The following is a 55417-nucleotide window of genomic DNA, read 5'->3' as shown; positions in this document are numbered from 1 at the left end:
AGTGAAGGTGCCGATGTGGCCGGTACATACCTGGTTGCCGGATGCCCACGTGGAAGCGCCGACAGGCGGTTCCATGGTGCTGGCAGCCATCACCCTGAAGATTGGTGCTTACGGTTTCCTGCGGTTTGCCCTGCCCATCCTGCCGGATGCTGCACGTGAACTGTCGTGGATCATGGTGGCCCTGTCGCTGGTGGCCGTGGTGTACATCGGCCTGGTAGCGCTGGTGCAAACCGACATGAAGAAACTGGTGGCTTATTCCTCCATTTCCCACATGGGTTTTGTCACCTTGGGCATGTTCATGTTCACCGGTTCGCACCTGAACCAGTGGGCGGTTGAAGGTGCGTTGGTACAGATGGTGTCGCACGGCTTCGTTTCCGCCGCTATGTTCTTCTGTATCGGTGTGATGTACGACCGCGTGCACAGCCGCAACATCGCCGACTACGGTGGTGTGGCCAACAAGATGCCGATCTTTGCTGCCTTTATGATGCTGTTTGCCATGGCCAACTCCGGTTTGCCGGCAACTTCCGGTTTTGCCGGTGAGTTCATGGTGATCATGGGTGCGGTACAGGTGAACTTCTGGTACGCCGCGCTGGCCGCAACCACCCTGATCTTCGGTGCTGCTTACACACTGTGGATGTACAAGCGGGTGATCTTTGGCGAGGTGAGCAATCACCACGTTGAAGAAATGGCTGACGTGAACAAACGCGAGTTCCTGGTGCTGGTCGTTCTGGCCATTGCGGTGCTGGGCATGGGTCTGTATCCGCAAGGCTTCGTCGAGAAGATGCACCTGTCGGTAAATGACCTGATTGCGCATGTTGCGCAGACCAAGCTCTAAGCTAAGGCCATAAGGAAAACATAATGAATTGGGCTGATCTGAACCTGATGCCTGCATTGCCCGAACTGTTCATGTCCGGGGCAATTCTGGTCATCCTCATGCTCGATGCCTTTATCTCGGACGCAAAGCGTGGGGTGCACTATGGCCTCGCTTTGCTGACGTTGGCAGGCTGTGCCGTCCTGCAGGTGCAAACCTACTCGGCGGTGCCGGTACATACCTTCTCTGGCATGTTTGTCAGCGATGCCTTGTCCAGTCTGGTAAAGCTGGCCATGTATGGCAGTACCTCCATCGTGCTGGTATACAGCCGTCAGTACATTGCTGACCGTGGTCTGCTGCGCGGCGAGTTCTTCACCCTAGCGCTGTTTGCGCTCTTGGGCATGAACTTTATGGTATCTGCTTCCAGTTTCGTGTCGCTGTACATGGGTCTGGAACTGCTGTCGCTGTCGCTGTATTCGCTGATTGCGCTGCAGCGCGACTCGGTGAAGGCAACCGAGTCGGCCATGAAGTACTTCGTTCTTGGCGCACTGGCTTCCGGTTTGCTGTTGTACGGCATTTCCATGATTTACGGTGCCACGGGCTCGCTGGATCTGGCGCTGGTTGCCAAGGCAGTCAAGTCGCACTCCGCCAATGACATGCTGTTGGTGTTTGGCCTGGTGTTCATCGTGGCTGGCCTTTGCTTCAAGCTGGGTGCCGTACCGTTCCACATGTGGGTGCCGGACGTTTACCAAGGCTCGGCCACTGCCGTTACCCTGATGGTGGGTGCAGCACCGAAGCTGGCTGCGTTTGTCTTCGTACTGCGCATCCTGGTGCAAGGCCTGGAAGCCATGGTGGCCGACTGGCAGGCAATGCTCGCCTTGGTGGCCGTGCTGTCGATGGCTATTGGTAACATCACTGCCATTGCACAAACCAACATCAAGCGCATGCTGGCTTACTCCACCATCTCCCATATGGGCTTCCTGCTGTTGGGCCTGTTGGCTGGTACCCCGGATGGCTACGCCGCTGCCTTGTTCTACGCCCTGATCTACGTGCTGATGTCCATGGTCAGCTTCGGTATCCTGCTGGGTCTGTCCCGTGCCGGTTTCGAATGCGAAACCCTGGATGATCTGAAGGGCCTGAACAACCGCAACAGCTGGTATGCGCTGCTGATGCTGCTGACCATGTTCTCCATGGCTGGTGTACCGCCGCTGGCGGGCTTCTACGCCAAGTTTGCCGTGATCAAGGCCATTGTGGACATCCACCTGTACTGGCTGGCGATCGTTGCTGTGATGATGTCGCTGATTGGTGCCTTCTACTACCTGCGTGTCGTGAAGACCATCTACTTTGATGAAGCTCAGGATAGCTCCGCCATCGTGATGCGTGCAGACATGAAGCTGGTGTTGTCGGTGAATGCCATTGCCCTGCTGGTGTTGGGCGTGGTTCCGGAACGTGTGATCGTGCTGTGCATGCAAGCGATGAAACAGTCGCTGGCTGCCATCTAAACGAAAGTTCTGTACATGCAAGCCAGTGTTGCTACCTTGCTGATCGTCGCCTTCCTGGCGGCAAACCTGCCGTTCCTGACCTCGCGTCTGGCAGGCGTGCTGCCGATTGCCAACAAGCACTTTGGATGGCGTTTGCTGGAAATGGTGGTGCTGTTTCTGCTGGTTGGCCTGTTTGCCCGCTTTCTTGAGGCCAAGCAGATGCCGGTCCAGCAGCAGCACTGGCAGTTTTATGTCACGACAATTGCCTTGTTCTTGGTGTTTGCTTTTCCCGGTTTTGTCTACCAGATGTTCTGGAAGAAGCGTAGTAGTTAAGCTGCATGGCTAAAGAAAAACCCGGCTCAGGCCGGGTTTTTTTATATCTAGTGCAGCAACGGTCGTAGAGGAAAAAGGATAGGGGTATCGCGGTATGACTGATGGTTGCCTGGGGGAGTCGATCACGGCTGGTGTTGTGTAAGAGCATCGGGATGGGATGACCAAACCCAGCTGCATAACTGATTAGGCCCGCGATGATCGACACACCGCTTGATGGCCAGCGGAAAAACAAAACCCGGCGTGCGCCGGGCGATGCCGATAGATTTACACACCCGCTATCAGTAAATGCGTGCTTCACCTTCTGGGCGGTTTTTGAAGCGCTTGTGCAACCAGAAGTATTGCGCAGGGATCTCGCGAATGCGCTCTTCCAGAAAGGCATTCATGCGTCGGGTATCGGCCACGACATCATCTGTCGGGTAGTTTTCCCACGCAGGATAAAATTCCAGCTCGAAGCGGTGACCAACGCGACGGGCAATGAGTGGCACAACACGTGCACGCGCCAGCTTGCTGATGCGAGATAGGCCGGTAATGGTGGCGGCATCTTTTTCGAAGAATTTCACGAACACCGAGTCGCGTACGCCAAAGTCCTGATCGGGCAGGTAAAGGAAAGGAGTATGTTCCTTGCGCATGGCCTTGATGATGGAGCGCAGGCCTTCATTGCGCGGCACGATATAGCAGTTGTTGTAGCGCTGGCGACCGGCATAGATCTGTGCGTCGAGCGCATCATTCTTTTGTTGTGAGTACACGCTGACCAGCGGCAGTACTTGGTTCAGCGCAAATACACACATCTCGAAGCCAACAAAGTGCGGATAGAACAGGATAATGTCCTCGCCCTTGGCACGCAGCTCCTCCACAATGTGCAAGTTTTTGATGGTAACCAGCTTGCGGATGCGTTCAGCCGAACTCCACCAGGCCACGCCATATTCCAGTGCCAGACGGATCATGTAGGCAAAATTCTGCTTGATCAGCCGTGTGCGTTCATCTTCGCTCATGTCGGGAAAGCAAAGGCGCAGATTGGTGAGGCCCACTTTGCGGCGGTCGGCGGCCAGGTGATAGGCAACAAAACCGATAACATCAGCCAGCAAGCCGATGGCCCACATGGGCAGCAGGCGAATCAACCATAACAGGACAAAAGCAATCTTCATGGGTTTCCTTGCAGCTGTTCCGGCGGAGTGACGCCAGCCGGACATTTGTAACGGTTGTAGCTCCACAGATATTGGCTGGGGAAGCGACGAATCAGGTTTTCCACGGTGTGGTTGAGCAGGGCACAATCGGCATCCTTGTCACCGCTGAAGGGGTGAGGCATGGATTCAATGTGTACAACAAAACCCTCTCCACGCGGCAGGCGCTCGCCAACAAAAAACAACACCTCTACGCCGGCGACTTGAGCCAGACGCGGTACCAGACTCATGGTATAGGCAGGCTTACCAAAAAATGGTGCCCACACGCCCTCGCCATTACCTGGTACCTGGTCGGGAAGAATGATGGTGGCCTCGCCCGATTTGAGCGCCTTCATCAGGACCCTGACGCCAGCGCCGGTAGCTGGCGCTGTTTTGCCCTTGCCCCTGGCGCGGCCTGCCTGCATCACCGGTTCCAGCCAGCTAAGCTTGGGCGGACGATACATCGCAGTCAGCGGAAAGGGCAGGCGCGAGCTGATGTAACGACCGGCAATGTCATAGCTGCCAAGGTGTGGCGTGACAAAAACAATGCCGTGCCCCGCCTGCAAGGCACGTTCTACATGCTCCCAGCCGTGGCAGGCCTTCACCAGCGCGGCGATGTCCTCGGGCTTCCGGCACCAGGCTATTGACAATTCCAGCGCACCTTTACCAGTTTCCAGCGCGGATTGTTTGACTAGTCCTTGTAAAACCTGATAATTTTCACAGATTTTACTCGACGCCAGATTGCCTCTCATCCGCTCTGCATAGCGGGGCGATGAAAGGTAAGTAAGCCGCCCCAGAATGGCGCCGAGACATTGCAGCCACGACAGCGGCAAACGCGCCAGCAAGGACAACACGAGTTGGACCAGCTTGGACATGGTTTAGTCAGTGGTGATCGTAAAGCGGCCTATTTTATCATCACACTGTTTTGCTTTATTCGGGAATCAACAAACAAATGAGCGAATATCTGTTTACGTCGGAATCGGTATCGGAAGGCCATCCGGACAAAGTAGCCGACCAAATCTCCGATGCCATCCTCGATGCCATCCTGCGCGAAGACAAATACGCTCGCGTAGCAGCCGAAACCCTGGTCAACACCGGCCTGGTGGTGCTGGCTGGTGAAATCACCACCTCGGCCAATATCGACTACATCAAAGTTGCACGCGAAACCATCAAGCGTATCGGCTACGACAGCTCCGAGCTGGGTTTCGACTACCACGGCTGCGCCGTGATGGCCTGCTACGACAAGCAATCGCAAGACATCGCCCAGGGCGTGAACGAAGGTGAAGGCCTGGATCTGAACCAGGGCGCTGGCGACCAGGGCCTGATGTTTGGCTATGCCTGCGACGAAACCCCGACGCTGATGCCTTTCCCCATCTATTACGCACACCGTCTGGTACAACGCCAGGCCGAACTGCGCAAGGATGGCCGTCTGCCGTGGCTGCGTCCGGATGCCAAAAGCCAGATCACCTGCGTCTACGATGGTGAAACCGGCCTGCCCAAGCGCATCGACACCGTGGTGCTGTCCACCCAGCACAGCCCGGAAATCGACCACAAGACCCTGACCGAAGCCGTCATCGAAGACATCATCAAACCGGTGCTGCCGCCGGAAATGCTGACTGCCGAAACCAAGTATCTGGTCAACCCGACCGGCCGTTTCGTCATTGGCGGCCCGATGGGTGACTGCGGCCTGACCGGTCGCAAGATCATTGTCGACACCTACGGTGGTGCTGCCCCGCACGGTGGCGGTGCATTCTCCGGCAAGGACCCGTCCAAGGTAGACCGCTCGGCCGCCTATGCCGGTCGTTACGTGGCCAAGAACATTGTGGCTGCGGGCCTGGCGCGTCAGTGTCAAATCCAGGTTTCCTACGCCATCGGTGTGGCCGAGCCGACTTCGATCGCTGTGGATACCTTCGGCACCAACAAGATTCCGAACGAAAAGATCGTGGAACTGGTGAAGAAACACTTCGACCTGCGTCCGAAAGGCATCATCCAGATGCTGGACTTGCTGCGTCCGATCTACGGTAAGACTGCCGCTTACGGCCACTTTGGCCGTGAAGAGCCGGAATTCACCTGGGAACGCACAGACAAGGTTGAAGCGCTGCGTGCAGATGCAGGCTTGTAAGTCAGCGCCGCATCGCATCACGTTGCGGTAAACAAGAAAGCACCGGTCACCCGGTGCTTTTTTATATCCACAGCTTTTGCTTGCTAGGCAAAAAAAGAGGGCGCCGAAGCGCCCCTAAGTCCCTTACCACAAAATCTGTCTGTGCTGACGGCTTATTCCACACGCTCGCCGTGCAGTACTACGTCCAGCCCTTCACGTTCTTCGTCTTCGGCCACACGCAGACCAACAACTACATCAATAATCTTCAGCAGGATGAAGGTGATGATGGCGCAGTACACCACGGTCACACCCACACCGATGGCTTGGGTAGCCAGGCTGCCTTCGGCGCCACCAATGCTCTTCACCGCGAGGACACCAGTCAGCAGGGCACCCACAATACCGCCCACGCCATGTACACCGAATGCATCCAGAGAATCATCATAGCCCAGCATGTGCTTCAGGCCAGTTGCACCCCAGAAGCAAACCACACCGGCAACGGCACCAATAATCAGTGCACCCTTTACATCCACAAAACCAGCAGCCGGCGTGATGGCAACCAGACCAGCAACAGCGCCGGAGGCAATGCCCAGTACCGACGGCTTTTTCTTGTGAATCCACTCGGCAAAGGTCCAAGCCAGGGCTGCCAGGCCAGTTGCAACCTGTGTGGTCACCATCGCCATACCAGCACGGCCATCGGCAGCGGCGGCGGAGCCGGCGTTAAAGCCGAACCAGCCAATCCACAGCATGGATGCACCGATCAGGGTCAGAATCAGGTTATGCGGCGGCATGGCTTCCTTGCCAAAACCAATACGCTTGCCCATTACCAGTGCGCAAACCAAACCAGCAACACCCGCATTGATGTGCACCACGGTACCGCCAGCAAAGTCCAGCACGCCCTGACCACTCATCCAGCCACCCGGACCCCATACCCAGTGAGCAACCGGTACATAAACCAGCAAAGACCACAGGGCGGTAAAGATCAGCAGGGCAGAGAACTTCATCCGTTCAGCAAATGCGCCGGTGATCAGTGCCGGGGTGATGATGGCAAAGGTCATCTGGAACATCATGAACACCGATTCCGGAATGGTGCCAGCCGACGGATGTACGGCAACCTTCTTGGTATCGGCGATGTAATCCATGCCATCCAGGAACACACGGCTCAAATCACCCAGATAAGGATTGCCGACGGTGAACGCCAGGCTGTAGCCAACAATGGCCCACAGGACAGTCACCAGCGCCGTGATGGCAAAACTTTGCATCAGGGTAGCCAGCACGTTCTTCTTGCGAACCATGCCACCGTAGAACAGTGCCAGGCCCGGAATGGTCATGAATAGTACCAATGCGGTGGAGGTCAGCATCCAGGCGGTATCACCGGAGTTGATCACCTTGAAATCGGCCATGGCCGGGCCTGCGGGTGCATCCGCCAATACCGGCAGCGCCAGTGCAAGCAGGCTGCCACCCAATGCAGCAAGTTTCTTCTTCATTTGATTTCCCCTGTATGGCAATGGCGCCGCTTAAACCGCGTCGATACCGGTTTCACCGGTCCGAATCCGCACGATTTGTTCCAGTTCAAAGACAAAAATCTTGCCGTCGCCAATCTTGCCGGTACGAGCCGATTTTTCGATGGCCTCAACAACCTGGTCTAGCAGGCTGTCGTCAATGGCAATCTCCAGTTTTACCTTGGGCAGAAAGTCCACCACGTACTCAGCACCACGATACAGCTCGGTATGGCCCTTCTGACGGCCGAACCCTTTGACTTCCGTGACGGTAATACCTTGTACGCCGATGGCGGATAGTGCTTCACGTACTTCATCAAGCTTGAATGGCTTGATCACGGCGGTGACCAGTTTCATGTTCACTCCTTTGCAATGGATCCAGATGTATGTTTGCGTTGCTGAAGTCACTAGTGCACGAACTGTGCCAGCTTGCTATCTGCTTGTTACATAAGAATTTTCCATACAAAAAACCGTATTTCCATGATGAAACTACGTATCGGCACCATGACAGAGCATTTATGATGTGTGCTTTGCACTGCATTGGTGCGGCGGGTGAAACTGCAGCTGCAAGGGGATTTTGCTAAACTCAATAGCGCATAGTGTCCCCAATCCAAGGAGCATCGAAATGTTGAGCCAGAAAATTTTTGAAGAAATCAGCAGCAAGATCAGCGATACCATCGCCGCCAGCCCGGCGAAAGATATCGAGAAGAATATCAAGGCCATGATGGCTTCCACCTTTTCCCGCATGGATCTGGTCACCCGTGAAGAATTCGACGTGCAGCAGGAAGTTTTGGTGCGTACCCGCGAAAAGCTGACTGCGTTGGAAGCGCGCCTCGCCAAGCTTGAAGCCCAGGTTTTCCCTGAGGAAGCCCAGGCCAAGACCGAAGCCCAGGCCGAGCTTGGCCATTCCTGATCACGCATGTCATTGGCCCTTGTTGCAAGTCGTGCCCTGGCCGGCTTGCACGCTCCTGAAGTAGCGGTGGAAGTCCATCTGGCCAATGGACTGCCGCAGTTCACCATCGTTGGCTTACCCGATACCGAGGTCAAGGAGAGTCGCGACAGGGTACGTGCCGCCATCATCAATTCCGGTTTTGAATTTCCAGCGCGCCGTATCACCGTCAATCTCGCCCCCGCTGATCTCCCCAAAGACTCTGGCCGTTTTGACCTTCCCATCGCCATTGGAATACTGGCTGCCGCCGGTCAGATCCAATGTCCCCGTCTGGCGGATTACGAGTTCGCCGGCGAATTGGCATTAAGCGGGCAGCTGCGTCCCATCCGTGGTGCACTGGCGATGTCCTGCCAAGCCAGTCGTGCCGGGAAGTTCTTCATTCTTCCTCGCGCAAGTGCCGCAGAGGCGGCCTTGGTCAGGTCTGGCCAGGTTTATGCTGCCGATAGCCTGCTGCAGGTATGCGCTCACCTGAATGGTGTACAGCCTTGCGATACGGCCTTGGTCAACCTTACCGATAACTCAGCCGTTTATCCGGATCTGGCCGATGTCAAAGGGCAGATGGCAGCACGCCATGCGCTAGAAGTTGCAGCTGCCGGTGGGCACAGTCTGCTTTTTATTGGGCCTCCCGGTACCGGTAAATCCATGCTTGCGTCCCGTTTGCCCGGAATACTCCCTGAAATGAGTGAGGACGAGGCGCTTGCTGCCGCAACGATACAGTCGCTGGGAACGCAGGGTTTCAGGCTGGAACAGTGGCGGCAGCGTCCATTCAGGTCACCGCACCATACGGCCTCTGCCGTTGCCTTGGTTGGTGGCGGCTCTGACCCGCGTCCCGGCGAAGTCAGCCTTGCGCATCATGGCGTATTGTTTCTGGACGAATTACCGGAATTCGAACGCAAGGTGCTGGAGGTGTTACGTGAACCTTTGGAGTCGCGGGTGATCAATATTTCCCGAGCTAGCAGGCAAGCCTGCTTTCCGGCAGATTTTCAGCTGGTTGCCGCCATGAACCCATGCCCTTGTGGTTATCTGGGGCATGCTTCCGGCCGCTGCCAATGTACGCCGGAGCAAATAGCCCGCTATGCGGGGAAATTATCAGGCCCGCTGCTGGACCGGATTGATATGCATGTACAGGTTCCAGCCTTGGCGGCAGCAGAGTTGGCCACGGTGTCGCCAGGGGAGGGTAGTCAGCAGATTCGGCTGCGTGTCCAGCAGGCAAGAGATAGGCAGTTGCAGCGGCAGGGGTGTTGTAATGCCAGGTTGTCCGGGGCAGAGCTAGAGCAGCATGCCGCAGCTGATCAGACTTCGCTGGTGTTATTGGGAGATGCGCTAGACCGGCTTGGATTATCAGCAAGGAGTTATCATCGTATATTGCGCATTGCCCGTACTATTGCAGATATGGATGGTGAGCACCGTTTAAGCCGGCAGCACATACTGCAAGCTATTCAGTTAAGACGTAGCGGTTTGGCGTTGTGATTTTGTGAAATATATTTTCGTCTGAATTTAATAGATAATGATCGGATTGATTGAATGGAAATGGTAGTGGTACATGGCTAATCGTGATGTTAAAAATTCGTCTCGCTCGTCCTCGTCCGGGCGTACGCGCGCAGCCGGCAAGAGCGGTGGTGGCGGCATGGTAGCGGGCATTGTCATTGGCCTGATTGTAGGCGTGGCAGTTGCGGTTGGTCTTGCGATGTATCTCAATCGTTCGGCAACTCCGTTTTCCAATCTTGAAAAGCTGGATCGCAAAACGGCACAGGCTTCTTCTCCATCTACCGAACTGCTGGAACCCGGCACCAAGATTGCGGATGTTCAGGCACCGGCGCCAGTGGCATCTGCACCCGCAAAAGTGGAGGCCGCTACTGCACCGGCCATGCCGCCAGAACCCTCGGTCGTTCCAGTGCCCACTGCCAAGCCCAAGCCAACAGCGGCGCCTGCTGGTAATGGCAGCAAGGATGAGCAGCGCTTTGATTTCTACAAGATTTTGCCAGGCCAAGTGGATGCCGTGCCTGCCGATGGCAAGACCGTAGCTAAAGATCGGGAACCTTCTGCCACCGCACCAGCCAAAAAGGTCTTTCTGCAACTGGGCTCATTCCAGAATGAAAATGAGGCAGATAACCTTAAGGCCAAGCTAGCCTTGCTGGGAGTGGAAGCCAAGATCCAGTCTGTCACGATTCCCGACAAGGGGATGGTGCACCGCGTTCGTGTGGGGCCATTGAGCAGGCAGGAGGATGTTGACCGGGTTCGTGCCCAGTTAAAGCAGGATGGAATCAATGCTGCTGTAGTCAAGGCAGAGTGAACAAAACACATCGAGAGAGCAAGAAATGAAAAAATGGCTGTTGATGGCATTGCTGATGGTGAGTGGTCTGGCAAATGCAGCATCCGAACTGGGCAAGGATTATATGCTGATGGGAAAACCCCAGCCAGTTGGCAATCCGAAAAAAGTTGAAGTGATCGAATTCTTCTCTTACACCTGCATTCACTGCTTTCACCTTGATCCGCTGATCAAGGCGTGGGAGAAGAAAAAGCCCGCCTATGTTGATTTCCATCGCGAGCAGATTGTCTGGCAGAAGCCGATGGAGGGCTTTGCCCGGTTGTTTGCTACGCTGAACGTGACTGGGTACATGGAGAAGCTGAATACACCCGTATTTGATGCGGTGATGCAGCAAAAGATCAATCTGGGTGATCCGGCAGTATTGAACGACTGGTTGAAGAAGCAGCCAGGTGTGAATCTGGCCAAGTTCATGCAGACCTACAACTCCTTTGGTATCAACAGCCAGGTTGCGCGTGCCAGCCAAATTACCCGTGCCTACAATATTGAAGGCACACCGACTATCGTGGTGAATGGCAAGTATGCACTGGCACCGGCAACGCCAGAGCGGCTGATCGAGGTCCTCAATGATGTTGTTGCCAAAGCAAAGGCTGAAAGCAATATCAAGTAATTGTGTTACGGAGATGCCAGCAGCTGGAGTGGGTATCGCCTAATTTTCACTGTAGTGCTTGACGGCTTGGTTGCTATCAGATAATATACGTTTCTCTGACGCGGGGTGGAGCAGTCTGGTAGCTCGTCGGGCTCATAACCCGAAGGTCGTAGGTTCGAATCCTGCCCCCGCAACCAAGTTTTCAAGAAAAGACCACTCGAATGAGTGGTCTTTTCTTGTGTGCGTCAGCACAGCTGTTATACGTTCAGTTTGCTGTTCGGGAACGTATTCCCTCGAGTCATATTTTCGGGCCACCTTCTTCGGAAGCTGGCCCATTTCTTTTTCCAGAGCCATGCTTTTGATGCGATAAAAAAACCGCCCTTATCGAGGGCGGTTTCGTTTTGCTGAGCTATCTAGCTCAGATGCGTTTTGCCAGCTCGGCAGCCTTGCCTACGTAAGCAATCGGGGTCAGCTCCAGCAGGCGGGTCTTTTCAGCGTCCGGGATTTCCAGGCCCTTGATGAAGGCGGAAAGCGTTTCGCGGGTAATGCCATCCTTGCCACGAGTCAGCTCTTTCAGCTGCTCGTAGGGGTTGGGTACGCCGTAGCGGCGCATTACGGTCTGGATCGGCTCGGCCAGCAACTCCCAGCTACGGCCCAATTCTTCGGTAATGGCTGCCGGATTGATTTCCAGCTTGTTCAGGCCTTTCAGGCAGGCTTTGAAGCCTAGCATGGTGTAACCGAAGCCGACGCCCATATTGCGCAGTACCGTGGAGTCAGTCAGGTCACGCTGCCAGCGGGATAGCGGCAGCTTTTCTGCCAGATGCTGCAGAATGGCATTAGCCATGCCCAGATTACCTTCGGAGTTTTCGAAGTCGATCGGGTTGACCTTGTGCGGCATGGTAGAACTGCCTACTTCATCCTTCTTCACTTTTTGCTTGAAGTAGCCCAGCGAGATGTAGCCCCAGATGTCGCGGTTGAGGTCGATCAGGATGGTGTTAATGCGACCAACAACCTGATATAGCTCCGCCATGTAATCATGCGGCTCAATCTGGATGGTGTAGGGGTTAAAGGTGAGGCCCAGTCCGGAGACAAAGCGACCGCACAGGCTTTCCCAGTCAATTTGCGGGTAGGCAACCAAGTGTGCATTGTAGTTGCCGACAGCCCCGTTGATTTTGCCCAGAATTTCCTGGGAAACCAGTTGCTCGCGCTGGCGCTTCAGACGGTAAACGGTGTTGGCCAGCTCCTTGCCCATGGTGGAGGGGGTCGCCGGTTGGCCGTGAGTACGGCACATCATCGGCAGGTCGGCCAATTCATGTGCCAGCTGCTGCAGCTTGTGGATGACCTCGTCCAGCGCCGGCAATACCACGGTATTGCGGGCTGTTTTCAGCATCAGGGCATGAGACAGGTTGTTGATGTCTTCAGATGTGCAGGCAAAGTGAATGAATTCACTGGCGGCCATCACTTCAGCATTGCCGGACAAACGCTCTTTCAGCCAGTATTCGATGGCTTTGACATCGTGGTTGGTACGGGCCTCGATTGCCTTGACTTCTTCGCCATGCTGTACGGTGAAGTTAGCGATGACATCATCGATTTCGCGGATGGTCGCTTCGGAAAATGGCTTCACTTCCTCGATGCCCGGCTCGGCGGCCAGCATCTTCAGCCATTCCAGTTCAACCTTGATACGGAACTTCATCAGGCCATATTCGGAGAACAGGTTGCGCAAGCCTTCAACCTGGGCAGCATAGCGGCCATCCAGAGGACTCAGAGCGATCAGCGGGTTCAGATTCATGACGAGGTATTTCCAAACGTGGTTTGCCAGCCTGGCTGGCAGGTTTCAGTACATAACAAATCGTTGTTTACAGCTGGGCAAGTCGGCGTATCAGCCCGCTGGCCAGCTTGTCGGCAGCTTCGGGCTTGTAGCGGAAAAACAGTTCTGGCTCAATCATTTCCAGCTCCATGATGGCCAGCTTGCCGGTATTGTCGCGAATGATGTCGACACGCGCATACAGCACATCAAACGGAACCGCAGCCACAGCTTGTTCGGCAAATTGCTGTTCTACGATGGTGGCGGCGTGAGGGTGCACACTACCACCATGATCATCTTGCACCCGGAAGTCACCTGCTTGTGGTGTCTTGCGAATGGCATGGCTGAACTGGCCGTCAATCACCATCAGCGATATTTCACCCTCGGACAGAATGGTATGCTGGAATGGCTGTAACAGCATTGCTTCTTGTTGAATCAGTTCAGCAAAAATACATTCCAGTTCTGGCGTATTCTCTGGCTGTATTCGATAAGTATGTCGTGCAGAGCCGGAAATGACCGGTTTGAGAATGGCATCATTCCAGCCGCTCTCTGCCAGGCATTGTGCCAATGAGCGGGCGTCATCCTTTTCAATGTAGTGGGTGTTCACCACATTGATGCCTTTTTCTGCAATCCACTGCAGGTAATGCTTGTCGATATTCCAGTCGATGAGTGCGGCGCTGTTGAACAATACAGTCTGACTGGCAACTTTTCTCAGCCAGGGGCTGAATTCTGCATAGCGATCAAAATAATCCCACGTTGTGCGAAACAACAGGCTGCGGGTATGTTGCCAGTCAAAATCCGGGTCATCCCAGGCTTTGCGCGTTACATGCAAGCCCTGTTTTTGCAGGGCAGCCACGGCCAATCCGTCTTCCAGATGAACCTGTTTGCTATACCAGTCGGCAGTATCCAGATCCAGGAGTGCTTGCTTGGTTAAAACGACTACATCAAAGTGCATGCATTTCCTTCATATCAAGAAAAACGGGTGACTCGCACCCGTTTTGCTTACATTCCCGGCATCATGCCTTTCATGCCACGCATCATCTTCATCAACCCACCCTTGGCGGAAAACTGCTTCATCATTTTCTGGGTTTGTTCAAACTGATTCAGCAGGCGGTTGACCTCCTGTACCGTGACGCCGGAGCCGGCAGCAATGCGGCGCTTGCGGCTGGCCTTGAGCAGTTCCGGCTTGCGGCGTTCCTCCATGGTCATCGAGTTGATAATGCCTTCGATGCGACGCATAGATTTTTCAGCTTCTGCACCCTGAATCCCCTTGGCCATCTGGCCAAGCTGGCCCGGCATTTTTTCCAGCAGGTTGGACATGCCGCCCATTTTCTTCATCTGCTGCATTTGCGCCTTGAAGTCTTCCAGATCAAAGCCTTTGCCGGATTTCAGCTTCTTGGCCATGGCGGCCGCTTCATCCTGGTCAATGCCTTTCTGGACTTCTTCGATCAGAGACAGCACATCGCCCATGCCCAGAATACGGCTGGCAATACGATCCGGATGGAAGGGCTCCAGGCCACTAACTTTTTCACCTACACCGATGAACTTGATCGGCTTGCCGGTGATGTGGCGCACTGACAGCGCTGCACCGCCACGGGAGTCGCCATCCATCTTGGTCAGAATCACGCCGGTCAGCGGCAGGGCCTCATTAAAGGCCTGGGCTGTGTTGACGGCATCCTGACCTTGCATGGCATCAACGACAAACAGGGTTTCTACCGGGTTGATTGCGGCGTGAACGGCCTTGATTTCAGCCATCATGGCTTCGTCAATGGCCAGACGGCCAGCAGTATCCACCATCAATACATCAAAGAAGTGGCGCTTTGCGTGATCAACTGCTGCACGGGCAATGTCCACTGGCTTTTGATGGCCTTCCGAGGGAAACCATTCAACACCAACCTGTTCGGCCAGTAGTTTCAACTGTTCAATGGCTGCCGGGCGGTAAACGTCTGCAGAAACTACCAGGACCTTCTTTTTCTGGGTTTCTTTTAGTAATTTGGCAAGCTTGCCAACGGTTGTGGTCTTACCCGCACCTTGCAGGCCAGCCATCAGGACAATGGCCGGTGGGACAGCTGCCAGATTGAGACCGTCGTTTTTCTCGCCCATCAATTTGACAAGTTCTTCATTGACCACGCCGACCAGCGCCTGACCCGGTGTCAGGCTACCCATGACCTCCTGGCCAAGAGCACGCTCTTTGATTTGGGCAATGAATGATTTCACGACGGGCAGTGCCACATCGGCTTCCAGCAATGCCATCCGCACTTCGCGTAGGGCATCCTGGATATTGGTTTCTGTCAGGCGGGCATTGCCGCGCAGGTTCTTGATGACGCCGGACAGGCGGTTGGTCAGGTTGTCTAGCATGCTGAGTCCTTCTGTCTGCCAACAAGGGACAGGTTGGTGTAGACTTTCAAACTACCTATTTTACCACGAGCTGCCGGGTTGACGCCCGCAAATGATGGCGCTAACACCATGACTGCCTTTCTCTTTGTTCTGACAATCCTGCTGATCCTTGCCTATGGCGGCCTTTCATGGCATTTCATCGGCAACTGGAAAGGTGTTGCCAGTTTGCCGCGCAATCCGCGTTTCGAGCACACCATGCTGGGAGTGCTGCTTCTGCTACATGCCTATGCAGTCATGTCGCCGCTAAGCGAAGGGACGATGATCTCCCTGGGCGTCGGACGCGCCTTGTCTGTCGTGGTCTGGATGATGCTGGTGATTTACTGGACATGCAGCTTCTTCTATCGCGTGGAAGGGCTGCAGCTGTTCATGATGCCGTTGGCCATGCTGACATTGGCCTTTGCCCTGGCTTTTCCGGGTGAGCACATCATGCATGATCTGGGCAACCCTGCTTTTGCCCTGCATGTTTTAGTCTCGATTGTGGCTTACAGTCTGTTTGCCATTGCTGCATTGCTTGCCGTCCTCATGTTATTTCTGGAGAAGGCCTTGCATAGCAAGCGCTGGCTAGCGCTGGTGCGTCAACTACCGCCCTTGCTGTCACTGGAAAAGATGATGTTCCAAGTGATTGGTTTTGGCTTCATGCTGCTGACGATATCGTTGTTTACTGGTGTCGTATTTTCTGAGGAGGTATTTGGCAAGGCTGTAGCCATCAGTCACAAGACTGTTTTTTCGGTGATTTCATGGCTGCTGTTTGCATCCTTGCTGTTGGGGCGCCATTTCAAGGGCTGGCGCGGCAAGGTGGCAATACGCTGGACCCTGGCGGGTTTTGGTGCCTTGCTGCTTGCCTATATCGGTAGCAAGGTTGTTCTGGAGTTGTTGTTGCATCGTACTTGACGTACTAGTCTTGTTTTCTTCACGCCTGGACATTAAGGAGCTGCTACATGAAAAAACTGTTTGCCTTGCTTGTTGGTATGTTTTTTGTCTGCGCCTCGGCACTGGCTGCCATCAATATCAATACTGCAACCCAGCAGCAACTGGAGACGCTGAATGGCATCGGTCCGGTCAAGGCCAAGGCCATTATTGACTACCGCAGCAAGAATGGCGCATTCAAGTCGGTTGATGATTTGAAGAAGGTTTCAGGTATCGGTGACAAAACGCTGGAGAAACTGAAGAAAGACATCAGTATCAGTGGTGCCAGTTCAGCTACTCCCGCTGCCACTGCTCCGGCAGCCAAGCCTGCGGTTCCTGCCGCTAAGCCGATGGCTACCAAGAAGGAGGCTTCCAAGCCGGTTGCCAAGAAGTAGAGTCTGCATCAACGATGTGAAAAAAGCGCCTGTGGGCGCTTTTTTTATTGATACCAGCATCAGTTTTTGCCAAACAGTGCCAGTGCCTTTTGTCGCTGCGCGGCGTGATCAACCAATGGTTGTGGGTAGTCGCGTCCGAGCTGAAAGCCCATGGGCAGATTCTTTGCCAGCCACGGTGCATGGATATCCTTATTGTTGAGTAGTGACAGCTCCGGTATGTAGCGACGGATAAACTTGCCTTCTGGATCAAATTTTTCTGATTGCGTTACCGGGTTGAAAATGCGGAAGTAGGGTTGGGCATCGCAGCCGGTTGAGGCTGCCCATTGCCAGCCGCCGTTATTGGCCGCGAGATCGAAATCGAGCAGCTTTTCAGCAAAGAAAGCCTCACCCTTGCGCCAATCGATCAGCAAGTCTTTCACCAAAAAGCTGGCAGTAATCATGCGTAGCCGGTTGTGCATATAGCCGCTGTGGTTCAGTTGACGCATGGCCGCATCGACAATAGGAAACCCAGTTCGCCCCTCTTGCCAGGCTTGCAGCCAATCCTCACGGTTTTCAAATGCCAGTTGCCGATATTCCTCCTTGAAGCTGACATGGGCGGCTGCAGGAAAATGCCATAGCAGCTGCTGGTAAAAATCGCGCCAGATCAGCTCGCCTAGCCAGCACTCGGCGCCTTCACCTCCTTGTTGCCAGGCAAACTGTGCCAGCTTTCGGACCGAAATGGTGCCAAACCGTAGGTGAGTGGAAAGATAGGACACGCCCTTGCTTGCCGGGAAATCGCGCCATTGCTTGTAGTAAGCAATGCGGGACATGAAATCGGCAAACAGCTGCTCGGCGGCCTGGCTGCCGCCCTTCAGGCTACTGATGCCCTCTGAGAAGCCCAGCTCCTCAAGTGAATGGCTTGCCGGTGTTTGCCAGCGTTCAAGCCGATGCAGGTAGCGCTGAGTGGGGTAGCTTTGCAGAAAGAAACTGTCCAGTTTTTTCAGCCAAGCATTCTTGTAAGGCGTAAACACCGTGTACGGGCGGCATGTGCCAGTCAGCACTTCGTTGCTTTCAAAGATGACCTGGTCTTTGAATAGCTGCAATGTGCATGAATCTTGTTCCAGTGCGCGTGAGATCTCGGCATCCCGTTGGATGGCTTGTGGCTCGTAATCCCGATTGGCAAAAACGGCGGCAGTTTGCCATTGACGTGCCAAGGTAGGGAGCACTTCCCGAGCCGGTCCATGGGCCACATACAGATCACTGCCTTCCGCTTGCAGTGCTTGTCGCAGTGTGTTTACCGACTGCCAGATGAAGTCAATACGCCTGTCCGTGCTAGGAAGGCTCGCGAGAATGTCAGTATCAAATACAAATAGACAGCGGACTGGATGGCCAGATTTCAATGCATGATACAGACCTGCATTGTCTTCAATGCGCAGGTCGCGACGGAACCAGAAGATGATGGGTGTGGGCATGGTGGTAAGTGTGGACTTGGTGGTTTTGCTGGGCGTGTTCAGGTGATTATTAGCATTTTTGCAACACTTTGCAGTGCTTGTTGTATTTTTGGTTTGGTGATTTTTGCTGCTATTTTTTTTATATATATCAATAAAATCAATTGCTTGAGTGTTTTTTTTGCTGTTTGTGTCGCATTGTCTGGCGGCAGGTGCGTTGCGATGTTTTGTATTTTTGCAACGAGCGCTTTATATTTCAGCCAGCAACCAGCCGATCATTCGGCGGTGAAAAAATGTCCGGGAGCCTCAGTTTTAGCGAGGCAATCTAACAGGACTACATTAACTGACTTCGAAAGGAATTAGCGATGAACAAGAAGCTGATCGCCCTGGCTCTGGCCGCTCTGCCGGTAGCCCACGCAATGGCTGATGTAACCATTTACGGCACCATCGAAGCCGATATGGAAAGCAACAAGAGCTACGCCAACGGTGTTAAGGATGCTGCTGGTAAGCCGAAAGCTGTTACCCGCATCGACGACACTGGTTCCCTGATCGGTTTCAAGGGTAACGAAGATCTGGGCAATGGCCTGAAAGCCATCTGGCAAGTTGAGCAAGGCCTGAACATTGACGGTACCACTGGCTCTACTTCTGGTAACGGCTACGGCAACACCTTCGCTACTCGTGACTCCTTCGTTGGTCTGCAAGGCGCTTTCGGTAAGGTTCGTATCGGTAAGCTGAGCACCTTCCTGAACTCCGACGCTGGCGCTCCGGATGCTTGGATCTATGGCAAGGGTGTTAACGGTCAATCCTACAGCTCCATCAATGTTCTGGACGGTCGTGTTAACAACGCCATCCGTTACGACATTCCGGAATTCGTTGCCGGCCTGAGCGGTGCTGTGGTTTACGGTGTTGACGAAACCAGCAATACCAACAAGCAAAACACCTTCAGCATTGGTTCCACTTACACCAACTCCGGTTACTTTGGTACCTTCGGCTATCAGCGCTTCAACAACAACTACCAAACTGCTGGTGGTGAGTTCAAGGCTGGTAACTACTGGCGCCTGGAAGGTGGCTACAATGCCAACAACATCCTGGTTGCTGCTTACTTCGGTAAGAGCAAGCTGAGCTCTGACACCGACAGCACTTTCAACCCGATCGGTATCACTGCAGTAACTAGCACTACTGCTGGTACTACAGCAAGCCTGGTTGAGAAGAAAGAAGCTGGCCTGACTCTGGGTTACACCATCGGCGCGTTCACTCCGAAGTTCTCCTACGGTCGTGTATGGGGCGTTTCGCTGGATAACGTGAAGAAGTCCGGTCATCTGAACCAGTACGTTCTGGGTACTGACTATGCTCTGAGCAAGCGTACCACTGCTTACGCTTCCTATGGCTACGTTCAAGACAGCTTCCGCAATGATGCTGGTGAAAAGTATGGCAACGAGCGCACCATTGCTGTTGGCGTTCAGCACAAGTTCTAATTCTCGCTTAGAGAGTTAAACTTAGGAAAAAGGACTGCTTCGGCAGTCCTTTTTTTATGTGCCAACATTATGCTGACTGAGTTGGCGCGCTGCCGGTGGTGCTGCCACTTTGCCTATGCAACGCATATAATGGCGATCATGCCGCAGCTTAGGGAGATGGCGGCAATTTGCAAAGGGATCGTATGGAAGCTTCTGCGGGGATATCCGGCCTTGGGCGTGCACTGGTACAAAACAATGCACTGTTGCTGCAGGATGCCGAGGCTATTCAGCGTCAGTCTCAGGCATCCAGCATTAGTTTTGTCGAGCAACTGATTGCCAGCAAGAAAATGTCCGCAGGAGATGTGGCGGCGTTTGCTTCGCGTGTGTTTGGCTATCCCTTGCTGGACATGGGGTCGATTGATCCTTCCCTGCTACCCAAGGGCCTGGTGGATGATGAACTGATCGGTAGCCGTCGCCTGGTTCCCTTGTTCAAGCGTGGCAACAAGCTGTTTATCGGTACTTCTGATCCGACGCAGACCTCGGCCTTCCATGCAATTACCTTCAAGACCGGGCTGACTGTTGAGGTGGTGGTTGTTGAAGATGACAAGCTGTCTAAAGTCATCGGCAAATATACGGAAGATGCTACTGCAGCCATCAAGGCGCTCGAAAATGAAGATTTTGGTGATCTGGAGTTTGTCGATCCAGATGCGCAGATACCGCATAGTGAAACCAACCAGCCGGATGTGGATGACGCCCCTGTCGTCAAGTTTATCCACAAGGTGTTGTTAGATGCCATCAACGGTGGAGCCTCTGATGTCCACTTCGAACCTTATGAGAAGTTTTACCGCATCCGTTACCGGGTGGATGGTCAGCTCAAGGAAATTGCCCAGCCCCCGTTGCTGTTGAAGGAAAAGATTGCCTCCCGGATCAAGGTTATTTCCCGGTTGGATATTTCTGAAAAGCGAGTGCCACAAGATGGTCGCCTAAAACTAGTGTTGTCCAAGTCGCATTCCATCGATTTCCGTGTCAGTACCTTGCCGACCTTGTATGGTGAGAAGATTGTGATGCGTATTCTGGATTCCTCAGCCGCATCGCTGGATATCGAACAGCTTGGTTTCGAGCCTGAGCAGAAGCAGATGTTGCTGGATGCCATCGGTCGACCATACGGCATGGTGCTGGTGACTGGGCCGACCGGTAGCGGTAAAACGGTCTCTTTGTATACCTGTCTGAATATTCTGAATAAGCCGGATATCAACATCTCTACGGCAGAAGATCCAGTCGAAATCAATTTGCCCGGTATTAATCAGGTTAACGTCAATGAGAAGGCGGGTCTCACCTTCTCGTCTGCCTTGAAAGCCTTCTTGCGTCAGGATCCTGATGTCATCATGGTGGGTGAAATTCGCGACTTCGAAACGGCTGATATTTCCATCAAAGCGGCACAGACAGGGCATATGGTTTTTTCCACCCTCCACACCAATAATGCACCTGCAACGCTTACGCGTTTGCTGAATATGGGAGTGGCCCCCTTTAATGTCGCCAGCTCGGTACTGTTGATCATGGCCCAGCGTCTGGCGCGCCGCTTGTGCAGTCACTGCAAGGCACCGGTCGATATCCCCACGCCAGCCTTGCTTAGGGCTGGCTTCCGGGCTGAAGAGCTGGATGGCAGCTGGAAGCCATACGGCCCGGTTGGCTGTGATGAGTGCCGTGGTTCAGGCTATAAAGGACGTACCGGTATTTATGAAGTCATGCCGATCAGTGATGCCATGACGCGTCTGATCATGCAAAATGGCACCGCGATCGATATCAATGATCTTGCCCTGAAAGAAGGGATGATCGATCTGCGACATGCCGGTTTGCTGAAGGTCAAGAAAGGACTGACGTCCTTGGCTGAAATCGAGGCAGTGACCAACGATTAGGTATAAGAAAGATAGGCACCATGGCAACCGTGGCGAAAAAGGCAAACCCGGGGTTTATCTGGGAATGGGAAGGTAAGGACCGGTCCGGCAAGATCATCCGTGGGGAATTACGCGCGGAAACTGAGGCCGTGGCAAAAACGCAGCTGCGCCGGCAGGGTATCAATGTGGTCAAGGTGAAGCGGCGGCGGAGTGGATTTGGTCGCAAGATTACGGAAAAAGATATCACTCTGTTCACGCGCCAGCTGTCTACCATGATGCGTGCCGGTGTTCCCCTGTTGCAGGCATTTGATATCGCGGCGAAAGGCCATAGCAATCCTGCGGTCACCAAGATGCTGCTGGAGGTGCGTGCCGATGTGGAAACCGGTCTGTCTTTGGCGGAGGCTTTTCGCAAGCGTCCGCTGTACTTCGACAAGCTGTTCTGCAACCTGATTGCTGCTGGCGAAACCGGTGGTGTGCTCGACTCCCTGCTTGATAAGCTGGCCACCTACAAAGAAAAGGTCATGGCCATCAAGGGCAAGATCAAATCGGCCATGATCTACCCGACTGCGATTGTTGCAACCGCATTCATTATTACCGCAGTGATCATGATTTACGTGATTCCGGCATTCAAGGACCTTTTCTCCAGCTTTGGTGCGGATTTGCCCGCGCCGACACTGGTCGTCATCTGGTTGTCTGACTTCTTTGTACACTGGTGGTGGTTGATATTCGGCAGCATATTCGGTGCACTATTTGCGTTTTTCTATGCATTCAAGCGCACACCCAAGTTGCAGGAGCAGTTTGATCGCATCCTGCTCAAGCTGCCGGTGATCGGCGATATTATCCGCAAGGCAACCATTGCGCGTTGGTCGCGTACCTTGTCTACCCTGTTTGCTGCGGGTGTACCGCTGGTGGAGGCGCTGGATTCGGTGGGAGGTGCTTCCGGTAATCAGGTATACAGCGAAGCAACCAAGCTGATCCAGAACGATGTCAGCGCGGGTTCCAGTTTGAGTTACTCCATGCAGCGTACCGGTCTGTTCCCCAATATGGTGCTGCAGATGACCTCGATTGGCGAAGAGTCTGGCTCGCTTGATCAGATGCTGGACAAGATTGCCGACTTCTACGAAGAGGAAGTCGACAATGCCGTCGCATCGCTGTCCAGCCTGCTGGAGCCGGCTATCATGGTTATTCTCGGCGTGCTCATTGGTGGTTTGGTTATTGCCATGTACATGCCCATCTTTAAGATGGGTCAGGTGGTAGGGTAAGCATGACAGACATGGCAAGTGTGCTGGCGAACAATGCCGGCTGGTTGATGGTGGTGGTGCTGTTGTTTGGTCTGCTGGTCGGCAGCTTTCTGAATGTGGTGATTCATCGTTTGCCCATCATGATGGAGCGTGGCTGGCAGCGGGAGTGCGATGCGTATCTTGGCCGGGAGCTTACCGCTCAGGGACGATACAATCTGGTGGTGCCCGCATCGCATTGCCCAGCGTGCAAAACAGAAGTGAAGCCCTGGCAGAATATTCCCCTACTGAGCTATGCCCTGTTGCGTGGTCGCTGTCAGCATTGTCACGTGCCAATCAGTATGCGCTACCCCTTGGTGGAACTGCTTACGGGTCTGCTGTTTGCCCTGCTGGCCTGGCATTTTGGCTGGAGTGTACAATTGGCAGGTTATCTGGCCATGACGGCGGCCCTGATTGCGCTGGCTTTCATTGATGCAGATACCCAGCTGCTGCCGGATGACCTGACACTGCCTTTGCTATGGGGCGGCCTGCTGTTCAACTTATGGACTGGAACGGTTGCGCTGGATGATGCCGTGCTAGGGGCGGTGGCCGGTTATCTCAGTCTGTGGCTGGTGTACTGGCTGTTTAAACTGCTCACTGGAAAAGAAGGCATGGGCTATGGTGACTTCAAGCTTCTTGCCGCATTTGGTGCTTGGCTTGGCTGGAGCATGCTGCCGTTGATCATTCTGCTGTCCTCCCTGGTTGGTGCCATTGTCGGCGTGGTGATGATTTTGCTGGCACGGCTTGGCCGTGGTCAGCCCCTGCCTTTCGGCCCCTACCTTGCTGCGGCCGGCTGGATCGCCCTGTTGTGGGGCAAGGATATTGTCGGTTGGTATCTGGGTAGTTATGTCCATTGACATCATTGGCCTGACCGGCGGCATAGGCTCTGGAAAAAGTGCGGCAGCCAGCCATTTTGCTGCATTGGGCGTGCCGGTGATTGATACCGACCTGATCGCGCATCAAATGACGGCACCTGGTGGTGCTGCCATGCCAGCCATTGCGGCAACTTTTGGTCGGGATGTGGTGGCAGCGAGCGGTGCATTGGACCGAGCGCGTATGCGCGCGCTGGTGTTTGCTGATGCATCCTGCCGCCGCAAGCTTGAGGCGGTACTGCATCCGCTGATTCGTGCCGAAAGCGTGAAACAGCTTGAACTGGCGACGGGACCGTATGCCGTGCTGGTGGTGCCCTTGCTGTTTGAGAGCCCGGATTATCTGGCGCTTGTACGGCGTAGTCTGCTGGTCGACTGCCCGGAGGATTTGCAGCTAGAACGTGTGCAGGCGCGTAGTGGTTTGACCGCAGATGGCGTACGCGCCATCATGGCGGCGCAGATGACGCGCGCACAAAGGTTGGCGCTGGCCGATGATGTCATTGATAATGGCGGATCGCTTGCTGCATTGCAGCTTCAAGTTGAGGCCAAACACCAGTATTATCTTGCAAACCTTGCCCACGGCCAGTGACAAGGCATTTTCCAAGCCACCAAGAAGGGCAGACGTCTTGTGATCAGTTTCGAGTTTCCTGTCACCGAACGAACCCGTACGTTGCTGCGTCTGGAGCAGCTGTATGATCGGCTGGCCTATTTTCTGGGCAAAGACCATGCAATGGACCACCATGCGGCGTTGCTGGTGTTGTTCGAATTGCTGGAGACTGCATCCCGTGCTGACCTGAAAGCCGACTTGCTGCAGGAGCTTGAACGTCAGAAACAGGTGCTCGAAGCGTTACGCGAAAATCCGAATGTGGCGGAAGACAGCCTGGACAAGGTGCTGGATGAGATTGAGCTGGCAGCCGGAAAGCTGCATGGCATCACCGGAAAATTTGGCCAGCATCTGCGAGAAAATGAATGGCTGATGGCGATCAAACAGCGAGCAGGGATTCCCGGTGGGACTTGCCAGTTCGATCTGCCTTCCTACTACCTGTGGCAACAAAAACCGGCTGAAGAACGTCGGCGCGATATACGGCGCTGGTCTGCTCCGCTGATGCCGACTGCAGAAGCGGCCCGTATCTTGTTGCACCTGCTGCGCGATAGTGGCAAGACACATCATTATGTCGCCCGCAATGGCGCATTCCAGCAAATGTCCGGTGGTAAGGTGGTACAGATGATCCGCATTGCCTATGACCCGGCATTGAATGTGCTGCCAGAGCTTTCTGCCAACAAATACGCCATCAATGTCCGCTTTGTCAGTGCCGTTACCGGTGAGAGCCGACCGCGCCAGACTGAGTCGGATGTTGAGTTTACCCTGACTAACTGCAAATTCTAGCCTTATGTCTCAAGCTGTCCGTACTGTTTCCTGTCCCACCTGCGGCACCGCCGTGCGCTGGGAGCCCGCCAGCCTGTATCGTCCATTTTGTAGTGAACGCTGCAAGATGATTGATCTGGGCGAGTGGGCCAACGAGACCTATCGTGTACCTGCTGTTGAAGACAGCCCGGATAGTGAGGTCGATCCGGCACGTTATCGTTGAGCCAGACAGAAAAAAGCCCGCGCATGCGGGCTTTTTTCATGTCGATCGCGGTCAGGCACGGGCAGCCAGGGCTGCGCCCTGAGTGAAATAGGACTTTACGCCACTGAGAATGGAGCCGGCCATCTGCTGTTGGAAATCGCTGTCCAGCAGGCGTTGCTCCTCTTCCGGGTTACTGATGAAGGCAGTTTCCACCAGGATGGACGGAATATCCGGTGCCTTGAGTACGGCAAAACCAGCCTGCTCAACTTGGGCGCTGTGCAGCTTGTTCAGCCCGCCCACCTTACCCAGCATGATCTTGCCCAGCTTCAGGCTATCGTTAATGGTGGCGGTCTGAGTCAGGTCCAGCAGGGTGTGCGCCAGAAACTTGTCTTTGCTGGCAATCTTGACACCACCGATCAGGTCCGAGCTGTTTTCCGATTGCGCCATTGTCTTGGCAAAAACGCTGGAAGCGCCTTTTTCGGACAGCGCGAATACCGATGAGCCACGTGCGCTGCGGTTTGGTGCCGCATCAGCATGAATGGAAATGAACAGATCGGCATTCAGTTTGCGGGCCTTGGCCACGCGTACCCCCAGTGGGATGAAGATATCCTCATCCCGGGTCATGAAGGCCTTCATATTGCGCTCGGCATCAATCATGCGCTTTAGCTGTTTGCCGATGCGCAGCACGATATCTTTCTCGCGGGTACCATTCATGCCGATGGCCCCCGGGTCTTCGCCGCCGTGTCCTGGGTCCAGCATCACCACAATGGGGCGATTGCTGTCGTTTTTCTTCGGTTTCACCTGCGGAGGCGGTTCGGTGAGCCGGCCTTTGTTGTAGTCATCCAACAAGGCCATTAGCGGGTCGTCCTGCGCACCGCTGGAGGGGTAGAGGTCGATGACCAGGCGGTGTTTGTACTCGGCCACGGGGTTGAGCGTAAAAGCCTGTGGTTTGACATCGGTTTTGAGTTCCAACACCAAGCGGACGGTGTCCGGACTGAACTGGCCGGCGCGGGCGGTCTTGATGTAGGGGTCGGCGTCGGCAATCTGGCTACTGATGTCCTTGAGTACGCTATTGAGCTGCACGCCCTCCAGATCAATCACCAGCCGGTCCGGATTGCTGATGGTGAACTGTTTGAACTTGATGGCATCGCTGGCCTCCAGCGTGATGCGGGTATAGCTGGACGCGGGCCAGATACGAATGGCAACCACCTGGCTATTGCCGGCAAAGCCAAGCTTGCTGACGCTGAGCAGGAAGGTGGCGGCTGCCGCACCAATCAGGCGGCGGCGGATGGGGTCGAAAGTCGAGTCAGGCATGACTGTCCGGTTTCTGTTCTTGCAATTAAACGATACGTGCGACCAGTACCGCTGACGTCAAGTTCCAGTGTCAGATCGGCTTGCGGAAGCAATGCGCCAGCCTTGTCCGGCCATTCCACCAGGCAAACGGTATCTGCCCCGAAATAGTCACGGAAACCGGCATCATCCCACTCTTCCGGGTCGGCAAAACGATACAGGTCAAAATGGTGCACAGTGAAGGCTTCAAGCGGATAGCTTTCTACCAAGGTATAGGTTGGGCTTTTTACCTTGCCATGATAGGACAGACCAGCCAGCAAGCCACGGGTAAATGTGGTTTTCCCTGCTCCCAGGTCGCCAAGCAGAAAAATTACCACGCCAGCTTGCAGTGCTGCTGCCATGCAGGCACCAAGAGCAAGGGTTGCCGATTCATCCGGCAGGTTGCCGCTGCGAACGCTGGTATTATCCATGACCATATGACTGAAAAATCCTATCCAAAACTGGATTATCCCGAATTGGCCGGGCAAATCAAAGCCTGGGCGCAAGATTTGGGTTTTGCCGACGCGCGTATCAGCCAGGCAGCGCTGCCGCCAGAGGCCGAGGCCCACTTGCAGGCCTGGCTGGAAGAGGGCTGTCATGGCGAGATGGACTACATGCAAAGGCATGGCAGTTTGCGGGTAAAACCAGGCGAACTGGTTCCCGGAACGCTCTCCATCATCAGTGTGCGCCTGCCTTACTGGCCGGCTGAAGCCCTGGCCAGTGAAGACGTGCTGGCCAACGGCAACCTGGCATACCTGTCGCGCTATGCCCTGGGGCGGGATTATCACAAGGTAATACGCGCCCGGCTGCAGAAGCTGGCGGATCAAATCAGCCGGACTGTGGGTAATTTCGGATATCGGGTGTTTACCGATAGTGCCCCAGTGGCCGAAGTGGCGCTTGCAGCACAAGCCGGGCAGGGCTGGCGTGGCAAGCATACGCTGCTGCTGAACCGGCAACAGGGGTCGCTGTATTTTCTGGGTGAACTGTTTACCGATTTACCGTTGCCGCCAGATGTGGCCGAAGCAGGGCATTGCGGTCGCTGTACCCGCTGTATCGATATCTGCCCGACGCAGGCTATTACGGCACCGTATAAGGTGGATGCCCGGCGTTGTATTTCTTATCTCACCATCGAGTTGAAAACGGCCATACCAGTGGAATTTCGATCCATGATTGGCAACCGTGTTTATGGCTGTGACGACTGTCAGCTGACCTGTCCGTGGAATCGTTTTGCCGTACATACACGGGAGCCGGACTTCGCTGTCCGGCATGGTTTGGATCAGGTCAGCCTGCTGGAACTGTTTGGCTGGAGCGAGGCCATGTTCAAGGAAAAGCTGGCGGGTAGCCCTATCTACCGCATTGGCTACGCCAAGTGGTTATCCAATCTGGCGGTCGGGCTGGGTAATGCGCCTTATGACCCGGCTATTGTGGCGGCCTTGACCTTGCGTGCAGATGATGAGAATGAGCTGGTGGCTGAACCTGTGCGCTGGGCTTTGCAGCAGCAGCGCCAGCGTCAGGTGTCTGGCTAGAAAAAAGGAGCCGTTGGCTCCCTTTCATGTTTACTGCAGCGGCAAAACGCAGCTTAGCGCCATGCGCCTTCAGTTCAGTGGCTTGGTGAAATGAAAGGACGTGATGCTAAAGCCCTTGCGGAAGTACAGGCGGTGGGCTTCGGTACGCCAAGTGCCGGAATCCAGTACCTGAAAGCCGCAGCCCAGCCTGCGGGCTTCGTTGGCGGACCAGTCCAGCAACTGGCTGCCTATGCCTTGCGAGCGGTGTGCTTCATCGCTGACCAGATCGTCGATGTACAGACGCAGGTCTTCATAGGTGTTTTCGTATACCCGGTACAGCGCCAGTCCCAGTGGTGTGCCATCTGCATCCAGTGCGGCCACCATGCGGGCACCAAAAGAGCAGACACGTTGCATTTTTGCTGCATAGCTGTGGCCGTGTTCCGGCAACATGGGGCGTAGCTGGCGATGCAGGCTGCTGCAGCGAGCCAGCAGCTCGGGCTCGGTAACCTTGCCGGCCTCATCGGTCAGCGGCAGGATGTGTAGCGTAACAGCCATGCTTATTCGCCGCGCGACGGTGCGATCACCAGAGATTCACCATCCAGAATCACCTTGCCTTGCACCAGGCACTGGGTGGCAAGCTTGACGCGTTTTTTCTCCGGGAAGACTTCCACCACGGTGGCGCGGGCGGTGACGGTCTGGCCGATGCGTACCGGTGCCTTGAAGCGGGTGGATTGCGACAGGTAGATGGTGCCGTTGCCGGGCAGCTTGGTGCCAACCACGGTGGAGATCAGGCTGGCGGTCAGCATGCCGTGGGCAATGCGGGTTTGAAACGGCGTGGTTTCGGCGTATTCCTGGTTGATATGTACCGGATTGTCATCGCCAGAGACGGCTGCAAACATCAGGATATCGGCTTCGGTAATGGTTTTGGCGTATTCGGCGGAATCGCCGACCTTGATATCTTCAAAGTAGACTGTCATGCATGTTTCTCCGGCTATGACGTTGAAATTGCTGCACTGCATTGTGCCATGCAGCAGACGAAATGCAAATTAAGCGGAAATGACGTAGTATCTGCAATCAGTTGTTTTTTTGCTACGTGCCACACATAAAAATTCAACCAAACGCTCGTTTGAAATGGCGTTGGGGCATAATCGGGAAACACCACGGTAGCAAGTCCCTTTCCGAGTTCGATTAACCCAGAGAGCTATTCGCTGGAGGAATATGAAAGTTCTAGTCGCTGTTAAACGCGTTGTCGATTACAACGTGAAGGTCCGCGTGAAGGCTGACGGGTCCGATGTCGATGTTGCCAACGTCAAGATGTCGATGAACCCCTTTGACGAAATCGCGGTAGAAGAAGCCGTGCGTTTGAAGGAAGCCGGCAAGGCCAGCGAAATCGTGGTCGTGTCCATGGGCGTGAAGCAGTGCGAGGAAACCCTGCGCACCGCCCTGGCCATGGGTGCCGATCGCGCCATTCTGGTGGAAACCGAAACCGAACTGCAGCCCTTGGCCGTGGCCAAGCTGCTCAAGGCCGTTGCCGACAAGGAACAGCCGCAGCTGCTGATCGTCGGCAAGCAAGCCATTGATGACGATGCCAACCAGACCGGCCAGATGGCTGCTGCCCTGCTGGGCTGGGCGCAAGGTACTTTTGCCTCCAAGGTGGATGTCGCTGCCGAAACCGTGGACGTGATCCGCGAAATCGACGGTGGCCTGGAAACCGTCAAGCTGCGTCTGCCGGCCGTTGTCACCGCCGACCTGCGCCTGAACGAACCGCGCTTCATCAAGCTGCCCAACATCATGGCCGCCAAGAAGAAGCCGCTGGACAAGACCAGCCCGGCCGACCTGGGTGTGGACGTCACGCCGCGCCTGAAAACGCTGAAAGTGGCCGAACCGGCCAAGCGCTCTGCCGGCATCAAGGTAGCCAACGCTGCCGAGCTGGTAGCCAAACTGAAAACCGACGCAAAGGTGCTGTAAGCCATGGCCATTCTCGTTATCGCTGAACACGACAACCAGAGCCTGAAAGCAGGCACCCTGAATACCGTAACCGCCGCTGCCAAACTGGGCGAAGTGCACGTGCTGGTAGCCGGTCATAACGCTGCTGCCGCTGCGGATGCCGCCAAGAACGTGGCTGGTGTAGCCAAGGTACTGCTGGCTGATGCCGCCCAGTACGCACATGGCCTGGCCGAATCTCTGTCCGCGCTGGTGGTGGAAGTAGCCAAGGGCTACAGCCATGTACTGGCTCCGGCCAGCTCCTTCGGCAAGAACCTGCTGCCGCGCGTGGCTGCCTTGCTGGATGTGGCGCAGATTTCTGAAATCACCGCCATCGAGTCGGCTGACACTTTTGTGCGCCCGGTTTACGCCGGTAACGTACTGGCCACCGTGCAATCGGCCGATGCCATCAAGGTGATCACCGTGCGTACCACCGCGTTTGACGCGGCAGGTCAGGGTGGCAGCGCGGCTGTTGAAGCCGTGGCTGCTGTGGCTGATGCACAGCTGTCCAGCTTTGTTGGTCAGGAGCTGACCAAGTCGGATCGTCCGGAACTGGGTGCTGCCAAGATCATCGTCTCCGGTGGTCGTGCGCTGGGTTCGGAAGAGCAGTTCAAGTCCGTCATCGAACCGCTGGCTGACAAGCTGGGTGCTGCCGTTGGTGCTTCCCGCGCCGCAGTGGATGCTGGCTACGCCCCGAATGACTACCAGGTTGGCCAAACTGGCAAGGTAGTGGCACCGCAACTGTACTTCGCGGTGGGTATTTCCGGTGCCATCCAGCATCTGGCCGGCATGAAGGACTCCAAGGTGATTGTGGCCATCAACAAGGACGAAGAAGCGCCGATCTTCCAGGTAGCCGATTACGGCATCGTGGGTGATTTGTTCACCGTGGTGCCGGAACTGCTGGCCGAGCTGTCCAAGTAATGCAGTGCGAGGAGGGGAGGCCCTCCTCATCCGAGCAGGCAAGATAGCCGCCGGATCAAAACAAAAAAACAACCGGCAACGACCGGTCTGCTTCGTGGAGGAGCCAGCTTTCCCGTCACCCAGTGGCGGGAAGGTGCGCTCATGCATCAGGTAGACGGCGTGCCGGTTTTTTCATATCTACGACGATTGTTGTGCAGCAAGAATGAGGAGAGATTCATGATCTATAACGCGCCAGTCAAAGAAATCCGTTTTGTATTGAATGAATTGGCCGAGCTGACCTCGGTATGCAGCCTGCCGGGTTATGAAGACTGTTCGGTCGAACTGGTGGATGCCATTCTGGAAGAGGCCGCCAAGTTTGCCGAAGGCGTGCTGGCCCCAATCAACAAGCAGGGTGACAAGGGTGCCACGCTGAAAGATGGCGAAGTGACTGCCGCCCCTGGTTTCAAGGATGCCTGGCAGCAATATGTCGAATCTGGCTGGGTAGGCCTGCGTGCCCCGGCTGATTTCGGCGGGCAGGGCATGCCGGCCCTGGTGGCCATTGCTGCAGAAGAAATGTGGTGCTCCTCCAATCTGGCCTTTTCCTTGGCACCGCTGCTGACGCTGGGTGCGGTGGAAGCCATTCATCACCATGCCTCAGAAGAACTCAAGGCGATTTATCTGCCGCGCATGTCCAGCGGTGAATGGACCGGCACCATGAACCTGACCGAGCCGCAGGCCGGTTCCGACCTGGCCCAGGTGCGCTCGCGCGCCGTGCCGCAAGCGGATGGCAGCTATCTGGTGACCGGGCAGAAGATTTTCATCACCTGGGGTGAGCACGATATGGCCGACAACATCGTCCATCTGGTGCTGGCCCGACTGCCGGACGCACCGGCCGGGGTGAAGGGCATTTCCCTGTTTATTGTGCCCAAATTCCTGGTGAATGCCGATGGCAGTCTGGGGGCGCGCAACGATGTGCGTTGCGTCTCGCTGGAACACAAGCTGGGTATTCACGGCAGCCCGACCGCAGTGATGAGCTTTGGCGATAACGGTGGTGCAGTCGGCTATCTGGTGGGCGAGGCCAACAAGGGTCTGGGCTATATGTTCACCATGATGAATCACGCCCGTCTGGGGGTGGGCGTGGAAGGCATGTCCGTATCCGAGCGCGCCTACCAGAAAGCAGTAGAGTATGCCCGCGACCGTGTGCAAAGCCGTGCCGTCGGCTCGCCCGACCCGGCTGGTGTCGCCATTATCAAGCACCCCGACATCCGCCGCATGCTAATGACCATGCGCAGCCAGATCGAAGCGCAACGTGCCTTGGCCTTCTACACCGCCGCTGCGCTGGATCGTGCCTCGCGCCATCCGGTGGCCAGCGAAGCCGCGCGCAATCAGGCGCTGGTGAATTTCCTCATTCCCATCGTCAAGGGCTGGAATACCGAGCAGGCTAATGAGCTGACCAGCCTGGCCGTGCAAGTGCATGGCGGCATGGGCTTTATCGAAGAAACCGGCGTTGCGCAGTACTACCGGGATGCCCGCATTACCGCCATTTACGAAGGCACCACCGGCATCCAGGCGCTGGACCTGATTGGCCGCAAGACTTTCAGCGAAGGCGGTGCCACCGCCCGTGCGCTGCTGGAAGAGGCACGCGCCACCGCCAGCAAACTGGAAGCTGCCGGTTACGCCAGCATGGCGCGCAATCTGCTGCAGGCCGCTGCCGAGGCGGAGCGCTGCGTTGCCTTCATTCTGGAGAGCTTTGGTACGCAGCCGCAGCTGGCTGCCGCCGGTTCGGTGCCTTTCCTCAAGTTGATGGGCATTGTGCTGGGTGGCTGGCAACTGGGCCGCGCCGCGCTGATCGCGCGTGAAAAGCTGGGTGAAGATGGTGTGGACGAGGACTTCCTCAAGGCCAAAATCATCACCGCGCGCTTCTTTGCCGAGCACCTGTTGCCGCAGGTTTCCGGCTTGGCTGCTGCCATTGTGGCTGGCGCTGATAGCGTGCTGGAGCTGGACGAAAACCTGTTCTAAGCGCACGTTTTTCTGCTGCCAACAGCCACCTGCGGGTGGCTGTTTCTTTATGTGAAACGATGGGGAAACCGGCAGGCGAATTCAGGAAGTGATGCAAAAACAGGTGCTTGTGACTTGTTTCAACTGGCCGAAAGCGGTATGATGGTAAGGTTTAACCAAACGGGACAGGCGCAAAACGTCGTGTCCCGTTATTCACATAAAAATCCGCAAAAACATACAAGCGAAACGCAACAGGAGCTAGTCAGTGTCAACCGTACCAGCGATCCTCGTCTTGGCTGACGGTACCCTCTTCAAGGGCAGTGCCATCGGAGCCACCGGCCATACGGTCGGCGAAGTGGTATTCAATACCGCCATGACCGGGTATCAGGAAATCCTCACCGATCCCTCCTACACCAAACAAATCGTCACCCTGACTTATCCCCATATCGGTAATGTCGGCGCGAATTCGGAAGATACCGAATCACGCGCCGTTTTTGCATCCGGTCTGATCATCCGTGATCTGCCGCTGCTGCACAGCAACTTCCGCGCGGAAGATTCGCTGTCCGACTACCTGGCCAAAAATAATGTCGTGGCCATCGCCGATATCGACACCCGTCGCCTGACGCGCATTCTGCGCGAAAAAGGCGCTCAAGCCGGTTGCATCATGGCTGGTGCCGATCTGGACGAAGCCCGTGCGCTGGAACTGGCACGCGGTTTTGGTTCCATGGCCGGTCAGGATCTGGCCAAGGTGGTGAGCTGCACCGAATCCTACCAGTGGAAACTGGGCGAATGGAAACTGGGCAGCGGCTGCAGCGAACAGGCCGACACCCCGTTCCACGTGGTGGCTTACGATTTCGGCGTGAAGCACAACATCCTGCGCATGCTGGCCGAACGCGGCTGCAAGCTGACCGTGGTTCCGGCCCAGACTCCGGCCAAGGACGTGCTGGCGCTGAATCCGGATGGTGTGTTCCTGTCCAATGGCCCTGGCGATCCGGAGCCGTGTGACTACGCCATTACTGCCATCCGCGAAATCCTGGAAACCCGCCTGCCGGTATTCGGTATTTGCCTGGGTCACCAGTTGCTGGGCCTGGCCACCGGTGCCAAAACCAGCAAGATGAAGTTCGGCCACCACGGTGCCAACCACCCGGTGCAGGATCTGGACAGTGGCCGCGTGATGATCACCAGCCAGAACCACGGCTTCCAGGTGGATGAATCCACGCTGCCGGCCAATGTGCGTGTGACGCATCGCAGCCTGTTCGACCAGACCGTACAAGGCATTGCGCTGACCGACCGTCCGGCCTTCTCCTTCCAGGGTCACCCGGAAGCGAGCCCCGGCCCGGAAGACGTGGCTTATCTGTTTGACCGCTTCATCACGGCGATGAGCCAGGCGAAGTAAACGGACCAGAACGGAGAACAAGCATGCTGGGCATTACCGATATCACCACCTACCTGATCGGCACCATCATCATCGTGCTGCTGCCAGGCCCCAACTCCATGTATGTGCTGTCGGTGGCGGCACAGCGCGGCATTCGACGCGGCTTTGTGGGTGCCTGCGGGGTATTTACCGGTGATGCCATCCTGATGACGCTGGCCGCCACGGGGGCGGCAGGGGTGCTCAAGGCCAATCCGGCCCTGTTTGCCATGGTCAAGTACGCCGGTGGTGCTTACCTGACCTGGCTGGGCCTGCAGATGCTGCGTGGTGCCTGGCGTGCTTGGCGCAGTACTTCCAGCAAGGAAGCTGCGCCGGATGCACGGCGCGAAGTGGACGCCAGCCGTCCCTTCGTCAAGGCACTGGTCATCAGCCTGATGAACCCCAAGGCCATCTTGTTCTTCGTGTCCTTCTTCGTGCAATTCGTCGACCCGGCCTATCCGCACCCGGTGCTGACCTTTCTTGTATTGGGCGGCCTGCTGCAGTGCTGCAGCGCCCTGTATCTGGCCACCATCATCGTGTCCGGAGCAAGACTGGCCGAAGCCTTCCGTCGCCGCCGCAAACTGTCCTCTGCCATGTCCGGCGGAGTGGGCGCGCTGTTTCTGGGCTTCGGGGCCAAACTGGCGGCAGCCAGCCTGAACTGAACAATTGAAATTGACTGAGCGATAACATGCCGAAACGTACCGACCTCAAGAGTATTCTCATCATCGGCGCCGGCCCCATTGTGATTGGCCAGGCCTGCGAGTTTGACTACTCCGGCGCCCAGGCCTGCAAGGCCCTGCGTGAAGAAGGTTACAAAGTCATCCTGGTGAACTCCAATCCGGCCACCATCATGACTGACCCGAACATGGCCGATGTCACCTACATCGAACCCATTACCTGGCCTGTTCTGGAAAAAATCATTGCCAAGGAACGCCCGGACGCCATCCTGCCGACCATGGGCGGCCAGACCGCGCTGAACTGCGCACTGGACCTGGGCCGCAACGGCGTGCTGGAAAAGTATAATGTCGAGCTGATCGGTGCTACCGAAGACGCCATCGACAAGGCTGAAGATCGTGGCCGCTTCAAGGAAGCCATGGCCAAGATCGGCCTGTCCTGCCCGCTGTCCTTTGTTTGCCACACCATGGAAGAGTCGCTGGAGGCGCAATCCAAGGTGGGCTTCCCCACGCTGATCCGTCCGTCCTTCACCATGGGCGGCTCCGGTGGCGGCATCGCCTACAACAAGGAAGAATTCCTGGCGATCTGCGAGCGCGGCTTTGAAGCGTCCCCCACCCATGAACTGCTGATTGAGCAGTCCGTACTCGGCTGGAAAGAGTACGAAATGGAAGTGGTACGCGACAAAAAAGACAACTGCATCATCATCTGCTCCATCGAGAACTTCGACCCGATGGGCGTGCACACTGGTGACTCCATCACCGTGGCTCCGGCACAAACCCTCACCGACAAGGAATACCAGATCATGCGTAATGCATCGATCGCGGTACTCCGTGAAATCGGTGTGGACACCGGTGGTTCCAACGTGCAGTTCGCCACCAATCCGGTGAACGGCGAAATGATCGTGATCGAGATGAACCCGCGTGTATCGCGTTCCTCGGCACTGGCCTCCAAGGCTACCGGTTTCCCGATTGCCAAGGTTGCCGCCAAGCTGGCCGTGGGTTACACCCTGGACGAACTGAAGAACGACATCACCGGCGGTGCTACCCCGGCTTCGTTCGAACCGTCCATCGACTACGTGGTTACCAAGATTCCGCGTTTTGCCTTCGAAAAATTCCCGCAGGCTGACAACCGCCTGACCACCCAGATGAAGTCGGTGGGCGAAGTGATGGCCATGGGCCGCACCCTGCAGGAATCCATGCACAAGGCGCTGCGTGGCCTGGAAACCGGCCTGTCCGGCTTCAACCCGGTGACCACCAACGAAGAAACCATCCGTCACGAAGTCAGCACTCCGGGGCCGGAACGTATCCTGTACGTGGCCGATGCCTTCCGTGTGGGCATGAGCCGTGACGACGTGTTTGCCCTGAGCAAGATCGACCCGTGGTTCCTGGCGCAGATCGAAGACATCGTGGGCGAAGAAAAAGCCTTGGCCGGCCGCAAGGTGGAAGAACTGGGCTTTGACGAACTGCGTCGCCTGAAGCGCAAGGGCTTCTCCGACCGTCGTCTGGGTGAGCTGTTGAATACCGACCAGGCTGCCGTGCGCGCCAAGCGCTGGGCACTGGGTCTGCACCCGGTGTACAAGCGTGTGGATACCTGCGCGGCCGAGTTCGCCACCTCCACCGCCTACATGTACTCCAGCTACGAAGAAGAGTGCGAAGCTCAGCCGACCGACCGCAAGAAGGTGATGGTGTTGGGTGGCGGCCCCAACCGTATCGGTCAGGGTATCGAATTCGACTACTGCTGCGTGCATGCCGCGCTGGCGCTGCGTGAATCCGGTTTCGAGACCATCATGGTCAACTGCAACCCGGAAACCGTATCGACCGACTACGACACCTCCGACCGTCTGTACTTCGAGCCGCTGACGCTGGAAGACGTGCTGGAAATCTGCCGCATCGAAAAACCGTTCGGCGTAATCGTGCAGTACGGCGGCCAAACCCCGCTGAAGCTGGCACGTGCGCTGGAAGCCAATGGCGTGTCCATCATCGGCACTTCGCCGGACATGATCGATGCTGCCGAAGACCGCGAACGTTTCCAGAAGCTGCTGAACGAGCTGGGCCTGAAACAGCCACCGAACCGCACCGCCCGCACGCCGGCCGACGCGATGAAGCTGGCCGAAGAAATCGGCTATCCGCTGGTGGTGCGTCCGTCCTACGTACTGGGCGGCCGTGCGATGGAAATCGTGCACGAACCGGCTGATCTGGAACGCTATATGCGTGAAGCCGTGAAGGTGTCCAACGATAGCCCGGTGCTGCTGGATCACTTCCTCAACGACGCCATCGAAGTGGACGTGGATTGCATCTCCGACGGCAAGGACGTGGTCATCGGCGGCATCATGCAGCATATCGAACAAGCTGGTGTGCACTCCGGTGACTCCGCCTGCTCGCTGCCGCCGTACAGCCTGTTCCCGGCAGTACAGGACGAAATCCGTCGCCAGACCGAAGCCATGGCGCGTGCGCTGAATGTGGTTGGCCTGATGAATGTACAGTTTGCCATCCAGGGTGACACCATCTACGTGCTGGAAGTGAACCCGCGTGCCTCGCGTACCGTACCGTTTGTTTCCAAGGTAACCAGCGCACCGCTGGCCAAGATCGCCGCTCGCGCCATGGCTGGTATCAGCCTGGCTGAGCAAGGCTTCACCAAGGAAGTCATTCCGCCGTACTTTGCGGTGAAGGAAGCGGTATTCCCCTTCATCAAGTTCCCTGGCGTGGATACCATCCTGGGACCGGAAATGAAGTCCACCGGCGAAGTGATGGGCGTGGGCAAGAGCTTTGCCGAAGCCTTCGTCAAGAGCCAGCTGGCAGCCGGCGACAAGCTGCCGCGCACCGGCAAGGTGTTCCTGTCGGTTCGTCAGTCCGACAAGAACGGCGCGGTTGATGTGGCACGTGAGCTGCAACGCCTGGGCTTTGGCGTCTGCGCAACGCGCGGTACCGCCAAGACCTTGGCCGAAGCCGGCATCGTGGTGCAGGTGGTCAACAAGGTGAACGAAGGCCGTCCGCACATCGTCGACATGATCAAGAACGGCGAAATCGACGTACTGGTCAACACCGTGGACGAAAAGCGCCAGGCCATCCAGGACAGCCATTCTATCCGCCGCAGTGCGCTGCAGGCGCGCATTCCGCAATACACCACCCTGGCAGGTGCCAAGGCAGTGTGTGTGGGTATGGCGCATGTGGAAGAATTTGATGTCTACAGCGTTCAGGAACTGCACGCTTCCATCAAGCCCTGAGTCACTGTCTGGCTGCGTGTGACGGCAAGATATGCGTTGAAGCTTTGAATCGCAGACGATTTGCCGTTACAATCCAGACATTGAACTGCAACAGCCAAGCCGCCGTCTCGTACGGCGGCTTGTGTTTTTGATGACGGCGGGGGTACCGCCTCAGGAGAGCACCCGAATGAACAAAGTCCCGTTGACGCTGCGTGGCGCCGAACTTCTCAAAGAAGAACTGCAACGCCTGAAGAGTGTGGAGCGCCCGGCGGTGATCGAAGCGATTGCCGAAGCGCGTTCGCATGGCGACCTGTCGGAAAACGCTGAGTATGATGCCGCCAAAGAGCGCCAGGGTTTCGTGGAAGGTCGTATTGCCGATCTCGAAGGTAAGATTTCCAATGCAATCATCATCAATCCGGCCGAGCTGGATGCTGATGGCCGCGTGGTATTTGGTGCCACCGTTGAACTGATGGATCTGGAAACCGAAGATAAGGTGACCTACCAGATCGTCGGTGACGACGAAGCGGACATCAAGCTGTGCAAGGTATCGGTCAATTCGCCGATCGCCCGTGCGCTGATCGGCAAGGAAAGCGGCGACGTGGCCGAGGTTGTCGCCCCGGGCGGCATTCGCGAATACGAAGTGCTGGACGTCAAATACATCTAAGCAGACAGATCAAACGCGCGCTTTCGCGCGTTTTTGCTGTGGAGTCAGAGGAGCACGCATGGACGGATTGCGAGCGATAGCCAGAACCTTCTGGATTGGCGGTCTGTGGGTGATCGGCATCATCGTCGCCCCGGTATTGTTCCGCTCACTGGATACGGTAACCGCCGGCATGGTAGCAGGCAAACTGTTTGCCGCCATTGCCTGGGTAGGCCTGGTATGTGGTGTATTCCTGCTGGTGGATGCGGTATGGCGCAATGGCGTGCGCGGCATGAAGGAAGCCAGCTTCTGGTTGATTGTCGGCATGCTGCTGTGTACCGTCATCAATCATTTTGCGGTCACCCCCATCATCGCGGCACTCAAGCTGCAAATGAATCATGCGGCCGAAGGCCTGTTTGGCGGCGGCTTTGCCACCTGGCATGCCATTTCCAGCCTGATTTACCTGGTACAGAGCCTGATGGGCCTGGCTTATATACTGCGGCGCGACTAAGTGGCCGACATGGCGAGATCAATGGCCACAAGTATGGCCAAGACAAAATAAAAGCGGTGGCAAGCCACCGCTTTTGCTATACCGCCCAAGGGCAGTATCAGGATTGGGATGCAATCTTCAGCGCCTTTTTGTTCTTGGGCAGAACAATGCGCTGCTTGTCGCTGGGGCGCCACAGCACCAGCAGCTTGCCGATGTGCTGTACCGGCGCAGCACCCAGTTCATCGCAAATCTGCTCGTAGAGCGCGATGCGGGCGGCACGGTCATCACCCTGAACACGAATCTTGATCAGCTCGTGTGCGTCCAGGCTGATGGCGATTTCGCGCAGTACGGAGTCGCTCAGGCCGTTATTGCCGATCATTACGACCGGGCTGAGAGTCTGAGCCAGACCCTTAAGGTGTTGGCGCTGGAATGGTTGCAGTTCGATTTTCATTGGACAGGCTTGGTTTCAAAGCAAAACGGGATTCTACTAGAGTTTGGCGCTTAGCCCAAACTCTGGTCACAAACAGACTGAAAAACAACAGGATAGCCACCAAGGCTATGCTGTGTGGAATGGGCAGGAAGCGACTCATGGCAAGAAGCACCAGCAGCAATACTTGGCTGCGCGAACATGTTAACGACCAGTATGTGCAAATGGCCAAGAAAGATGGCTATCGGGCGCGTGCAGCGTACAAGCTGTTGGAAATCAACGAAAAAGACAAGCTGATCCGTCCGGGAACGGTGCTGGCCGACCTTGGCAGTGCCCCTGGCAGCTGGTCGCAGGTTGCCGCCCGTATCGTCGGCCCCCAGGGCAAGGTGTTTGCGCTGGATATTCTGCCAATGAACCCGATCGCCGACGTCGATTTCATTCAGGGCGATTTTCGCGAAGATGAAGTCCTGGCCGAGTTCGTCGATCTGCTGGATGGCCGCGCACTGGACCTTGTAATTTCCGATATGGCACCCAATATCTCCGGAATGAGTGCCATGGATCAGGCCAGAAGTTTTCTGCTGTGTGAACTGGCGCTGGAATTTGCACGCGATCATCTGAAACCCGGCGGCAGTTTTCTCGTCAAAGTGTTCCAGGGCAGCGATTTCCAGCCCTACCTGCAGTCAATGCGTGATCTGTTTGACGAGGTGCTTACCCGCAAACCCAAGGCCTCGCGTGACCGTTCCAGCGAAATTTACTTGCTGGGCAAGGGCCGACGCTGACATACGCCCCCCCGGGGTTTACAATTCATACCAATGAAATACGCAACCGCAAAGTCAGGGCACAGAGGAGTCCGCTACTCGTGAACAATATCGGCAAAAACATCGCCATCTGGGTGATCATCGGTCTGGTACTGATGACTGTATTCAATCAGTTCAACAAACGCCAGGATGCTCAGAACCAGATCGAGTACTCGCAATTCATCAGCGATGTCGAATCCGGCAAGGTGCAGTCCCTGAGCATTGAGGGCCATCCGCTACGTGGCCAGTGGCTGAAGGGCAAGCGCACTGATGGTTCGGCTTTTGCCACCTATGCGCCCTATGACCCGCAACTGGTCGAAGACCTGATCAAGAACAACGTCCGCTTCTCGGCCAAGCCGGAAGAAGAACCGTCCATGCTGATGAGCATCTTCATCAGCTGGTTCCCGATGCTGCTGCTCATCGGCGTGTGGGTATTCTTCATGCGCCAGATGCAGGGTGGTGGCAAGGGTGGTGCCTTCTCCTTCGGTAAGAGCAAGGCGCGCATGCTGGATCAGGACACCAACACCGTTACCTTTGCCGATGTGGCTGGCTGCGATGAGGCCAAGGAAGAGGTGAAGGAAATTGTTGATTACCTGCGCGACCCTTCCCGCTATCAAAGCCTGGGTGGCCGCATTCCGCGCGGCATCTTGCTTTGCGGCTCGCCGGGTACCGGTAAAACCTTGCTGGCCAAGGCCATTGCTGGTGAAGCCAAGGTTCCGTTCTTCAGCATTTCCGGTTCTGACTTTGTCGAAATGTTTGTTGGCGTGGGTGCTGCCCGTGTACGCGACATGTTCGAGCAGGCGAAAAAGAACTCGCCCTGCATCATCTTCATCGACGAAATCGATGCGGTTGGCCGTCAGCGTGGTGCCGGCTTGGGTGGCGGTAACGACGAGCGCGAACAGACGCTGAACCAGTTGCTGGTGGAGATGGATGGTTTCGAAACCAATACCACCGTCATCGTGATTGCAGCCACCAACCGTCCTGATGTGCTGGACCCTGCCTTGCAGCGTCCGGGCCGTTTCGACCGTCAGGTTGTTGTGCCGCTGCCGGATATTCGCGGTCGTGAACAGATTCTATCCGTGCACATGCGTAAGGTGCCGATTGCCGCTGATGTGGAAGCTTCCATCATCGCCCGTGGCACACCGGGCTTCTCCGGTGCCGATCTGGCCAACCTGGTGAACGAAGCCGCACTGTTTGCTGCCCGTCGCAGCAAGCGTCTGGTGGATATGCTGGATTTCGAATCGGCCAAGGACAAGATCATGATGGGTGCCGAACGCCGCAGCATGGTGATGACCGAGGAGGAGAAGCGCAACACCGCTTATCACGAATCGGGTCACGCCGTGGTGGCCAAGCTGCTACCCAAGTCTGATCCGGTGCACAAAGTCACCATCATTCCGCGCGGTCGTGCGCTGGGTGTGACCATGCAATTGCCGGAGCAGGACCGCTTCTCCTATGATCGCGGTTACCTGATGGACCGTCTGGCCATCCTGTTCGGCGGCCGTATCGCCGAAGAGCTGTTCATGAACCAGATGACCACCGGGGCCTCCAACGACTTTGAACGTGCTACCCAGATGGCGCGCGACATGGTGACCCGCTACGGCATGTCCGACAAGCTGGGTCCGATGGTGTATGGCGACAACGAGGGCGAAGTTTTCCTGGGTCGCTCTGTCACCACTCACAAGAACATGTCGGAAGCCACCATGCAGCAGGTGGATATGGAAATTCGCCGCATCATCGACGAGCAGTACACCCTGGCCCGTCGTCTGCTGGATGAAAATCGCGACAAGGTAGAAGCCATGACGGCTGCCCTGCTGGAATGGGAAACCATCGACGCCGAGCAGATCAACGACATCATGGATGGCAAGCCGCCTCGTCCGCCCAAACCGGGCAGTGGCTTCCCGGCCAAACCGGAGGAAAAGGCTGCAGAAGCCACGCCGGCAGAACCAACATCCACGCCGGCTCAGGAACTTTAACCGCCGGTTTTCACAGGGTGGCAGCGCAGGCTGCCACCCTGTTTTGCATTTATCTGGCAGAACTCTTCATGCAATTGCTTCAATGCGGGCGCTTCAGGCTCGATCTCTCTCGCCCCATGATCATGGGCATTCTCAATGTAACCCCGGACTCCTTCTCCGATGGAGGCCGCTTCAATACGCTGGACAGCGCATTGCGGCGAGCTGAGAACATGCTGGCTGATGGTGCCACCATCCTGGATATCGGCGGCGAATCCACCCGTCCTGGCGCACCGGAAGTGAGCGTACAGGAGGAGCTGGACCGGGTGCTGCCGGTACTGGAAAAGTTGAAGGACCTTGGTGTTCCACTATCGCTGGACACCCGGCGTACCGTGGTCATGCAGGCTGCCTTGCAGCTGGGTGCCGTTGATCTGATCAATGATGTCTCCGCGCTGGAAGACGATGGCGCGGTTGATGCCGTTGCTGCGTCGCAAGTGGCGCTGTGCCTGATGCATAAGCAAGGCAATCCGGACACCATGCAGCAGGCCCCGGCGTATCAGGATGTGGTGGAAGAAGTAGGACATTACCTGCTGCGTCGGGTACAGCTATGCCGCGCAGCAGGCATCGCCGACGAGCGCTTGCTGATCGACCCCGGTTTTGGTTTTGGCAAGACGCTGAAACATAATCTGCAGCTACTTGCTGGGCTGCGGCGTATCGAAGCCATCAGCGGCCTGCCCCTGCTGGTGGGTCTGTCGCGCAAATCCATGCTTGGTGCGATTACCGGCGAGACGATTCCGGCAGAGCGGCTGGGCGCGAGTGTGGCCGTGGCACTGGTTTCCCTGCAGCAAGGTGCCAGGATTGTCCGGGTGCACGACGTCAAAGCCAGTCGGCAGGCACTGGAAGTGTGGGCTGCCTTGCAGCCGTATTCCGCCTGAACTTGATTTCGCAGTCTGACGTTGTATTTGATTTGCATGGCGCAGGCTTGCCCAACTGATCGGACAGACGGGTACAATACACAGGTTCCGCAGGGGTTATTGTTGCAGCTACCCGTTGCTGGCCAGGCGCTACAGCAACGTGACTAGGATGATGAAATGAGTCGCAAATATTTTGGTACTGATGGTGTACGCGGTGAGGTCGGGCAGTTTCCCATCACCCCGGATTTTGTTCTCAAGCTGGGCTATGCCGCCGGGCGGGTACTGGTTGATCACGACAAGGATCACCGCCCGACGGTGCTGGTTGGCAAGGACACCCGCATTTCCGGCTATATGCTGGAAGCCGCCCTGCAGGCAGGCTTTACCGCTGCTGGTGTCAATGTGTTATTGACCGGTCCGCTGCCGACGCCAGGCATTGCCTACCTTACCCGTGCACTGCGGCTGGAAGCCGGGGTGGTGATTTCGGCATCGCATAATCCGTATCAGGATAATGGCATCAAGTTTTTTGCCGAAGGCGGCAAAAAGCTGGATGACGCGCTGGAGCTGGAAATCGAGGCCATGCTGGAACAGCCGATGAGCACCAACAGTTCGGCAGAGCTGGGGCGTGCGCGTCGAATCTCCGGTGCCGCTGAGCGCTACATCGAGTTCTGCAAGAGTACCTTCCCGGGGGAGCGTGATCTCAAGCAGCTGAAACTGGTGGTGGACTGTGCCAACGGGGCAACCTATCACATCGCCCCCAAGGTATTCCATGAGCTGGGTGCCGAGCTGGTGGTTATCGGTGGCGAACCCAATGGCTACAACATCAATGACAAGGTAGGGGCGACTTACCCTAAGACCTTGCAGGTAGCGGTGCTGGAACACCATGCCGACTACGGCATTTCGCTGGATGGCGACGGTGACCGCCTGATCATGGTGGACAAACATGGCAAGGTATACGACGGGGATCAGCTGATCTACGTGATTGCCAAGGCACGTGCCGCGCGCGGGGAGTTGAAGGGTGGCGTGGTGGGAACCGTGATGACCAATATGGCCATGGAGCTGGCGCTCAACAAGCTGGGCGTGGACTTTGGCCGTGCCAAGGTGGGCGACCGCTACGTGCTGGAAATGCTGCACGCCAATGGCTGGCAGGTGGGTGGTGAGGCGTCGGGCCACATCCTGTGTCTGGATAAGCACACCACGGGCGATGGCATCATCTCCAGCCTGCAAGTGCTGGCCAGCCTGGCCGAACTGGGCATCAGCCTGGAAGAAGCCTGCAGCGACTGGACGCCGTTCCCGCAAACCATGATCAATGTCCGTCACAACGGCTGCGACTGGAAAGCCGCATCGGCAGAGGCGCTGGCTGCTGCACAAACCGCGCTGGCTGGCGTAGGACGCGTGGTATTGCGTCCTTCCGGTACCGAGCCGGTGGTGCGGGTGATGGTGGAAGCCAGCGACCGTGCGCTGTCGGAACGGTGGGCCAGAGAGATCGCTGCCACTATCGAGCGCGTGGCCTGAGTCGGCAGGCGTCCTTGAGAAAAGCCGCTGTGTGATGCAGCGGCTTTTTCATGCCTGCCGGTTTTAGATCAGCTGACGTGGTACGCGTGGGGCGATGGCACACATCAGCTCATAGCCAATGGTACCGGCAGCAGCAGCCACTGCTTCGATGGCCACGTTAGGCCCCCACAGCTGCACCCGGCTACCGATATCAGCGGCAGGGACGTGGCTGAGGTCGATGGCCAGCATGTCCATGGAAACCCGCCCTACGGTGCCACTGCGCTGGCCTTCCACCATCACCGGGGTGCCATTGGCGGCAATGCGCGGGTAGCCATCGGCATAACCACAGGCGACGATGCCGATGCGCATCGGCTTGTCGGCCTGGAAGTTCAATCCATAACCCACGGTGTCACCCGCTTGTAGCTGCTGGATGGCAATAATGTCCGCACTCAGCGTCATGGTGGTGTGTAGTCCCAGCGTACTGCCATGACATTCGGCAAAGGGCGAGCAGCCGTACAGGGTAATGCCAGGGCGGACTACATCGCCGTGGGTTTGCGGGTGGCGGAATACGGCAGCGGAGTTGGCCGCACTGATGGCAAGGCCGCTGGCTTGGGCTACCGGTGCAAAGCGCTGCCACTGCTCGGTCACGCCCCGCGCATCGTCGGCGGTGGCGAAATGGGTCATGATGGTGCTCAGGCGTACCTGCGGCAGCGCTTGTAGCTGGCTGATTACCATTGGGGCCTGTTCGGGGCAAAAGCCCAGCCGGTTCATGCCGCTATTGATCTTGAGCCACACTTCGATGGCATGCGGCAGGGAACCTTCCTGCAGCCAGGCAATCTGGTGAGGGGAGTGAATGGCACCGGCAATGCGATATTCGGCCATGGCTTGTACTTCGGCACGGTCGAACGGACCTTCCAGCAGCGTGATGGCTTGCTGGATACCGGCCTGGCGCAGGGCGATGGCATCTTCGATATTGAGTAAGGCAAAACCGTCGGCAATGTCAGCCAGGGCAAGGGCGCAGCCAAGTGCACCGTGGCCGTAGGCATCAGCCTTGATGACGGCCAGGGCCTGACGACCGGTGGCATGTTGACGGGATTGAAGGTAGTTATGGCGCAGGGCGGAATGATTGATTTCCACCCGTATAGGGCGTGTCATGTCAAGAAAGGATAAGGTCGAGGTGTGCTATTATAAGCGCCCGATCATGCACTCGGACAATCAGCCCGTGGCCAAATCTTGTGACAGGACAAGACTGTGCCGGTCGGCGGAGCACTATGGACATACTGCAGATACTTCTCGATTTCTTTACCGGTTACGGTTATGTAGCAGTCTTTACCGTATTGCTGGTATGTGGTTTTGGTGTGCCGATTCCAGAGGACATTACCCTGGTGGCTGGCGGCATCATTTCCGGCCTTGGCTATGCTGATGTGGACATCATGTTCCTGGTGGGCATGGCTGGCGTGCTGGCCGGAGATGGCATCATGTTTGCCGCCGGACGGTTTTATGGCCACAAGGTACAGCGTTTCCGTCCTATCGCCCGTATCCTCACGCCCGAGCGCTTTGAGGCCGTACAGGAAAAGTTCGAGAAATACGGCACCTGGGTGTTGTTTGTCGCCCGTTTTCTGCCAGGTTTGCGCTCGCCCATTTTCATTACCGCAGGCATGACCCGCCGTGTTCCTTACTGGCGCTTCTTGCTGATGGATGGCTTTGCTGCCTTTATTTCCGTACCGGTCTGGGTTTATCTTGGGCATTACGGTGCCACGCAGCGCGAATGGCTGATGCATATGGTGCATCGTGGTCAGATGGGCATTCTTTCCGTTGTTGGCGTGTTGCTGACGGTGCTGGTCATTCTTTACCTGTTCAAGCGCAAAAAATGCTGTGCGGATTCTGGCCTGAAGAAATAAGCCGGAGATCCAAAAGAAAAAGCCACTCAGATGAGTGGCTTTTTTTATGGTGTAGCTGCTTAACCTACTTGCAGCAGTTCCACTTCGAATACCAGGGTGGCATTGGGCGGAATCACGCCACCTGCGCCACGCGCGCCATAGCCGAGTTCTGCCGGAATGGTCAGCTTGCGCTTGCCGCCCACCTTCATGCCTACCACGCCCTGATCCCAACCCTTGATCACATGACCGGCACCCAGCGGAAAACTGAAGGGCTGAAAGCGATCCTTGCTGGAGTCGAACTTGCTGCCGTTGGTCAGCCAGCCGGTGTAGTGCACGGTTACTTCCTGGCCGCTGACGGCCTCGGCACCTTCGCCCACGGTCAGGTCTTCAATGATCAATTCGCTCATCTTGTGTTCCTTGTATCTGGTTCAAGCAAGGCGTCATTGTACCAGCAGCTGCTGCAATGCGGCTTGGTGGCTAAATTCTGTCATTTGTATTTGACAATCAGTGGCTTATAAATAATTAACTGTCTGGTTTACCCACCCACCACCAGAAGGGGATTCGTCATGGATATCACCCACGGCACATCCCGGGAGCACCCGGTTGTTCATCATGTCGCAGTTTCCCAAACCTTGGTCTGGCTGCAGCAGGGCATGAAAGACCTGCGCCGCGCACCAGCCGATGCCATGTTTTATGGCGCCGTTTTTGTCCTGATGGGATATCTGTTGATTACTTACTTCGACAGCGCTCCACAATTTGTGCTGACCCTGTCCACGCTGTTCCTGCTGGCTGGGCCGTTTCTAGCCATTGGTCTGTATGATCTGGCGCGCCAGCATGAAAACGTGTTTGCCCATCAGCGTGTCAATCTGTGGCACAGCATGACTGCATGGCGGATCAATCTGCCTGGCTTTACCCTGTATGCAGCGCTGCTGGCACTGATGGTGTTTGGCTGGTTTCGTGTATCACTACTGATGTTTGCGCTGTTTTTCGATACCGCTGCGCTGCCATCGCTGGATAGCTTGATGGTGAATGCCCTGTTGCCGGAAAACATGACCTTCCTGCTGGCTTATTTTGGTGTCGGCTTCTTGTTTGCCGTGGCGGTATTTTCGCTCAGCGTGGTCGCCATTCCGATGATGCTGGACAAGGATGTGGACACCGTGACGGCCATGATCAACAGCGTGCAGGCGGTGTACAAGAATCTGCTGACGATGGCGGTATGGGCCGTTATGATTGTGGCTCTTACTGCGGTGGGTTTTGCTACCTATTTCATTGGCCTGATCGTCATCATGCCTGTACTCGGGCTGGCCAGCTGGCATGCTTACCGCGACATGATTTCCTACGAAAGCTGACGCCAGACCGATGAGCCAACCTTCCATCGTATTTCTCGACCGGGACAGCCTGCCTGTCCCGGTTCCTGTTTTTCCGTTTGCACATCAATATTGCGAAATTGCCGCCACCACGCCGGAGCAGATTGTCCAGCACGTGGGTGATGCCGATATCGTCATCACCAATAAAGTGCCGTTCAGCCGTGAAACCCTGTTGCAGTTGCCGGGTGTGAAAATGCTGGCGGTGGCTGCCACCGGCTATAACCATATCGACCTTGCCACCTGCCGCGAGCAGGGTATCGCAGTGGCGAACATTCGCCATTATGGGGATGAAACCGTAGCTGAGCATGCGTTTACCCTGATGCTGGCTTTGGTCAAGAATCTGCCGGCTTACCAGCGTGATGTCACGGCTGGTGTGTGGGAGCAGGCCAAGCAGTTCTGCCATTTTGGCGCGCCCATTCGCGATCTCAAGGGCGCAACTCTCGGTATTCTTGGTGCCGGTGGTATCGGTCAGGCGCTGGCCGAGCGCGCCCGTGCATTTGGCATGCTGGTGCAGTTTGGTGAGCGTAAAGGTGTCACCACTGTGCGCGACGGCTATGTCAGCTTTGATCAGCTACTGGCCAGTTCCGACGTACTTTCCCTGCACTGCCCCTTGAACGATGAAACCCGCAACATGATTGCCCAGCCAGAACTGATGGCCATGAAACCGGGTGCCATTCTGATCAATACCGCGCGTGGCGGCCTGGTGGATGAAGACGCGCTGGTAGCGGCGCTCAAATTCGGCCAACTGGGCGGTGCCGGTTTTGATGTGCTGAGTACGGAGCCGCCGTCGGCAGGCAACCCGCTGCTCAAGGCGCGGTTGCCGCACTTGATTGTCACGCCGCATATCGGTTGGGCTAGTCAGCAGGCAATGCAGCGTCTGGCACAGCAACTGGTGGACAATATCGCCGCCTTTGTTAGTGGCAAAGAAGCAAACCGGCTGGTGTGAGTTGTTTGCAAGTGTGCATGAAAAAAGCAGGCCGCTTGGGCCTGCTTTTTTTATGTGAGATGAGATGCGCTCAATCCGGAATATCGTTGGGATTGATACGCGGGCTGTCTTCCTCCCCCATGCCCAGCTTGCCGCGTACGCAGGAAATATAGCGGTTTACATCCGGGCCGCCGCCATAGCGTTGCGCATGCCAGATCATTTCCCCCAGGCATTCCATCATCTCGTGCTGTGCGCGATGCTCATTGCCATGGCGCAAGGCCAGTTGGGCGTACAGCGAGCGAATACCAAATGGCTGGTCGATCGAGCGCTGTTCCTCAATGGCCACATGCAAGCCCATATGCAGGAAGGGGTTGGTTTCGCCCATTTCCGGTGTCCATTCCTGTTCCAGGTACTTTTCCGGATGATTCAGGATGGAGTGGTACTCAGGGTGGTCTATAAGAATGGAAAGCACGATCTTTTCCAGATCAGTCAGCACACTGCCGGTCTGGTGCTTTTTCCAGGTGTCGAAAAAGAAGCCGCGCGCATCCTGGCGGCTGGGTGAAAACAACATGCGCAATACCTGAGTAGATTTCTCGGACAAGTCCCGATTATACGGAAGGGAGCCCACCATGACCACGCTTTACGATTTTTCCATGCCTTTGCCTGATGGCAGTTCCATGGCGCTCAGCACCCTGCAAGGCCAGGTGGTACTACTGGTGAATACGGCAAGTGAGTGTGGCTATACCCGGCAATATGCCGGTCTGCAGGAATTGCATGACAGCCTGTCCAATCAGGGGCTGGTTATCCTGGCTTTTCCCTGCAACCAGTTTGGCGGGCAAGAACCCGGTTCCGATGAGCAGATTGCCAGTTTTTGCACCAGTCGCTTTCAACTGACGCTGCCGCTGTCTGCCAAGATCGAGGTTAACGGCCCGCAGGCACACCCGTTATGGCGCTGGCTGACCCAGGCGGATAGCGCACATCCGCATCCGGTGAAATGGAATTTCACCAAGTTTTTGCTGGATGGCAAGGGCAGGGTGGTGAAGCGCTTCGAACCGGCAGTGGCTCCACATGAACTGCTGCCGGACATCGAAGTCTTGCTGAGCCGGCGTGTCACTGCCGACTAGAACGGGTCTGGCTTAGAACCGCTAACAAAACCTCGTAGAGAAGCCGGGCCAAGGCGCGCCGCCGCAGACAGTACATGGCGTACGGCAAGGCGGCGCAACGCTGGAGCGGGGGTTTTGTTCGCGGGGCTTACTTGCGGCGGAAGATGATGTCCCATACGCCGTGACCCAGCTTGATGCCACGGGCTTCAAACTTGGTCAGCGGGCGATAGTCCGGGCGCGGGGCATAGCCATCGGCGCTATTGGCCAGATCGCCATTGGCGCTGAACACTTCCATGATCTGGATGGCGTAGTCTTCCCAGTCGGTGGCAGCGTGCAGATAGCCGCCCGGCTTCAGTTTCCTGACCAGTTTTTCCACCAGCGGGGCCTGAATCAGGCGGCGCTTGTTGTGACGCTTCTTGTGCCAGGGGTCGGGGAAGAAAATATGCACCCCGTCCAGGCTGCCATCGGCCAGCATGTTATCCAGCACTTCCACCGCATCGTGACGGATGATGCGCAGATTGCTCAATTCTTTCTCGGCAATCAGCTTGCACAGATTGCCCACGCCGGGAGAGTGCACCTCGACGCCCAGATAGTCGATGTCCGGATTGGCCGCAGCAATTTCAGCGGTGGCACCGCCCATGCCAAAGCCGATTTCCAGAATCTTGGGGGCCTGGCGGCCAAAAGCCTGCTCCAGATTGATGGGTGCAGCCTGATATTCGATGCCCCATTTGGGCATGCCTTCGTCCATGGCGCGTTGCTGGCCTGCCGAGAGATGTCCCTGGCGCAGCACAAAGCTTCTGATGGCGCGCCCGAATGCCGGATTTTCCATGTGATTCAAACAGATAATTGCAAGAAGACGCGCATGTTACCGAATCTTGCCTGCCTTAGCGAGTGCCACGCTCTGCCAGGCCGGGTTGGCTGCCAGTTGTGCGACAAATTCCCGCGCCGTGGGGTGCTGCAGCGCTACGCCCAGTTCATGAAGGCGCAGGCAGCGAAAGCGGCGCGACTCGGCCATATAAGACCATAGCGCCGGACTGACTGCGGCCTGCACCTCGGCACGCGGCAATTGGGGCGGGAGTGGCAAGGACAGCGCGTCAGCCAGCATGCGGTACCAGTCGGTAATGGTCAGTGGTTCCTGATCGCAGGCGTTGTACACCCGGATGCCGCCACGGTTCTGCTGCAGGCTGGCAATACACAGGCTGGCCAGATCGTCAGCATGGATATGGTTGCTGTAGCTGTCTTCCTCGGGCCGGATCAACGGCGTGTTTTGCATAAGACGCGTCAGCGGCAGGCGCTCCAGTGCGTAAATGCCTGGCGCGCGCAGAATGGTCAGCTGGCTGCCATGGTGGCGGGCAAAGGCACGCAGGGTGTTTTCTGCATCCAGTCGGCGCCAGGCGCGCTCGGTTTGCGGCAGGGGGGGCGAACATTCATCCAGCCAGTTGCCATGGCTATTTCCATACACGCCAGTAGTGCTGATATAGCTAATACGCTGTGGTATCCTGTCGGCTTTTGCCAGTGCGTACAACAACTTGCGCGTGCGGCTGTCGCGCATTCCGTGGCTTGGTGGCGGTGCGGTTATCCACAGGTCATCGGCCAGACCGGCCAGCCGCTTCAGGCTGGTGGCATTGTCCAGATTGGCCTGGATTGGAATGGCACCACCGGCGCGCGCGGTTTCTGCGGCTTGCGCGTGATGTGCCAGAACCAGCACTCTCCAGTGCTGCACGAGTCGGGGCAGGGCCCGCTGGGCGACATCACCCATGCCTGCAATCAATAATGTACGCATAGGCTGCATCTTACCGAGATTTGGAATAATAAAGGTACCCAATGACTTCCCAGGTCAAAGTGCTCCCGAGCGGGCATACGTTCAGTGTTGAAGCGCATGAAACCATTCTGGAAGCGGCTTTGCGCCAGAATGTCGGCCTGCCTTATGGCTGCCGCGATGGTGCCTGTGGTGCCTGCAAGGGCAAGGTGGTGGAGGGCGAGGTTTGCCAGGATGGCTATCAGGAAAAAGCCCTGCCGGAAAGCGAACGTATCCAGGGGATGACCCTGTTCTGCTGTGCCCGCCCGCAAGGCGATATCACCATCGAAGCCCGTGAAGTGGTTGGCGCTGGTGACTTCCAGATCAAGACCCTGCCGTGCCGTGTGGAAAGCATGGTCAAGATGCACGATGTTGCCGTGCTCAAACTCAAGCTGCCGGTCTCCGAGCGCCTGCAATTCCGCGCCGGTCAGTACATCGACATCCTGATGAAGGATGGCAAGAAACGCAGTTTCTCCATTGCCAATGCGCCGCATGATGATGCCTTCCTGGAGCTGCATATCCGTCATCAGCCGGGCGGCAGTTTTTCCGACTATGTTTTCACCCAGATGAAAGAGCGCGAAATCATGCGCTTCAAAGGCCCGATGGGTTCTTTCTTCCTGCGTGAAGATTCGGACAAGCCGATTATCTTTGTGGCTAGCGGTACCGGTTTTGCCCCGGTCAAGGGCATTATCGAGCACGCCATTCACCACGGTATCCAGCGCCAGATGGTGCTGTACTGGGGCGCACGCACCAAGGCCGACCTGTACATGGCTGAACTTGCCGCCAGCTGGCAGGCCGGCAATGCCAACATCACCGTGATTCCGGTGTTGTCCGAAGCACTGCCCGAAGATGAATGGCAAGGCCGTACCGGTTTTGTCCATCAGGCGGTGCTGGATGACTTTGCCGACCTGTCCGGCTACCAGGTGTATGCCTGTGGTGCGCCGGTGATGGTGGAGTCCGCCCATCGTAGTTTCATTGCCGAGCGCAAGCTGCCGGAAGACGAATTCTTCTCTGATGCTTTCTTCCTGTCCAAGGACATGGGCGGCAACAAGCAGCCCTGATCTGCCTGCCAGCCCCAGCAAACAGCCCCTGCACTGCAGGGGCTTTTTCATTGCTGGTACCACGCGGTGAGTGACCGTCATCGGCTTGCAATGGCCGTGGTAGCGGCATCATTTTGTTTTTGTGGCACTTTCCATAGACAAATGCACGGCGAACGGATTATTGACTTGTGTCAACATCCACAATTTTTGTAGGGTTATTATGACTATCGACTAATCAATCAAGGCGGCAAACCGCCAGCTAGAGGAGTGAGAAATGGAACTGCTGGGTCAACTTCTTTCCGACGATGTCGGTGTTCTGGGTTTGGCAACCATTGTCTTTGCTACCGTGGTGGTATGCGGTGTGATCTTTGTCATCAGCCGTAAGGTGAAAAACGCTGGGCCAAATGACTGAATCAGTTTGATTGTGGTGTAAGTCTAGATTTCCTCTTGATGTGTGTGTTGGTGGATACGGTGGTGGGCCGTATCCATTTTTTTGCCCATTGCTTATCTGTAATTATTTATTTAATCAATAATTGTTCAATATTGCTAATAAAGTATGGTTGTAAATTTATAAATTCAATTGGGATAAGTAGGGGCACTTGCCTATAACCCAGCCATCTTGTTTCCTGTTGTCCGGTAGCACCCTTTTTTTCATTTGATCCTAGTCAAACATCTGTTTGTAGTTTCTGGAAGCCTTTCGCATCCCTTACTATCATTACATCAACGAATTAGAAATTAATAATATACAGATAGTTTTCAGATCAATGTAATTTACGGAGAACGAAAATGTCCACTGAAACGGAAGTACAAGGTGGAGGAGCACCCAAACTGAAACTGGGTGCGCTCACCGCACTGGTAGTGGGTTCCATGATTGGTGGCGGTATCTTCTCGCTACCGCAAAACATGGCAGCAGGCGCCGGTGCCGGTGCCATCATCATTGGTTGGGCCATCACCTTTCTGGGCATGCTGACACTGGCATTTGCCTTCCAGATGCTGGCCAACCGCAAGCCGGAAGTAGAAGGCGGGGTTTATGGTTATGCCCGGGCTGGCTTTGGTGACTACATGGGCTTCAACTCGGCCTGGGGTTACTGGATTTCAGCCTGGATCGGCAACGTTTCCTACTTTGTCGTGATGTTCTCGGCTTTGGGCTTCTGGTTCCACGCCTTTGGCGATGGCAACACACCCACTGCCATCATTTGTGCCTCGGTTGTGCTGTGGGCTTTGCATTTCCTGGTATTGCGCGGTGTACATGGTGCGGCATTCATCAACACCATCACCACCATTGCCAAGCTGGTTCCGCTGGCGCTGTTCATTGTCCTGGTGGTGTTCGCGTTCAGGATTGACACCTTCAATCTCGACTTCTGGGGTAATCCGAAACTGGGTTCCATCGTCGATCAGGTGAAGAGCACCATGCTGGTGACCGTGTGGGTGTTCATCGGTATCGAAGGTGCGTCCATGTTCTCGGGCCGTGCTGAAAAGATGAGCGATGTGGGCAAGGCAACCGTAGTGGGCTTCCTGCTGACCATTGCCCTGCTGGTGGCTGTATCGGTACTGGCACTGGGTGTGATGACCCAGCCGGAACTGGCTGCACTGAAGAACCCGTCCACCGCTTATGTGCTGGAAAAGGCCATTGGCCCCTGGGGTGCCAACATCATGAACGCTGGTCTGGTGATCTCTGTCGGTGGTGCGCTGCTGGCCTGGACCCTGCTGGCTGCTGAAGCACCCTACCTGGCTGGTAAAGATGGTGTGATGCCGCGTGTATTCGGTACCACCAATGCCAACGGTTCCCCGGCAGCATCGCTGTGGCTGACCAACGGTCTGATCCAGCTGTTCCTGATCATCACCCTGTTCAGCTCCGCCGGTTACCTGGCACTGCTGTCGCTGGCCACCTCGATGATCCTGATTCCTTACCTGTTGTGCGCCGTGTATTCCTTCATGGTGGCTCAGCGTGGCGATGGCTACCAGGCTGGTGAGGGCAAGGGTCGTGACCTGAGTATTGCCGGTATTGCCAGTGTGTACGGTGTATGGCTGATCTACGCCGCTGGTGTGAAGTATCTGTTCCTGTCGATGGTGCTGTACGCCCCCGGTCTGCTGTTCTACCTGTGGGCCAAGAAAGAACATGGCGAGAAGCCGTTCAAGGGTGCCGAAGCTGCACTGGCCGCCATCATCGTGGTACTGGGCGTGATTGCAGCCTACGAGCTGATCACCGGCCAGCTCACCCTCTAAGACAAGACAACAATATTGCTGAGGAGCGCCTCCAGTGCGCTCCCCGACTCCCTTACCCGAATTGAAGGAGTTTGATCATGACCAACAAATTTGGTGTGCATTCCGAATGCGGCAAGCTGCGCAGCGTGA

The 55417-nt window shown here is 56.2% G+C and carries 56 protein-coding genes and 1 tRNA gene (1 of these 57 cut by a window edge); 39 read left to right on the top strand and 18 right to left on the bottom strand.

Features of this window, described 5'->3' with window-relative positions; translation table 11 throughout:
- The 3 genes in view from ACODR9_RS19495 to ACODR9_RS19485 are tightly spaced (at most 23 nt apart) and all read left to right on the top strand, a layout consistent with a single transcriptional unit that may run on beyond the window.
- Positions 1-835: the 3' portion of an NADH-quinone oxidoreductase subunit M gene (locus ACODR9_RS19495; protein WP_488811473.1), read on the top strand. The gene continues 662 nt to the left of window position 1, outside the view; 835 of the gene's 1497 nt are visible here — the last part of the coding sequence; its start codon lies off the left edge, out of view; the stop codon is at positions 833-835.
- A gap of 23 nt (positions 836-858) precedes the next feature.
- A complete protein-coding gene (gene nuoN / locus ACODR9_RS19490) occupies positions 859-2313 on the top strand; it encodes an NADH-quinone oxidoreductase subunit NuoN (protein WP_488811471.1) in 1455 nt (484 codons plus the stop codon).
- Between the two features lie 15 nt (positions 2314-2328).
- Positions 2329-2625 (top strand): DUF2818 family protein, encoded by a 297-nt coding sequence (locus tag ACODR9_RS19485; RefSeq protein ID WP_488811469.1) that lies wholly within the window; start codon positions 2329-2331, stop codon positions 2623-2625.
- 278 nt (positions 2626-2903) lie between these two features.
- Here ACODR9_RS19485 and ACODR9_RS19480 read toward each other — a convergent pair whose 3' ends face one another.
- On the bottom strand, positions 2904-3770 hold the full coding sequence (locus tag ACODR9_RS19480; protein WP_488811467.1) for a lipid A biosynthesis lauroyl acyltransferase: 867 nt from the start codon (positions 3768-3770) through the stop codon (positions 2904-2906).
- Complete coding sequence (locus ACODR9_RS19475; RefSeq protein ID WP_488811465.1) at positions 3767-4660, bottom strand: lysophospholipid acyltransferase family protein; 894 nt, start codon at positions 4658-4660, stop codon at positions 3767-3769. The genes ACODR9_RS19480 and ACODR9_RS19475 overlap by 4 nt, the downstream gene beginning before the upstream one ends.
- Before the next feature lie 77 nt (positions 4661-4737).
- On the opposite strand from ACODR9_RS19475, the gene metK reads away from it, so the two are divergent.
- Positions 4738-5907 carry a methionine adenosyltransferase gene (gene metK / locus ACODR9_RS19470; RefSeq protein WP_159879560.1) on the top strand — a complete coding sequence of 390 codons (1170 nt, stop codon included), beginning with the start codon at positions 4738-4740 and terminating at the stop codon, positions 5905-5907.
- 152 nt (positions 5908-6059) lie between these two features.
- On the opposite strand, the gene ACODR9_RS19465 is transcribed toward metK, so the two are convergent.
- Both ACODR9_RS19465 and glnK read right to left on the bottom strand, forming a co-directional pair.
- A complete protein-coding gene (locus tag ACODR9_RS19465; RefSeq protein ID WP_488811463.1) occupies positions 6060-7370 on the bottom strand; it encodes an ammonium transporter in 1311 nt (436 codons plus the stop codon).
- Between the two features lie 30 nt (positions 7371-7400).
- Positions 7401-7739 carry a P-II family nitrogen regulator gene (gene glnK / locus ACODR9_RS19460; RefSeq protein WP_089083799.1) on the bottom strand — a complete coding sequence of 113 codons (339 nt, stop codon included), beginning with the start codon at positions 7737-7739 and terminating at the stop codon, positions 7401-7403.
- Between the two features lie 268 nt (positions 7740-8007).
- Between glnK and ACODR9_RS19455 the strand changes: the two genes are divergently transcribed.
- The 5 genes from ACODR9_RS19455 to ACODR9_RS19435 all read left to right on the top strand — a co-directional run bounded on the left by ACODR9_RS19455 (position 8008) and on the right by ACODR9_RS19435 (position 11443).
- Positions 8008-8295, top strand: a complete 288-nt coding sequence (locus ACODR9_RS19455; protein ID WP_488811461.1) for an accessory factor UbiK family protein — start codon at positions 8008-8010, stop codon at positions 8293-8295.
- A 6-nt stretch (positions 8296-8301) separates the two neighbouring features.
- Entirely contained in the window at positions 8302-9801 is a 1500-nt protein-coding gene (locus ACODR9_RS19450; protein ID WP_488811459.1) for a YifB family Mg chelatase-like AAA ATPase, read from the top strand.
- A gap of 73 nt (positions 9802-9874) precedes the next feature.
- The gene (locus ACODR9_RS19445; RefSeq protein WP_488811457.1) at positions 9875-10624 is read left to right on the top strand and encodes an SPOR domain-containing protein; all 750 of its coding nucleotides are present in this window, start codon (positions 9875-9877) and stop codon (positions 10622-10624) included.
- Positions 10625-10649: 25 nt separating this feature from the next.
- Entirely contained in the window at positions 10650-11267 is a 618-nt protein-coding gene (locus ACODR9_RS19440; protein ID WP_488811455.1) for a thiol:disulfide interchange protein DsbA/DsbL, read from the top strand.
- Positions 11268-11366: 99 nt separating this feature from the next.
- Positions 11367-11443: transfer RNA gene (locus ACODR9_RS19435), tRNA-Met, on the top strand.
- Positions 11444-11664: 221 nt separating this feature from the next.
- Here ACODR9_RS19435 and purB read toward each other — a convergent pair.
- From purB to ffh, 3 genes are all read right to left on the bottom strand, one after another.
- A complete protein-coding gene (gene purB, locus ACODR9_RS19430) occupies positions 11665-13035 on the bottom strand; it encodes an adenylosuccinate lyase (protein ID WP_488811453.1) in 1371 nt (456 codons plus the stop codon).
- Between the two features lie 67 nt (positions 13036-13102).
- Positions 13103-14005: an ATP-grasp domain-containing protein gene (locus ACODR9_RS19425; protein WP_488811451.1), complete on the bottom strand. Its 903-nt coding sequence runs from the start codon at positions 14003-14005 to the stop codon at positions 13103-13105.
- A 47-nt stretch (positions 14006-14052) separates the two neighbouring features.
- The gene (gene ffh / locus ACODR9_RS19420) at positions 14053-15408 is read right to left on the bottom strand and encodes a signal recognition particle protein (protein ID WP_488811449.1); all 1356 of its coding nucleotides are present in this window, start codon (positions 15406-15408) and stop codon (positions 14053-14055) included.
- A 108-nt stretch (positions 15409-15516) separates the two neighbouring features.
- On the opposite strand from ffh, the gene ACODR9_RS19415 reads away from it, so the two are divergent.
- Both ACODR9_RS19415 and ACODR9_RS19410 read left to right on the top strand, forming a co-directional pair.
- A complete protein-coding gene (locus ACODR9_RS19415) occupies positions 15517-16338 on the top strand; it encodes a cytochrome C assembly family protein (protein WP_488811447.1) in 822 nt (273 codons plus the stop codon).
- Between the two features lie 47 nt (positions 16339-16385).
- Entirely contained in the window at positions 16386-16748 is a 363-nt protein-coding gene (locus ACODR9_RS19410; protein WP_488811445.1) for a ComEA family DNA-binding protein, read from the top strand.
- A 59-nt stretch (positions 16749-16807) separates the two neighbouring features.
- Here ACODR9_RS19410 and ACODR9_RS19405 read toward each other — a convergent pair whose 3' ends face one another.
- On the bottom strand, positions 16808-18199 hold the full coding sequence (locus tag ACODR9_RS19405; protein WP_488811443.1) for a cryptochrome/photolyase family protein: 1392 nt from the start codon (positions 18197-18199) through the stop codon (positions 16808-16810).
- Between ACODR9_RS19405 and ACODR9_RS19400 the strand changes: the two genes are divergently transcribed.
- From ACODR9_RS19400 to yacG, 8 genes are all read left to right on the top strand, one after another.
- The gene (locus ACODR9_RS19400) at positions 18131-18538 is read left to right on the top strand and encodes a hypothetical protein (RefSeq protein WP_488811521.1); all 408 of its coding nucleotides are present in this window, start codon (positions 18131-18133) and stop codon (positions 18536-18538) included. The two genes, ACODR9_RS19405 and ACODR9_RS19400, sit on opposite strands and share 69 nt — an antisense overlap.
- Before the next feature lie 2 nt (positions 18539-18540).
- Positions 18541-19650, top strand: coding sequence for a porin (locus ACODR9_RS19395; protein ID WP_488811441.1), 1110 nt, complete (start codon positions 18541-18543; stop codon positions 19648-19650).
- A gap of 182 nt (positions 19651-19832) precedes the next feature.
- A complete protein-coding gene (gene pilB, locus ACODR9_RS19390; protein ID WP_488811439.1) occupies positions 19833-21545 on the top strand; it encodes a type IV-A pilus assembly ATPase PilB in 1713 nt (570 codons plus the stop codon).
- A 20-nt stretch (positions 21546-21565) separates the two neighbouring features.
- A complete protein-coding gene (locus ACODR9_RS19385) occupies positions 21566-22786 on the top strand; it encodes a type II secretion system F family protein (protein WP_488811437.1) in 1221 nt (406 codons plus the stop codon).
- A gap of 2 nt (positions 22787-22788) precedes the next feature.
- Positions 22789-23658: a prepilin peptidase gene (locus tag ACODR9_RS19380; RefSeq protein ID WP_488811435.1), complete on the top strand. Its 870-nt coding sequence runs from the start codon at positions 22789-22791 to the stop codon at positions 23656-23658.
- Positions 23648-24259 carry a dephospho-CoA kinase gene (coaE, locus tag ACODR9_RS19375; protein ID WP_488811433.1) on the top strand — a complete coding sequence of 204 codons (612 nt, stop codon included), beginning with the start codon at positions 23648-23650 and terminating at the stop codon, positions 24257-24259. The genes ACODR9_RS19380 and coaE overlap by 11 nt, the downstream gene beginning before the upstream one ends.
- Positions 24260-24298: 39 nt before the next feature.
- Entirely contained in the window at positions 24299-25057 is a 759-nt protein-coding gene (gene zapD / locus ACODR9_RS19370; RefSeq protein ID WP_488811431.1) for a cell division protein ZapD, read from the top strand.
- Positions 25058-25061: 4 nt separating this feature from the next.
- The gene (gene yacG / locus ACODR9_RS19365) at positions 25062-25259 is read left to right on the top strand and encodes a DNA gyrase inhibitor YacG (protein WP_488811429.1); all 198 of its coding nucleotides are present in this window, start codon (positions 25062-25064) and stop codon (positions 25257-25259) included.
- Positions 25260-25310: 51 nt separating this feature from the next.
- Here the strand turns inward: yacG and ACODR9_RS19360 are convergent, their stop codons facing one another.
- Together ACODR9_RS19360 and tsaE are read right to left on the bottom strand one after the other, a co-directional pair.
- Positions 25311-26552 (bottom strand): N-acetylmuramoyl-L-alanine amidase, encoded by a 1242-nt coding sequence (locus tag ACODR9_RS19360; protein ID WP_488811427.1) that lies wholly within the window; start codon positions 26550-26552, stop codon positions 25311-25313.
- Positions 26513-26998 (bottom strand): tRNA (adenosine(37)-N6)-threonylcarbamoyltransferase complex ATPase subunit type 1 TsaE, encoded by a 486-nt coding sequence (gene tsaE / locus ACODR9_RS19355; protein WP_488811515.1) that lies wholly within the window; start codon positions 26996-26998, stop codon positions 26513-26515. Before tsaE ends, ACODR9_RS19360 begins: the two co-directional genes overlap by 40 nt.
- A gap of 45 nt (positions 26999-27043) precedes the next feature.
- Between tsaE and queG the strand changes: the two genes are divergently transcribed.
- The gene (gene queG / locus ACODR9_RS19350; RefSeq protein WP_488811425.1) at positions 27044-28093 is read left to right on the top strand and encodes a tRNA epoxyqueuosine(34) reductase QueG; all 1050 of its coding nucleotides are present in this window, start codon (positions 27044-27046) and stop codon (positions 28091-28093) included.
- Between the two features lie 69 nt (positions 28094-28162).
- On the opposite strand, the gene ACODR9_RS19345 is transcribed toward queG, so the two are convergent.
- Together ACODR9_RS19345 and ACODR9_RS19340 are read right to left on the bottom strand one after the other, a co-directional pair.
- Positions 28163-28627, bottom strand: coding sequence for a GNAT family N-acetyltransferase (locus ACODR9_RS19345; protein ID WP_488811423.1), 465 nt, complete (start codon positions 28625-28627; stop codon positions 28163-28165).
- 2 nt (positions 28628-28629) lie between these two features.
- Positions 28630-29049 (bottom strand): MaoC family dehydratase, encoded by a 420-nt coding sequence (locus tag ACODR9_RS19340; RefSeq protein ID WP_488811421.1) that lies wholly within the window; start codon positions 29047-29049, stop codon positions 28630-28632.
- 241 nt (positions 29050-29290) lie between these two features.
- Between ACODR9_RS19340 and ACODR9_RS19335 the strand changes: the two genes are divergently transcribed.
- From ACODR9_RS19335 to ACODR9_RS19300, 8 genes are all read left to right on the top strand, one after another.
- Positions 29291-30040: an electron transfer flavoprotein subunit beta/FixA family protein gene (locus ACODR9_RS19335; RefSeq protein WP_488811419.1), complete on the top strand. Its 750-nt coding sequence runs from the start codon at positions 29291-29293 to the stop codon at positions 30038-30040.
- 3 nt (positions 30041-30043) lie between these two features.
- Positions 30044-30976 (top strand): electron transfer flavoprotein subunit alpha/FixB family protein, encoded by a 933-nt coding sequence (locus ACODR9_RS19330; protein ID WP_488811417.1) that lies wholly within the window; start codon positions 30044-30046, stop codon positions 30974-30976.
- A gap of 216 nt (positions 30977-31192) precedes the next feature.
- Positions 31193-32974: an acyl-CoA dehydrogenase gene (locus tag ACODR9_RS19325; protein ID WP_488811415.1), complete on the top strand. Its 1782-nt coding sequence runs from the start codon at positions 31193-31195 to the stop codon at positions 32972-32974.
- Between the two features lie 244 nt (positions 32975-33218).
- Complete coding sequence (carA, locus tag ACODR9_RS19320; protein ID WP_488811413.1) at positions 33219-34349, top strand: glutamine-hydrolyzing carbamoyl-phosphate synthase small subunit; 1131 nt, start codon at positions 33219-33221, stop codon at positions 34347-34349.
- A 23-nt stretch (positions 34350-34372) separates the two neighbouring features.
- Entirely contained in the window at positions 34373-35026 is a 654-nt protein-coding gene (gene leuE, locus ACODR9_RS19315; RefSeq protein ID WP_488811411.1) for a leucine efflux protein LeuE, read from the top strand.
- A 26-nt stretch (positions 35027-35052) separates the two neighbouring features.
- Entirely contained in the window at positions 35053-38262 is a 3210-nt protein-coding gene (carB, locus tag ACODR9_RS19310) for a carbamoyl-phosphate synthase large subunit (RefSeq protein WP_488811409.1), read from the top strand.
- Positions 38263-38428: 166 nt separating this feature from the next.
- Positions 38429-38905: a transcription elongation factor GreA gene (gene greA, locus ACODR9_RS19305; RefSeq protein WP_488811407.1), complete on the top strand. Its 477-nt coding sequence runs from the start codon at positions 38429-38431 to the stop codon at positions 38903-38905.
- Positions 38906-38963: 58 nt separating this feature from the next.
- Positions 38964-39392, top strand: a complete 429-nt coding sequence (locus tag ACODR9_RS19300) for a DUF4149 domain-containing protein (RefSeq protein WP_045845401.1) — start codon at positions 38964-38966, stop codon at positions 39390-39392.
- A gap of 97 nt (positions 39393-39489) precedes the next feature.
- Here ACODR9_RS19300 and ACODR9_RS19295 read toward each other — a convergent pair whose 3' ends face one another.
- Positions 39490-39822, bottom strand: coding sequence for a YhbY family RNA-binding protein (locus ACODR9_RS19295; RefSeq protein WP_089083149.1), 333 nt, complete (start codon positions 39820-39822; stop codon positions 39490-39492).
- Between the two features lie 119 nt (positions 39823-39941).
- On the opposite strand from ACODR9_RS19295, the gene rlmE reads away from it, so the two are divergent.
- The 4 genes from rlmE (at position 39942) to glmM (ending at position 44970) form a co-directional block, all read left to right on the top strand.
- Complete coding sequence (rlmE, locus tag ACODR9_RS19290) at positions 39942-40577, top strand: 23S rRNA (uridine(2552)-2'-O)-methyltransferase RlmE (RefSeq protein WP_488811404.1); 636 nt, start codon at positions 39942-39944, stop codon at positions 40575-40577.
- Between the two features lie 80 nt (positions 40578-40657).
- On the top strand, positions 40658-42568 hold the full coding sequence (gene ftsH / locus ACODR9_RS19285) for an ATP-dependent zinc metalloprotease FtsH (RefSeq protein ID WP_488811402.1): 1911 nt from the start codon (positions 40658-40660) through the stop codon (positions 42566-42568).
- A 68-nt stretch (positions 42569-42636) separates the two neighbouring features.
- Positions 42637-43479, top strand: coding sequence for a dihydropteroate synthase (gene folP, locus ACODR9_RS19280; protein ID WP_488811400.1), 843 nt, complete (start codon positions 42637-42639; stop codon positions 43477-43479).
- 156 nt (positions 43480-43635) lie between these two features.
- Positions 43636-44970 carry a phosphoglucosamine mutase gene (gene glmM / locus ACODR9_RS19275; protein ID WP_488811398.1) on the top strand — a complete coding sequence of 445 codons (1335 nt, stop codon included), beginning with the start codon at positions 43636-43638 and terminating at the stop codon, positions 44968-44970.
- 63 nt (positions 44971-45033) lie between these two features.
- On the opposite strand, the gene alr is transcribed toward glmM, so the two are convergent.
- Positions 45034-46104, bottom strand: a complete 1071-nt coding sequence (alr, locus tag ACODR9_RS19270; protein ID WP_488811396.1) for an alanine racemase — start codon at positions 46102-46104, stop codon at positions 45034-45036.
- 116 nt (positions 46105-46220) lie between these two features.
- On the opposite strand from alr, the gene ACODR9_RS19265 reads away from it, so the two are divergent.
- Positions 46221-46850 carry a DedA family protein gene (locus ACODR9_RS19265; protein ID WP_488811394.1) on the top strand — a complete coding sequence of 210 codons (630 nt, stop codon included), beginning with the start codon at positions 46221-46223 and terminating at the stop codon, positions 46848-46850.
- Positions 46851-46909: 59 nt separating this feature from the next.
- Here the strand turns inward: ACODR9_RS19265 and ACODR9_RS19260 are convergent, their stop codons facing one another.
- Complete coding sequence (locus ACODR9_RS19260; RefSeq protein ID WP_045845394.1) at positions 46910-47236, bottom strand: FKBP-type peptidyl-prolyl cis-trans isomerase; 327 nt, start codon at positions 47234-47236, stop codon at positions 46910-46912.
- 159 nt (positions 47237-47395) lie between these two features.
- Here ACODR9_RS19260 and ACODR9_RS19255 point away from each other — a divergent pair, with 159 nt between their 5' ends.
- Together ACODR9_RS19255 and ACODR9_RS19250 are read left to right on the top strand one after the other, a co-directional pair.
- Positions 47396-48178, top strand: a complete 783-nt coding sequence (locus ACODR9_RS19255; protein WP_488811392.1) for a DUF2189 domain-containing protein — start codon at positions 47396-47398, stop codon at positions 48176-48178.
- Between the two features lie 10 nt (positions 48179-48188).
- A complete protein-coding gene (locus ACODR9_RS19250; protein WP_488811390.1) occupies positions 48189-49142 on the top strand; it encodes a D-2-hydroxyacid dehydrogenase in 954 nt (317 codons plus the stop codon).
- 70 nt (positions 49143-49212) lie between these two features.
- Here ACODR9_RS19250 and ACODR9_RS19245 read toward each other — a convergent pair whose 3' ends face one another.
- The gene (locus ACODR9_RS19245; RefSeq protein WP_488811388.1) at positions 49213-49692 is read right to left on the bottom strand and encodes a DUF1841 family protein; all 480 of its coding nucleotides are present in this window, start codon (positions 49690-49692) and stop codon (positions 49213-49215) included.
- 58 nt (positions 49693-49750) lie between these two features.
- Between ACODR9_RS19245 and ACODR9_RS19240 the strand changes: the two genes are divergently transcribed.
- Positions 49751-50245, top strand: a complete 495-nt coding sequence (locus tag ACODR9_RS19240) for a glutathione peroxidase (RefSeq protein ID WP_488811386.1) — start codon at positions 49751-49753, stop codon at positions 50243-50245.
- Positions 50246-50372: 127 nt separating this feature from the next.
- Here the strand turns inward: ACODR9_RS19240 and trmB are convergent, their stop codons facing one another.
- Together trmB and ACODR9_RS19230 are read right to left on the bottom strand one after the other, a co-directional pair.
- Entirely contained in the window at positions 50373-51053 is a 681-nt protein-coding gene (trmB, locus tag ACODR9_RS19235; RefSeq protein ID WP_488811384.1) for a tRNA (guanosine(46)-N7)-methyltransferase TrmB, read from the bottom strand.
- 36 nt (positions 51054-51089) lie between these two features.
- Entirely contained in the window at positions 51090-52007 is a 918-nt protein-coding gene (locus ACODR9_RS19230; protein ID WP_488811382.1) for an NAD-dependent epimerase/dehydratase family protein, read from the bottom strand.
- Between the two features lie 41 nt (positions 52008-52048).
- Between ACODR9_RS19230 and ACODR9_RS19225 the strand changes: the two genes are divergently transcribed.
- From ACODR9_RS19225 to arcD, 3 genes are all read left to right on the top strand, one after another.
- On the top strand, positions 52049-53083 hold the full coding sequence (locus ACODR9_RS19225; RefSeq protein ID WP_488811380.1) for a CDP-6-deoxy-delta-3,4-glucoseen reductase: 1035 nt from the start codon (positions 52049-52051) through the stop codon (positions 53081-53083).
- Positions 53084-53336: 253 nt separating this feature from the next.
- Positions 53337-53474, top strand: coding sequence for a DUF3149 domain-containing protein (locus ACODR9_RS19220; protein ID WP_082086308.1), 138 nt, complete (start codon positions 53337-53339; stop codon positions 53472-53474).
- Between the two features lie 374 nt (positions 53475-53848).
- Complete coding sequence (gene arcD, locus ACODR9_RS19215) at positions 53849-55288, top strand: arginine-ornithine antiporter (protein WP_488811378.1); 1440 nt, start codon at positions 53849-53851, stop codon at positions 55286-55288.
- Positions 55289-55417 lie beyond the last annotated feature (129 nt).

This window comes from Aquitalea sp. FG25 (assembly GCF_057809375.1).
This window is presented reverse-complemented; position numbering and strand designations above follow the sequence as displayed.

Bases quoted from the DNA above. Each gene is read 5' to 3' on its own strand.
- ACODR9_RS19440 (WP_488811455.1), top strand. From the start codon at position 10,650: ATGAAAAAATGGCTGTTGATGGCATTGCTGATGGTGAGTGGTCTGGCA.
- folP (WP_488811400.1), top strand. From the start codon at position 42,637: ATGCAATTGCTTCAATGCGGGCGCTTCAGGCTCGATCTCTCTCGCCCC.
- carB (WP_488811409.1), top strand. From the start codon at position 35,053: ATGCCGAAACGTACCGACCTCAAGAGTATTCTCATCATCGGCGCCGGC.
- ACODR9_RS19415 (WP_488811447.1), top strand. From the start codon at position 15,517: ATGACTGCCTTTCTCTTTGTTCTGACAATCCTGCTGATCCTTGCCTAT.
- pilB (WP_488811439.1), top strand. From the start codon at position 19,833: ATGGAAGCTTCTGCGGGGATATCCGGCCTTGGGCGTGCACTGGTACAA.
- ACODR9_RS19345 (WP_488811423.1), bottom strand. From the start codon at position 28,627: ATGGCTGTTACGCTACACATCCTGCCGCTGACCGATGAGGCCGGCAAG.
- ACODR9_RS19410 (WP_488811445.1), top strand. From the start codon at position 16,386: ATGAAAAAACTGTTTGCCTTGCTTGTTGGTATGTTTTTTGTCTGCGCC.
- greA (WP_488811407.1), top strand. From the start codon at position 38,429: ATGAACAAAGTCCCGTTGACGCTGCGTGGCGCCGAACTTCTCAAAGAA.
- leuE (WP_488811411.1), top strand. From the start codon at position 34,373: ATGCTGGGCATTACCGATATCACCACCTACCTGATCGGCACCATCATC.
- nuoN (WP_488811471.1), top strand. From the start codon at position 859: ATGAATTGGGCTGATCTGAACCTGATGCCTGCATTGCCCGAACTGTTC.
- ACODR9_RS19485 (WP_488811469.1), top strand. From the start codon at position 2,329: ATGCAAGCCAGTGTTGCTACCTTGCTGATCGTCGCCTTCCTGGCGGCA.
- ACODR9_RS19295 (WP_089083149.1), bottom strand. From the start codon at position 39,822: ATGAAAATCGAACTGCAACCATTCCAGCGCCAACACCTTAAGGGTCTG.
- trmB (WP_488811384.1), bottom strand. From the start codon at position 51,053: ATGGAAAATCCGGCATTCGGGCGCGCCATCAGAAGCTTTGTGCTGCGC.
- ACODR9_RS19445 (WP_488811457.1), top strand. From the start codon at position 9,875: ATGGCTAATCGTGATGTTAAAAATTCGTCTCGCTCGTCCTCGTCCGGG.
- ACODR9_RS19455 (WP_488811461.1), top strand. From the start codon at position 8,008: ATGTTGAGCCAGAAAATTTTTGAAGAAATCAGCAGCAAGATCAGCGAT.
- ACODR9_RS19340 (WP_488811421.1), bottom strand. From the start codon at position 29,049: ATGACAGTCTACTTTGAAGATATCAAGGTCGGCGATTCCGCCGAATAC.
- ACODR9_RS19425 (WP_488811451.1), bottom strand. From the start codon at position 14,005: ATGCACTTTGATGTAGTCGTTTTAACCAAGCAAGCACTCCTGGATCTG.
- alr (WP_488811396.1), bottom strand. From the start codon at position 46,104: ATGACACGCCCTATACGGGTGGAAATCAATCATTCCGCCCTGCGCCAT.
- ACODR9_RS19405 (WP_488811443.1), bottom strand. From the start codon at position 18,199: ATGCCCACACCCATCATCTTCTGGTTCCGTCGCGACCTGCGCATTGAA.
- ACODR9_RS19255 (WP_488811392.1), top strand. From the start codon at position 47,396: ATGGATATCACCCACGGCACATCCCGGGAGCACCCGGTTGTTCATCAT.
- ACODR9_RS19395 (WP_488811441.1), top strand. From the start codon at position 18,541: ATGAACAAGAAGCTGATCGCCCTGGCTCTGGCCGCTCTGCCGGTAGCC.
- ACODR9_RS19250 (WP_488811390.1), top strand. From the start codon at position 48,189: ATGAGCCAACCTTCCATCGTATTTCTCGACCGGGACAGCCTGCCTGTC.
- arcD (WP_488811378.1), top strand. From the start codon at position 53,849: ATGTCCACTGAAACGGAAGTACAAGGTGGAGGAGCACCCAAACTGAAA.
- ACODR9_RS19360 (WP_488811427.1), bottom strand. From the start codon at position 26,552: ATGCCTGACTCGACTTTCGACCCCATCCGCCGCCGCCTGATTGGTGCG.
- glmM (WP_488811398.1), top strand. From the start codon at position 43,636: ATGAGTCGCAAATATTTTGGTACTGATGGTGTACGCGGTGAGGTCGGG.
- ACODR9_RS19225 (WP_488811380.1), top strand. From the start codon at position 52,049: ATGACTTCCCAGGTCAAAGTGCTCCCGAGCGGGCATACGTTCAGTGTT.
- ACODR9_RS19400 (WP_488811521.1), top strand. From the start codon at position 18,131: ATGATACAGACCTGCATTGTCTTCAATGCGCAGGTCGCGACGGAACCA.
- coaE (WP_488811433.1), top strand. From the start codon at position 23,648: ATGTCCATTGACATCATTGGCCTGACCGGCGGCATAGGCTCTGGAAAA.
- rlmE (WP_488811404.1), top strand. From the start codon at position 39,942: ATGGGCAGGAAGCGACTCATGGCAAGAAGCACCAGCAGCAATACTTGG.
- ACODR9_RS19475 (WP_488811465.1), bottom strand. From the start codon at position 4,660: ATGTCCAAGCTGGTCCAACTCGTGTTGTCCTTGCTGGCGCGTTTGCCG.
- ACODR9_RS19480 (WP_488811467.1), bottom strand. From the start codon at position 3,770: ATGAAGATTGCTTTTGTCCTGTTATGGTTGATTCGCCTGCTGCCCATG.
- ACODR9_RS19380 (WP_488811435.1), top strand. From the start codon at position 22,789: ATGACAGACATGGCAAGTGTGCTGGCGAACAATGCCGGCTGGTTGATG.
- ACODR9_RS19300 (WP_045845401.1), top strand. From the start codon at position 38,964: ATGGACGGATTGCGAGCGATAGCCAGAACCTTCTGGATTGGCGGTCTG.
- ACODR9_RS19385 (WP_488811437.1), top strand. From the start codon at position 21,566: ATGGCAACCGTGGCGAAAAAGGCAAACCCGGGGTTTATCTGGGAATGG.
- ACODR9_RS19335 (WP_488811419.1), top strand. From the start codon at position 29,291: ATGAAAGTTCTAGTCGCTGTTAAACGCGTTGTCGATTACAACGTGAAG.
- ACODR9_RS19260 (WP_045845394.1), bottom strand. From the start codon at position 47,236: ATGAGCGAATTGATCATTGAAGACCTGACCGTGGGCGAAGGTGCCGAG.
- ACODR9_RS19240 (WP_488811386.1), top strand. From the start codon at position 49,751: ATGACCACGCTTTACGATTTTTCCATGCCTTTGCCTGATGGCAGTTCC.
- purB (WP_488811453.1), bottom strand. From the start codon at position 13,035: ATGAATCTGAACCCGCTGATCGCTCTGAGTCCTCTGGATGGCCGCTAT.
- ffh (WP_488811449.1), bottom strand. From the start codon at position 15,408: ATGCTAGACAACCTGACCAACCGCCTGTCCGGCGTCATCAAGAACCTG.
- metK (WP_159879560.1), top strand. From the start codon at position 4,738: ATGAGCGAATATCTGTTTACGTCGGAATCGGTATCGGAAGGCCATCCG.
- ACODR9_RS19465 (WP_488811463.1), bottom strand. From the start codon at position 7,370: ATGAAGAAGAAACTTGCTGCATTGGGTGGCAGCCTGCTTGCACTGGCG.
- ACODR9_RS19325 (WP_488811415.1), top strand. From the start codon at position 31,193: ATGATCTATAACGCGCCAGTCAAAGAAATCCGTTTTGTATTGAATGAA.
- ACODR9_RS19450 (WP_488811459.1), top strand. From the start codon at position 8,302: ATGTCATTGGCCCTTGTTGCAAGTCGTGCCCTGGCCGGCTTGCACGCT.
- ACODR9_RS19220 (WP_082086308.1), top strand. From the start codon at position 53,337: ATGGAACTGCTGGGTCAACTTCTTTCCGACGATGTCGGTGTTCTGGGT.
- yacG (WP_488811429.1), top strand. From the start codon at position 25,062: ATGTCTCAAGCTGTCCGTACTGTTTCCTGTCCCACCTGCGGCACCGCC.
- ACODR9_RS19230 (WP_488811382.1), bottom strand. From the start codon at position 52,007: ATGCGTACATTATTGATTGCAGGCATGGGTGATGTCGCCCAGCGGGCC.
- ACODR9_RS19330 (WP_488811417.1), top strand. From the start codon at position 30,044: ATGGCCATTCTCGTTATCGCTGAACACGACAACCAGAGCCTGAAAGCA.
- ACODR9_RS19265 (WP_488811394.1), top strand. From the start codon at position 46,221: ATGGACATACTGCAGATACTTCTCGATTTCTTTACCGGTTACGGTTAT.
- glnK (WP_089083799.1), bottom strand. From the start codon at position 7,739: ATGAAACTGGTCACCGCCGTGATCAAGCCATTCAAGCTTGATGAAGTA.
- ACODR9_RS19245 (WP_488811388.1), bottom strand. From the start codon at position 49,692: ATGTTGTTTTCACCCAGCCGCCAGGATGCGCGCGGCTTCTTTTTCGAC.
- tsaE (WP_488811515.1), bottom strand. From the start codon at position 26,998: ATGGATAATACCAGCGTTCGCAGCGGCAACCTGCCGGATGAATCGGCA.